Source organism: Streptomyces sp. NPDC020958, from assembly GCF_055562175.1.
Genome location: NZ_JBVHFU010000026.1, coordinates 1 through 57,671 on the forward strand (window position 1 = coordinate 1; position 57,671 = coordinate 57,671).

Annotated in this window: 43 protein-coding genes and 7 pseudogenes (1 of these 50 running past the window's edge); 25 read left to right on the forward strand and 25 right to left on the reverse strand. The window is 69.7% G+C overall.

From position 1 onward, the window contains the following. The 10 genes from ACZ3KP_RS39310 to ACZ3KP_RS39355 all read right to left on the reverse strand — a co-directional run. Positions 1 to 4,627: amino acid adenylation domain-containing protein (locus tag ACZ3KP_RS39310; RefSeq protein ID WP_467505764.1), on the reverse strand; the 4,627-nt coding region annotated here is incomplete at its 3' end. Positions 4,628 to 4,754: 127 nt separating this feature from the next. Further along, the gene (locus ACZ3KP_RS39315) at positions 4,755 to 5,804 is read right to left on the reverse strand and encodes a methyltransferase (protein ID WP_467505766.1); all 1,050 of its coding nucleotides are present in this window, start codon (positions 5,802 to 5,804) and stop codon (positions 4,755 to 4,757) included. 42 nt (positions 5,805 to 5,846) lie between these two features. Then, entirely contained in the window at positions 5,847 to 6,065 is a 219-nt protein-coding gene (locus tag ACZ3KP_RS39320; protein ID WP_361382796.1) for an MbtH family protein, read from the reverse strand. A gap of 64 nt (positions 6,066 to 6,129) precedes the next feature. Beyond that, entirely contained in the window at positions 6,130 to 7,260 is a 1,131-nt protein-coding gene (locus ACZ3KP_RS39325) for a beta-ketoacyl synthase N-terminal-like domain-containing protein (RefSeq protein WP_467505767.1), read from the reverse strand. Further along, the gene (locus ACZ3KP_RS39330) at positions 7,254 to 8,564 is read right to left on the reverse strand and encodes a beta-ketoacyl-[acyl-carrier-protein] synthase family protein (protein ID WP_467505769.1); all 1,311 of its coding nucleotides are present in this window, start codon (positions 8,562 to 8,564) and stop codon (positions 7,254 to 7,256) included. The genes ACZ3KP_RS39325 and ACZ3KP_RS39330 overlap by 7 nt, the downstream gene beginning before the upstream one ends. Beyond that, positions 8,565 to 8,810: an acyl carrier protein gene (locus ACZ3KP_RS39335; protein WP_467505770.1), complete on the reverse strand. Its 246-nt coding sequence runs from the start codon at positions 8,808 to 8,810 to the stop codon at positions 8,565 to 8,567. A 97-nt stretch (positions 8,811 to 8,907) separates the two neighbouring features. Then, positions 8,908 to 9,705, reverse strand: a complete 798-nt coding sequence (locus ACZ3KP_RS39340) for a phosphosulfolactate synthase (protein ID WP_467505772.1) — start codon at positions 9,703 to 9,705, stop codon at positions 8,908 to 8,910. Positions 9,706 to 9,733: 28 nt separating this feature from the next. Further along, positions 9,734 to 10,744, reverse strand: a complete 1,011-nt coding sequence (locus ACZ3KP_RS39345; protein WP_467505774.1) for a 2,3-diaminopropionate biosynthesis protein SbnB — start codon at positions 10,742 to 10,744, stop codon at positions 9,734 to 9,736. 47 nt (positions 10,745 to 10,791) lie between these two features. After that, positions 10,792 to 11,673 (reverse strand): thioesterase II family protein, encoded by an 882-nt coding sequence (locus ACZ3KP_RS39350; RefSeq protein WP_467505775.1) that lies wholly within the window; start codon positions 11,671 to 11,673, stop codon positions 10,792 to 10,794. Positions 11,674 to 11,908: 235 nt separating this feature from the next. Continuing rightward, positions 11,909 to 13,183 (reverse strand): glycosyltransferase, encoded by a 1,275-nt coding sequence (locus ACZ3KP_RS39355; RefSeq protein WP_467505776.1) that lies wholly within the window; start codon positions 13,181 to 13,183, stop codon positions 11,909 to 11,911. A 698-nt stretch (positions 13,184 to 13,881) separates the two neighbouring features. Here ACZ3KP_RS39355 and ACZ3KP_RS39360 point away from each other — a divergent pair. From ACZ3KP_RS39360 to ACZ3KP_RS39380, 5 genes are all read left to right on the forward strand, one after another. Continuing rightward, on the forward strand, positions 13,882 to 14,652 hold the full coding sequence (locus ACZ3KP_RS39360; protein ID WP_467505777.1) for a GHMP family kinase ATP-binding protein: 771 nt from the start codon (positions 13,882 to 13,884) through the stop codon (positions 14,650 to 14,652). Positions 14,653 to 14,660: 8 nt separating this feature from the next. Then, entirely contained in the window at positions 14,661 to 15,728 is a 1,068-nt protein-coding gene (locus ACZ3KP_RS39365; protein ID WP_467505779.1) for a PLP-dependent cysteine synthase family protein, read from the forward strand. Continuing rightward, complete coding sequence (locus ACZ3KP_RS39370; RefSeq protein ID WP_467505781.1) at positions 15,725 to 16,981, forward strand: ATP-grasp domain-containing protein; 1,257 nt, start codon at positions 15,725 to 15,727, stop codon at positions 16,979 to 16,981. The genes ACZ3KP_RS39365 and ACZ3KP_RS39370 overlap by 4 nt, the downstream gene beginning before the upstream one ends. A 47-nt stretch (positions 16,982 to 17,028) precedes the next feature. Further along, entirely contained in the window at positions 17,029 to 18,525 is a 1,497-nt protein-coding gene (gene argH / locus ACZ3KP_RS39375) for an argininosuccinate lyase (RefSeq protein WP_467505783.1), read from the forward strand. A gap of 777 nt (positions 18,526 to 19,302) precedes the next feature. Then, positions 19,303 to 19,509, forward strand: coding sequence for an FAD binding domain-containing protein (locus ACZ3KP_RS39380; RefSeq protein ID WP_467505784.1), 207 nt, complete (start codon positions 19,303 to 19,305; stop codon positions 19,507 to 19,509). A 35-nt stretch (positions 19,510 to 19,544) separates the two neighbouring features. On the opposite strand, the pseudogene ACZ3KP_RS39385 reads toward ACZ3KP_RS39380, so the two are convergent. After that, positions 19,545 to 20,436: pseudogene (locus ACZ3KP_RS39385) on the reverse strand (IS3 family transposase); the annotation flags it as partial. Between the two features lie 286 nt (positions 20,437 to 20,722). Here ACZ3KP_RS39385 and ACZ3KP_RS39390 point away from each other — a divergent pair. The 11 genes and pseudogenes from ACZ3KP_RS39390 to ACZ3KP_RS39440 all read left to right on the forward strand — a co-directional run bounded on the left by ACZ3KP_RS39390 (position 20,723) and on the right by ACZ3KP_RS39440 (position 33,023). Then, on the forward strand, positions 20,723 to 20,932 hold the full coding sequence (locus ACZ3KP_RS39390; RefSeq protein ID WP_467505785.1) for a hypothetical protein: 210 nt from the start codon (positions 20,723 to 20,725) through the stop codon (positions 20,930 to 20,932). 1,059 nt (positions 20,933 to 21,991) lie between these two features. Continuing rightward, complete coding sequence (locus ACZ3KP_RS39395) at positions 21,992 to 23,239, forward strand: MFS transporter (RefSeq protein ID WP_467505787.1); 1,248 nt, start codon at positions 21,992 to 21,994, stop codon at positions 23,237 to 23,239. Beyond that, positions 23,236 to 25,113, forward strand: a complete 1,878-nt coding sequence (locus ACZ3KP_RS39400) for an alpha/beta hydrolase family protein (RefSeq protein ID WP_467505789.1) — start codon at positions 23,236 to 23,238, stop codon at positions 25,111 to 25,113. Before ACZ3KP_RS39395 ends, ACZ3KP_RS39400 begins: the two co-directional genes overlap by 4 nt. A 67-nt stretch (positions 25,114 to 25,180) precedes the next feature. Then, complete coding sequence (locus ACZ3KP_RS39405) at positions 25,181 to 25,303, forward strand: hypothetical protein (RefSeq protein WP_358981307.1); 123 nt, start codon at positions 25,181 to 25,183, stop codon at positions 25,301 to 25,303. 82 nt (positions 25,304 to 25,385) lie between these two features. Beyond that, positions 25,386 to 27,350 (forward strand): RiPP maturation radical SAM C-methyltransferase, encoded by a 1,965-nt coding sequence (locus ACZ3KP_RS39410; protein WP_467505791.1) that lies wholly within the window; start codon positions 25,386 to 25,388, stop codon positions 27,348 to 27,350. A gap of 27 nt (positions 27,351 to 27,377) precedes the next feature. Next, a complete protein-coding gene (locus ACZ3KP_RS39415; protein WP_467505792.1) occupies positions 27,378 to 28,037 on the forward strand; it encodes a DUF5825 family protein in 660 nt (219 codons plus the stop codon). 643 nt (positions 28,038 to 28,680) lie between these two features. After that, the gene (locus ACZ3KP_RS39420; RefSeq protein ID WP_467505793.1) at positions 28,681 to 29,181 is read left to right on the forward strand and encodes a hypothetical protein; all 501 of its coding nucleotides are present in this window, start codon (positions 28,681 to 28,683) and stop codon (positions 29,179 to 29,181) included. Positions 29,182 to 29,404: 223 nt separating this feature from the next. Then, positions 29,405 to 30,178: a hypothetical protein gene (locus tag ACZ3KP_RS39425; RefSeq protein ID WP_467505795.1), complete on the forward strand. Its 774-nt coding sequence runs from the start codon at positions 29,405 to 29,407 to the stop codon at positions 30,176 to 30,178. A gap of 192 nt (positions 30,179 to 30,370) precedes the next feature. Then, a pseudogene (locus ACZ3KP_RS39430) lies at positions 30,371 to 30,607 on the forward strand (transposase); the annotation flags it as partial. Between the two features lie 712 nt (positions 30,608 to 31,319). After that, positions 31,320 to 31,889 (forward strand): DUF4232 domain-containing protein, encoded by a 570-nt coding sequence (locus ACZ3KP_RS39435; RefSeq protein ID WP_467505796.1) that lies wholly within the window; start codon positions 31,320 to 31,322, stop codon positions 31,887 to 31,889. Positions 31,890 to 32,260: 371 nt separating this feature from the next. Beyond that, a pseudogene (locus tag ACZ3KP_RS39440) lies at positions 32,261 to 33,023 on the forward strand (transposase). 38 nt (positions 33,024 to 33,061) lie between these two features. On the opposite strand, the gene ACZ3KP_RS39445 reads toward ACZ3KP_RS39440, so the two are convergent. The 5 genes and pseudogenes from ACZ3KP_RS39445 to ACZ3KP_RS39465 all read right to left on the reverse strand — a co-directional run bounded on the left by ACZ3KP_RS39445 (position 33,062) and on the right by ACZ3KP_RS39465 (position 39,926). Next, positions 33,062 to 33,985: an RNA polymerase sigma-70 factor gene (locus tag ACZ3KP_RS39445; protein ID WP_467505798.1), complete on the reverse strand. Its 924-nt coding sequence runs from the start codon at positions 33,983 to 33,985 to the stop codon at positions 33,062 to 33,064. A 146-nt stretch (positions 33,986 to 34,131) separates the two neighbouring features. Then, entirely contained in the window at positions 34,132 to 34,605 is a 474-nt protein-coding gene (locus ACZ3KP_RS39450) for a carboxymuconolactone decarboxylase family protein (RefSeq protein ID WP_467505799.1), read from the reverse strand. Positions 34,606 to 35,252: 647 nt separating this feature from the next. Continuing rightward, positions 35,253 to 37,226: a WD40 repeat domain-containing protein gene (locus tag ACZ3KP_RS39455; protein ID WP_467505800.1), complete on the reverse strand. Its 1,974-nt coding sequence runs from the start codon at positions 37,224 to 37,226 to the stop codon at positions 35,253 to 35,255. Between the two features lie 1,054 nt (positions 37,227 to 38,280). Continuing rightward, positions 38,281 to 38,679 (reverse strand): annotated as a pseudogene (locus ACZ3KP_RS39460) (Ku protein); the annotation flags it as partial. A gap of 359 nt (positions 38,680 to 39,038) precedes the next feature. Continuing rightward, on the reverse strand, positions 39,039 to 39,926 hold the full coding sequence (locus ACZ3KP_RS39465) for a hypothetical protein (RefSeq protein WP_467505802.1): 888 nt from the start codon (positions 39,924 to 39,926) through the stop codon (positions 39,039 to 39,041). Between the two features lie 650 nt (positions 39,927 to 40,576). On the opposite strand from ACZ3KP_RS39465, the gene ACZ3KP_RS39470 reads away from it, so the two are divergent. The 3 genes and pseudogenes from ACZ3KP_RS39470 to ACZ3KP_RS39480 all read left to right on the forward strand — a co-directional run. Then, the gene (locus tag ACZ3KP_RS39470; RefSeq protein ID WP_467505804.1) at positions 40,577 to 41,461 is read left to right on the forward strand and encodes a YceI family protein; all 885 of its coding nucleotides are present in this window, start codon (positions 40,577 to 40,579) and stop codon (positions 41,459 to 41,461) included. Between the two features lie 217 nt (positions 41,462 to 41,678). Then, a pseudogene (locus ACZ3KP_RS39475) lies at positions 41,679 to 41,795 on the forward strand (IS5/IS1182 family transposase); the annotation flags it as partial. Continuing rightward, a pseudogene (locus tag ACZ3KP_RS39480) lies at positions 41,795 to 42,020 on the forward strand (transposase); the annotation flags it as partial. The pseudogenes ACZ3KP_RS39475 and ACZ3KP_RS39480, both read left to right, overlap by 1 nt. 3 nt (positions 42,021 to 42,023) lie before the next feature. On the opposite strand, the pseudogene ACZ3KP_RS39485 reads toward ACZ3KP_RS39480, so the two are convergent. Further along, a pseudogene (locus ACZ3KP_RS39485) lies at positions 42,024 to 42,442 on the reverse strand (lamin tail domain-containing protein); the annotation flags it as partial. Between the two features lie 137 nt (positions 42,443 to 42,579). Between ACZ3KP_RS39485 and ACZ3KP_RS39490 the strand changes: the two are divergent. Together ACZ3KP_RS39490 and ACZ3KP_RS39495 are read left to right on the forward strand one after the other, a co-directional pair. Further along, positions 42,580 to 43,215, forward strand: a complete 636-nt coding sequence (locus ACZ3KP_RS39490) for a nucleotide-binding protein (protein WP_467505806.1) — start codon at positions 42,580 to 42,582, stop codon at positions 43,213 to 43,215. Then, entirely contained in the window at positions 43,212 to 43,445 is a 234-nt protein-coding gene (locus ACZ3KP_RS39495) for a hypothetical protein (protein WP_467505807.1), read from the forward strand. Before ACZ3KP_RS39490 ends, ACZ3KP_RS39495 begins: the two co-directional genes overlap by 4 nt. Before the next feature lie 42 nt (positions 43,446 to 43,487). Here ACZ3KP_RS39495 and ACZ3KP_RS39500 read toward each other — a convergent pair whose 3' ends face one another. The 4 genes from ACZ3KP_RS39500 to ACZ3KP_RS39515 form a co-directional block, all read right to left on the reverse strand. Next, positions 43,488 to 44,321 carry a PIG-L family deacetylase gene (locus tag ACZ3KP_RS39500; RefSeq protein WP_467505809.1) on the reverse strand — a complete coding sequence of 278 codons (834 nt, stop codon included), beginning with the start codon at positions 44,319 to 44,321 and terminating at the stop codon, positions 43,488 to 43,490. Between the two features lie 362 nt (positions 44,322 to 44,683). After that, positions 44,684 to 46,027: a S53 family peptidase gene (locus ACZ3KP_RS39505; RefSeq protein WP_467505810.1), complete on the reverse strand. Its 1,344-nt coding sequence runs from the start codon at positions 46,025 to 46,027 to the stop codon at positions 44,684 to 44,686. Further along, entirely contained in the window at positions 46,024 to 48,417 is a 2,394-nt protein-coding gene (locus tag ACZ3KP_RS39510) for a hypothetical protein (RefSeq protein ID WP_467505811.1), read from the reverse strand. Before ACZ3KP_RS39510 ends, ACZ3KP_RS39505 begins: the two co-directional genes overlap by 4 nt. Before the next feature lie 121 nt (positions 48,418 to 48,538). Further along, complete coding sequence (locus ACZ3KP_RS39515; RefSeq protein WP_467505812.1) at positions 48,539 to 49,360, reverse strand: DUF3152 domain-containing protein; 822 nt, start codon at positions 49,358 to 49,360, stop codon at positions 48,539 to 48,541. Positions 49,361 to 49,614: 254 nt separating this feature from the next. Here ACZ3KP_RS39515 and ACZ3KP_RS39520 point away from each other — a divergent pair, with 254 nt between their 5' ends. From ACZ3KP_RS39520 to ACZ3KP_RS39530, 3 genes are read left to right on the forward strand one after another with little or no spacing between them, the layout of a single operon-like run. Continuing rightward, positions 49,615 to 50,310: a response regulator gene (locus ACZ3KP_RS39520; protein WP_467505814.1), complete on the forward strand. Its 696-nt coding sequence runs from the start codon at positions 49,615 to 49,617 to the stop codon at positions 50,308 to 50,310. Between the two features lie 56 nt (positions 50,311 to 50,366). Next, positions 50,367 to 51,830 (forward strand): sensor histidine kinase, encoded by a 1,464-nt coding sequence (locus ACZ3KP_RS39525; RefSeq protein ID WP_467505816.1) that lies wholly within the window; start codon positions 50,367 to 50,369, stop codon positions 51,828 to 51,830. Then, a complete protein-coding gene (locus ACZ3KP_RS39530; protein ID WP_467505818.1) occupies positions 51,827 to 52,354 on the forward strand; it encodes a hypothetical protein in 528 nt (175 codons plus the stop codon). The genes ACZ3KP_RS39525 and ACZ3KP_RS39530 overlap by 4 nt, the downstream gene beginning before the upstream one ends. Positions 52,355 to 52,406: 52 nt before the next feature. Here ACZ3KP_RS39530 and ACZ3KP_RS39535 read toward each other — a convergent pair whose 3' ends face one another. Next, positions 52,407 to 52,883 (reverse strand): hypothetical protein, encoded by a 477-nt coding sequence (locus tag ACZ3KP_RS39535; RefSeq protein ID WP_467505820.1) that lies wholly within the window; start codon positions 52,881 to 52,883, stop codon positions 52,407 to 52,409. 151 nt (positions 52,884 to 53,034) lie between these two features. On the opposite strand from ACZ3KP_RS39535, the gene ACZ3KP_RS39540 reads away from it, so the two are divergent. Beyond that, on the forward strand, positions 53,035 to 53,514 hold the full coding sequence (locus ACZ3KP_RS39540; protein ID WP_467505822.1) for a hypothetical protein: 480 nt from the start codon (positions 53,035 to 53,037) through the stop codon (positions 53,512 to 53,514). A gap of 165 nt (positions 53,515 to 53,679) precedes the next feature. Here ACZ3KP_RS39540 and ACZ3KP_RS39545 read toward each other — a convergent pair whose 3' ends face one another. The 3 genes from ACZ3KP_RS39545 to ACZ3KP_RS39555 form a co-directional block, all read right to left on the reverse strand. After that, on the reverse strand, positions 53,680 to 54,909 hold the full coding sequence (locus tag ACZ3KP_RS39545; RefSeq protein WP_467505824.1) for a LuxR C-terminal-related transcriptional regulator: 1,230 nt from the start codon (positions 54,907 to 54,909) through the stop codon (positions 53,680 to 53,682). 366 nt (positions 54,910 to 55,275) lie between these two features. Beyond that, positions 55,276 to 56,958 (reverse strand): MDR family MFS transporter, encoded by a 1,683-nt coding sequence (locus tag ACZ3KP_RS39550; protein WP_467505826.1) that lies wholly within the window; start codon positions 56,956 to 56,958, stop codon positions 55,276 to 55,278. A 3-nt stretch (positions 56,959 to 56,961) separates the two neighbouring features. Beyond that, on the reverse strand, positions 56,962 to 57,671 hold the 3' portion of the coding sequence (locus ACZ3KP_RS39555; protein ID WP_382273564.1) for a cytochrome P450. The gene runs 604 nt beyond the window's last position; the window shows 710 of its 1,314 coding nt (coding positions 605-1,314); its start codon lies beyond the right edge, outside the window; it ends in the stop codon at positions 56,962 to 56,964.

The following is a 57,671-nucleotide window of genomic DNA, read 5'->3' on the forward strand; positions in this document are numbered from 1 at the left end:
CCTCGAACAACTCCGGCAACGTCACATCCGGAACCGCACGAACCGTGTCGTTCCACTCCACCAACACCCGCCGACGCTCCTCGACACCAAGGACATCGATCTCCCTGACCGACCGACCGGGGTCGGCGACGGCGGCGTTCAGCACGCGCAACAGGCGATCCGCGAGACTCCGGACGGTGGTCTCCGCGAACAGATCCGTCCGGTAGTCCAGCTGTCCCTCAAGGCCTGCCGGCTTGCCGTCGACGCCATGCGTCTCCGTCAGGCTGAACGACAGGTCGAACTTCGCCACCGCACCCTGGACGGGTTCTACGTCAGCCCGTACGCCCGGTAGGTCGAGCTCGGGTCGGACGTTGTTCTGGAAGGCGAGCATGACCTGGAAGAGCGGGTGGCGAGCCATCGAGCGTGCCGGGTTGAGGATCTCCACCAGCCGCTCGAACGGCACGTCCTCATGCGTGAACGCGGCCAGGTCCGCCTCCCGGACCCGTTCGACGACGTCCCGGAACGTCGGGTCGCCCGACAGATCGGTCCGCAGGACCAGCGTGTTCACGAAGAACCCGACCATGTCATCGAGGGCCTCGTCGGTACGCCCCGCGACCGCTGTCCCGATCGGGATGTCCTCCCCGGCGCCCATCTTCGACAACAGGACCGCCAGCGCCGCCTGCACGGTCATGAAGACACTCGCACCGCACGACCGGGCCAGCTCCACCAGAGCCGTATGCACCTCCGCCGGCACGCGGAATCCGACCGCGGCGCCCTCGTGCGAAGCGACAGCGGGCCGCGGGTAATCCACTGGCAGCTCAAGCTGCTCCGGCAGACCGGCCAGGGCCTGCTTCCAGTAGGCGACCTGGGCGGCGATGACACTGTCCGGATCACTTTCGTCGCCGAGAACCTCGCGCTGCCACAGCGTGTAGTCCACGTACTGCACATCAAGCGGCCGCCACTCCGGAGCACGCCCCTGGCAGCGGGCCGCGTACGCCTGCGAAAGATCCCTCGCCAACGGCGCCATCGACCAGCCGTCCGCCGCGATGTGGTGCACCACCATCACAAGCACCCACTCACCAGGGACGTCCGTCACCTCCAGCAGACGCACCCGCCACGGCAGATCCCGCTCCAGATCGAACCCGGCCGAAGCCACCTCCATCACCACGGCGGCGACACGATCGGTGACCACCGGCACCACACGCAATCCGGGTACGCCCGTGGCCGCGTTCAGGACGAGTTGGCTCGGCCGGCCGTCGGCGTCCTGCGGGAACACCGTGCGCAGGCTCTCGTGCCGGCCCGCGACATCCGCCAGCGCAGCGCGAAACGCCTCCACGTCCAGCTCACCCGTCAGCCGCAGCACCAGCGGAATGTTGTACGTCGCCGAGACACCCTCGAGCTGACCCAGGAACCACAGACGCCGCTGCGCGAACGACACCGGAACAACCTCCGGCCGCACCCGCCACCCCAACGGCTCCCGCACCCGGGCCCCTTCATCGAGCCCGTCCACCAACCCCGCCACCGTCGGAGCCTCGAACAACGACCGGATGCTCACCTCCACACCGAGGACCGTCCGGATCCGGCTCACGAGTCGGGTCGCCAGCAGCGAATGCCCGCCCAACTCGAAGAAACCGTCATCGATCGACACCGACTCCACGCCCAGGACCTCGGCGAACAGCCCGCACAGGACGGCTTCCTGCGGCGTCCGCGGCCCGCGGCCCGCACCCACCCCGGCGTACTCCGGGGCCGGCAGGGCGCGCCGGTCCAGCTTCCCGTTCAGCGTCAGGGGGAGAGCGTCCAGCGCCACGAACGCCGACGGCACCATGTAGTCCGGCAACCGCTCCGCGACGTACGCGCGCAGTGCCGCCGTGTTCACGTCGGCGGGTTCGGTGCCGGTGAGCGGCACCAGGTAGGCCGTGAGCCGCTTGTCGCCGGGAGTGTCCTCCCGAAGGATCACCGCGGCCTGGCCGATCTGGGCGTGCCCGGCCAGGACAGCTTCGATCTCGCCCGGCTCGATGCGGAAGCCGCGTACCTTTACCTGGTCGTCGACGCGGCCTATGAAGTCCATGGTGCCATCGGCGAGCCAGCGCACCACGTCTCCGGTGCGGTACATCCTGCCGCCAGGGACGCCGAAGGGGTTGGCGACGAAGCGGCTGGCGGTCAGTTCGGCGCGGTTGAGATAGCCACGGGCCAGGCCGTCGCCGGCGATGTAGAGCTCACCGCTGACCCCTGGGGCGACGGGGCGCAGTGCCTCGTCCAGGACGTACAGCTGGGTGTTCCAGAGCGGTCGGCCGATGGGGACGGAAGTGTCCGGTACCTGGCCGACTTCCAGCAGCGGGTTGACGGCGGAGAAGACGGTGGTTTCCGTGGGGCCGTACTCGTTGGCGACGACTGTGCCTGGGCAGGCTTCGAGGACGCGGCGGACGGCGGTGGGCGAGACGACGTCTCCACCTGCCCAGATCTCGCGGACGCCCTTGAAGCAGGCGGGGTGCTCCTCCGCCAGGACGCGGAACAGGCCGGCGCTGACGAACAGACCGGTCACGTGCTGCTCGGTGATCACCTTGGCGAGGTCCGCGGCGTCCATCAGACCTGCTGGGGCGACGACGACGGTGCCGCCGGTCAGCAGCGGTGTACAGATTTCGAAGGTGGACGCGTCGAAGGCGTACGGGGAGTGCATGAGCACGCGTTCGTGCCGACCGGATTTCCAGTAGGAGTCGGCCGCCAGGTGAACGACGTTGCGGTGCGTATTGGCCACGCCCTTGGGCTTGCCGGTGGAGCCGGAGGTGTACATGACGTACACGAGCTGCTCGGAATGGACCCTGGCCTGCGGTGCGGCCGGGTCCGCACCCGTCCACGTCGTCGTATCCGTCTCGTTCTCCGAGTCGGCCTCACCCCGGGACGTGACACGGATGACGGGGACGTCCGCGGCGAAACCGATGTCGTGCCGTGCCCGATCGGTCAGCAGGGCCATGGCAGCGGTGTCCTGGAGAATGAACTCGGACCGCCCGGCCGGCTGGTTCGGGTCGATGGGGACGTACGCGCCGCCGGCCTTGAGAATGGCGAGGGACGAGACGACGACGCCGATGGAGCGTTCCAGGAGGACGGCGACCCGGGACTCGGCGGTGACGCCGGCGCGTCGGAGCCTGCGGGCCAGCCGGTTGGCGCAGGCGTCCAGTTCCGCGTACGTCAAGGTGGTCGCGCCGTCGGTGACGGCGTGGGCGTCGGGGGTGCGTGCCGCCTGGGCTTCGAAGAGTTCGTGGACGGAGACGTCGTGCGGATAGTCGACGTCCGTGTCGTTCCAGGTGTGCAGGATCCGCTCGCGCTCGTCCGGTGCGACCATGTCGGCCTGGCGCAGGGGGGCGCCGGGATCCGCGACGAGCTGCTTCAGCAGGCTCAGGTACCGGGTCTGGTGGGAGGAGAGTTCCTGCCGTTCGTACAGGTCGGAGTTGCCGTCGAAGTCGATGACGGGGCCCCGGCCGTCATCGACGTCACGGACGACGATGGACAGGTCGGGTACGGGTCCGCTCGACAGGTTGTGCGGGGCGCCGTGGAGATCGCCCAGGGACATGCCGTCGTTGAACGAGATGATGTTGGCGACGACGTTCCAGATGCGCTGGGTGTGGTTCCCTCCGCGGATCTCCCGGATCAGGTCCTCCGAGCGGAAGCGCTGGTGGCGCAGTGCCTGGTTCACCTCGGTGGTGGCTCGGCCGAGGAGGTCGCTGAAGGATTCCTCGCCGGAGACCGTCAGGCGGAGCGGAAGGACGTCGGAGAGGGTGGTGACGGTGTGCCTGGCGTGCACCGACTTGCGGCCCGTGACGGGAAGGCCTACCAGGATGTCCTGTTCACCGGTCATACGACGGAGGTAGACGAAGACGGCCGCGATGAAGACGACCGCGCGTGTCGTCCTGTGCTCGTGGGCGAGGTCGCCGAGCGTGTCGCTGGCCGTCTTGTCCAGCTCCGTGGTCACCCGGGTGACGCGTCCGTTGACGCCGGGCTCGCGTGACGCGAGGGTCGTCGGGTGCGGGCGGTCGGCGAACTTTTCCAGCCAGTAGGCGCGGTCGGCGGTGTACTTGGGCGAGGCGAGGTACTTGCGGTCCTCCTCGCGGAGCGGATCGAGCCCACGCGGGACGGCTGCTTCGGGCGCGTGCGTGCCCGGCGACCGGAGCGACATGTAGATCTCTCCCAGGCGCTGCTGGAACAGGAAGCCGCCGTAGCCGTCCATGAGGAGGTGGTGAAACCTCGCGTACCAGAAGTAGCGCCTGTCGGAGATCCGGAAGAGGGCGAACGACCAGAGTCGATCGGTGAGGACGTCCACGCGCCGGCGGAGGTCGGCGTGCATCCATTCCCGCGCCGCTGTCTCCGGGTCGGGCCGGCCGGAGACGTCGATGTATCCGACGTCCGGGACGAGGGACGGGTCGAGCGTCTGCCGCACGCCTTCCGGTCCTTCGCTGAACCGCTGGTGCAACGCTTCGGACTCGCGGAACGCCTGCTGGCAGGCCTCCTGGAACAGGGCGACGTCGATGTCGCCACGGAAGTCCACGTACTCGGCGATGTTGTAGGCGTGGCCCGAAGGGTCCAGCTGGTGGCCGAACCAGATTCCCGTCTGAGCAGTGGACAGTTCCTTGTGCTCGCTCTGCTCCTCGGACATCCTCATCCCCTCACGCTTCAAGCCAACAACTGGAACAGGCAACACGGCGGCGTACCGGTGCACCGGTGTGCGGGTGTGCCGTGGCGGGCGCCGTCGGGCCCGTGTCTCGCTCGCGGCGGGCCGCCGGTCAGCAGGCGTCCCTTCTCGCTTCGAGCACGCTGAAGAACGAGTCCGTGAGCCGGGTGACGTCCGAAAGGTGCAGGCCTGCCTGCCCGAGCAGGGACCTGTACTGGTCCAGGGTGCGTTCGCGGCCACCGAGGACGACCATCATTCCCAGGTCGCTCCACCAGGCGGGGTGGGCTTCCCCCGGTTCGGGCAGCAGCATCTCGCAGATGAGCAGGCGGCCGTCCGCGGAAAGTGCCTCGCGGCTGCGTCGCAGGATGGTGACCGCGTCGTCATCGTCCCAGTCGTGGAGGATGCTGCACATCAGGTAGGCATCGGCGCCGGCGGGGATCTCCTGGAAGAAGTCGCCCGATTCGGTCCGGCAGCGGTCTCGCAGGGGGGCGAGTTCGCCGGAGACCTCGGCCCGTTCGACGACGCTGCGCCGGTCGAAGAGAACTCCGGTGACGTGCGGGTTGGCCGTCAGGATGGAGGCGAGTACGGCACCCTTGCCGCCGCCCACGTCAAGGAGGCAGCGGATGTCGTTCCACGCAGGGAGGGTGGCGAGGCCCGAATAGAGACGACCCGCCCGCTCCCGCATGCGTTCGTCGAAGGCGGCGCCGAGCCGGCCGTCGCTCTCCTTGTGGGTGAAGAAGCCGGCGCCGAACTGGCTGTCGAAGGCGGGCCGGCCGGTGGCGACAGTGTCGACAGCCCCGAGCCAGGCGCGGTAGGAGTCGACGTTGGTGAGGGTCGCCCGCATCGAGACGGACGAGTCGGTCTGGAGCAGTTGGCCCAGCCGGGTGAGGGAGAACAGGCCTTCACCGTGGTCAGTGAAGAACCCGCAGCTGGCAAGGGTCCGCAGGAGCCGTTCCAAGGCTCCCGGCGACAGGTCGAGCGCCCCGGCCAGCTCCGCCACCTTCCGTTCGCTGTCGCTGAATTCGTCCGCAATGCCCAAGTGGGCGGCGACGGACAGCGCGTACGGCAGTACGGCGACGATGCTGTCGTCTGCCATGCGCAGGAATTCGCGGACCACCGGGTCGGTCGCGGTCGCGATGACGTGCTCTCGGTCGGTACTCACCCGGTTGGGCCTTCCGTTCATGCCGTCAGTTTGCTGGCGTTTTCAGGAGTTGGTGTCGCCCATGGCGTCCACCAAGCTCTTGGGGCGCATGTCCACCCAGTTCTCGTTGATGTAGTCGAGGCAGGCCTGTCGGGTGTCCTTGTCGTGGACGACGGTCCACCCTGCGGGCACCACGGCGAACGCGGGCCAGAGGGAGTGCTGTCCTTCGTCGTTGACCAGAACGGTGTAGACGCCCTCGGGGTCCTCGAACGGATTGGCCATCGGGTCTTCCTTCCTTGCTGAGCGGATTCCACGGTGCCCGGTGCGGCTGAGTGCACCGGGTTGTTCAGCGGCCGGACGACGGCAGTCGCAGCAGCGCGCAGGCCACTGCTCCGTCGGGATCGCCGGCGCTGACCAGCGCCAGGCGGTCGCCGTCGTGGCCGCGGTCGGAGGCGGCGTGCTGTGCGGTGCTCAGCAGCGCCACGATCTGGAAGACGGAAGCGGCGGCGGAGGTGTCTCCGATCAGCGATCCGATCGCGGGCCGGGAGACGGCCTCCGTACCGAACATCTCCTCGAGCAGCTGGGTTTCCCCGGGCGTCGGCGTCCCGCCACAGCTGCTCGGCATGGCAGCCCAGACGTCCCCGGCAGCCACTGCGGCGGCGTCGAGTGCGGCGGACAGGCACGAGCGCAGGGCGGCGACGGGATCACCCTCCACGTCGATGCACGAGGTGACCGCCAGGACCTCGGCCAGGACGGTGCGCTCGGCGCCGATGGCTTCGGGCCGCTCCAGCAGGAGGACGGCGCATCCCTCGCCTAGTGCCGCGTCCGCGTCACCGGGGTGCCGCCGGTGGTGCTCCAGCCAGGAGCGGGCCTGCGAGTACTCCTCGGTGGCGCCGACGACAACACGGTCGGCGCGGTACTGCGCGAGCAGCCGACGGCCGTGTTCGAGGGCCATGAGGCCCGATACCCGGCCGGCGGCGAGGGTGCTGTTGGGGCCGCGGAGGCCGTGGAAAATGGCGCTTGCCGAAGTGGCCCTGTTCATGGCCATGTTCGGGATGGCCACGGGTGGTACGTCCTGGGGGTGTCGTCCTTCGAAGGAGGCGCGGGTCAGGTCTGCGTATCCCTGTGCGCTGCCGGCGGTGGTACCGAGCACGATCGCGGTGGTGAGACCGCTGTCGTCGACGATGTCGGGCGTGTGGCGCACCAATTCGCGCACCGCCGTGATCGCCAGGCCGGTGGCCCGGTCGAGCCCTCTGGTGCCGGCCTTGCCCAGGACCTCCCGGACCTCGAAGTCCGGTACCAGATGGGCCAGCGGCTCGGCGACCACCCCCCAGACGTCGGTGTCGGGGCGCCGGGCGGTCGTGCGGCCGGCCGACAGTCCCTGTTCGAAGGACTCGTGTCCCACCCCGAACGCCGACACGGCCGACCAGGCGGTGATGACGGGGCGCTGCGGCCGGCCCGCCTCGGTGCTCAGCACGGCTGCTCCTCTTGTGCGATCTGCTCGCGGTCCGGGTTCCGTGCGCCCGGTGGGGTCCGTTCGCCGTCGGGGCTGCCGAGGACGAGGACAGCGTTGTTGCCGCCGAAGGCCAGCGCGCTGTTCTGTACGATCCGCACGTCTGCTTCGACGGATCGGTTGGGTGTGCAGTCGACGGCGCATTCCGGGTCGGTGTGCCGGTGGTTGGCCGTGGGGGGCACGAAGCCGTGGTGGATGGCGAGGGCACCCGCCACCGCGCCGAGGGCGCTGGCCGCGCCCATGGTGTGTCCGATCATCGACTTGACGGCGGTGGCGCGGGGCAGCTGTGCGCCGAAGACGTCGTGCATGGCCTGCACTTCGGTGATGTCGTTGGTCTCGGTGCCGGTGCCGTGCGCGCAGACGAGGTCGACGTCTGCGGGGCTGATTCCGGCGTCGTCCAGGGCCAGGAGCATGCAGCGGGCCACGCTTTCCCGTTCGGGAGCGACGGGGTGGTGGGCGTCGCAGTTCAGTCCGTAGCCCATGACTTCCGCGTACACGCGGGCGCCGCGGGCGCGCGCGGAGTCTGCGTCCTCCAGCAGGAGCATGCCGGCTCCCTCACCGAGCAGAAGGCCGTCGCGCCCTGCGTCGAAGGGGCGGCACTCCTCCTCGGCGACGAGACCGAGCCGGGTGAACCCGGCGAGCGTCTTGCGGCACAGCACGTCCGCTCCGCCCACGAGGGCGTAGTCGGCCTCGCCGGACCGTACCGCGTCGAGTCCGGCGCCGATGGCGTAGTTGCCCGCGGCGCAGGCAGTGGCGATCGTGATGGCTTCCACGTCGCGGAGGCCGAGCTCGCGCGCGAGGTGTACCGAGAGCTGCGATGCGGGTACGCGGCGGGCCAGGGTGGCCGGCATGTCTTCGAGGCCTCCGGGGAGGACGGTCTCGACTATGCCGTCCAGGTCCGGTACGCCGCCGTCCGTGGTGCCGACGGCGATGAACCCGCGCCGTCGCATGTGCAACTCCGACGCGGTCGTTCCGGCGTCGGACAGGGCCATACGGGTTGCCGCGATGGCGAATCCTGCGGCCGGTCCCACCTCTTCCAGAGGAAGGTTGTGGATCCAGTCCCCCGGTTCGTAGTCCGTCACCTGATGTCCGCGCCGCTGCGGGAAGGCCCGTGTGTCGAAGCGCGTGATGTCGGTGGTGCCCGCGCGTCCGGCCCGCAGCGCGTCGGTGAACGGCCCGACACCGTTGCCGATGCTCGAAAGAACGCCCATGCCGGTGATGACCACTCGTCGGCGCCGGTCGTTCGTTCCGCCCCCCGTGTTCTTCATCTACCTTGCCCTGGCCGTTTCGAGGATCTCCAGCACCGTTTTCAGGTCGACGATGCGTTTGAGGTCTTCCCGCGCGATCTCGATGTCAAGCGCCATCTCGATTTTGCTCTGGATTTCCACGGCGTTCATGGAGTCGGCACCGTAGTCCTCACGGAACCGTCCGGTGGGGGTCAGCTCCTCCTCCTCAAGTTCCAGCACATCGCAGATTATTTGGCGGACTTTCGCCTCGCGCTCGGCAGGAAGCACCGCTGCTCCTTTTCGCTCGGGCCGTGACGGCACAGGGAATTCATTCTTGTTCGGGCAGGGTCTGTCGGTCCAGCGATGATGTCGAATGTCACTCAAGTCACTTGGCGAGTGACGAGCGTTCGTACGCGTCGCTGTGCAGGCCGTGCCGATAGGTTTCCACTCTGAGCAGCTCTTCCAGCCGCACATTACCCAGAGCAACGTCGGCACCGAAATGGTCGAGCAGTGCGAATTGGCTCGGCTTGGTGGGCGCCTCGAATATGAGGCGATCCAGTCCGAATTCATCCGCAAGAGTGTCGGCGAGTCCGCGGCTCAGCTGGCCGCGGGAATCGAAGAGCCCCACGTCGGCAGCGTTTTCGCGGCCTTCGACTACAAGGTGGGTGGCGCCTTCGTTGAGCCATTGGCCGCCCTGTGCGATGAGCCGCTTCGTCGTCGCCTCGTCGAATGCCCCGTCGTGCTTCCCCCCTATCTCGTAGGTGACCGTGAGGCCTCGGGCCGTCGCGGCCTCCAGCACGCGTCCGGGGTGGGGGTCGGAGCGGGTGAAGCCCTGTCCCGCCTCGATGCCCGTGACGTTCAGCCGCTGACACAGGTCGAGGTACTCGTCCAGCCGGCCGAGGTCGGCGGCTATCTCGAACATGCCGCCGCCGACCGTCACCGGAAGGCCGTGGTCCCGGGCGGCCCGGATCTTCTGCTGGAGACTGCTGTCCTCGATGAGCAGCCACGTCGCCATGGAGAGCTTGAGCCCCGCCATCAGGGAGTGACTCTGGCCGATGTGGGAGACCACCGTCGCGACGTCGTAGCCGGGGTCGAAGGGGTAGGTCCGGGGCGCCCGGCGGACGACGCCCAGTGATGCGAGGAAAGCCCGTTGCGGGGACTGAGCGCCGTTCGCTCCGGACACGCTTGCTCTTTCGTTCACTGAAAGGGGGTTACCTTTCCAGTCGAGTACCCACGCCGTTGTCGACGGCTCGTCCGTAGACGGCGGCCGAGCAGGCGATGTCTCCGACGGCCTGTCCGATGGGGTTGAAGAAGATGGTCTCCTCGGGCTTCTCGCGGCCCGGACGTGCGCCGGTGACGAGCTGCGAGAGTTCCGCATGACAGCGGTCGGGACCGAAGGTGCCCTGCTGCGCCATGGTGTGGAGAAGCTTCCCGGGGCGCATGACCTGCTCGTAGCAGTCGACGACAACCTTGTCGCTGGCGAGGACGACGTCCGGCATGGGGTCGGCGAGCGAAACGTTCAGGAACAGGGAGCCACGCGGCACCCATTCGGCGGGGATCCACGGCTCGGGGGCGGTGGTGACCACGAGGATGACGTCGGAGTTACGCAGGCATCCGGCGGCTTCGTCGTGGACGGTGACGGTCAGCCCGTGCTCCTCGTGGGCCCAGCGCGCGAAGGACTCGGCCTGCTGGGGGGAGACGTCGTGGACCTCCACCGCCTCGGGCCTGTCCCACGTTTCACACAGGAGCGACAGATGCGTCCTGGCGAGGAGACCGGCTCCCAGCACCGCGAGGCGCCTGCCCTCGGGCGCCAGGTACCGGCAGGCGAGGGCGGAGACCGCGGCGGTCCGCCATGCGCTCACGAAGGAGCCGTCCATGATGGCGACGGGGTAGGCGCTGTCCGCGTCATTGAGAACGATCACCGCGGAGGCCCGCGGTATGCCCCGGACTTCCTGGTTGTCGTGGGTGCTGCCGATCCACTTGATGCCGGAAAGGTGGATCTCGCCGCCCACGTAGGCGGGCATGGCGATGATGCGGTCAGTCGGGTGCGGGCGATCGGGCCGGCGCAGATACGGCTTGAGCGGTTGCACCACGTCGCCGGCGGCCTGGGCGCGAAGCGCGGCCTCCACGGCTTCCACGAAGAGAGTGCGTTCGGGGCCGACGGCACGTTCGACGTCGGCCGCCGACAGGTAGAGCAGCCCATCGTGTGCGATGGAGTCCAACGCGTTCAAGATTCCCCCTGTGTCCCGTTCACTGCCGATCCGTGTGCTCAGCTGTCGGCAGGCTGACCGGTGTGTGAATACGTCGCGCTGCTGCCTGTCATCCGATGGATGGCGCGGTTCACCTGGTGGGCGAATTCCTGCTCTTGCTCCAGCAGGTAGAAGTGGCCGCCCGGAAAGGTGTGGCTGTTGAAGGTCCCCGTTGTGGCGTCCTGCCACTTGGCCACCCTATTCCAGGGAACGCCCTCGTCGTCAACACCGGCAAATGCGGTTATAGGTACGGAGATCCTGCGAAGCGGTTGCGGCGAGTATTCCCGCACGAGACGGAAATCCGCACGGACCGCGGGCAGTACCAGCTCGCGCAGTCCGGGCTCGAGCATCGGATCGGTGTACGTACCTCCGGTCCTGCGCAGTTCGGCGATCAGCTCTTCATCGCTCTCTCCGGGCCATTCGCGTTCCGGAGGCAGGTGGGGCGGAATCTGGGCGGACACGATGAGTCCGGCCGGTCGTCGGGCAAATGACATCTCAAGGAGTCGTGCCACTTCGAACGCGACCCACGCGCCCATACTGTGCCCGAAGAGGACAAGGGCGGAATCGTCGTCGAGGTGCGGCTGCAGGGCCTGGACCACTTGGGGTGCCAGGTCTTCCATCCTGGAAGCGCACGGCTCGGATATGCGGTCCTGTCGGCCCGGGTACTGGACGGAGAGCAGATCGGTTCCGTCAGGAAGCCACGAGGCCCAGGAATTGTGGAAGGAGGCGGTGCCGCCGGCGTGTGGCAGGCAGAGGAGGCGTATGCGTGCGTCACGACATCCCCGGGTGCGCCGGATCCACGACGCTCCGACGGCGGGACGGTCAGATGGCATACCCGCCTCCGCGCCCGCCGAGCGGGCACCCCTGCCCGTCGATAGCGCCTGCCGTGCCCTCGGAAGCATCTGCGCCTAACGCCGCTAAACGCGACACGCCGACACCCACACAGCGCCGTACCATGCCATTCACCCCCGTGTGATTCAGCACATGTGATGTTGCAGCTGTGAACAGGTCGAGATCATAGGTGAGTTGGAGACCGAAGGCAACGAAGATCAACCCGTGAACACCCGGTCACACCCCGTAGTCACCGCATGGCGCCGACGCCGGTCCGCCGGCGGCCAGCGGGTGTTCCGGGGCTCGTCAAGCCCTCCTCTCCGACCCCGTCCGCCCCACGCGCTCAAGAACGCGCACGGCGTCTTCGAGAGGGCGTTCCGGAGCCAGCTTCTCGGCGAGCCGCCTGGCGTTCCGCGCGATGGTGGGGTCGGTCGTCGCCGTGACGATGCCGGAGCGGAGCGTTTCGGCCGTCAGATCCCGGAACTTCACGGGCGCCGCCGACACGCCGAGACCGTGGACGTGGTCCGCCCACATCTGCTGTTCGTTGTGGAACGGACAGGCCATCTGCGGGACGCCCGCCACCAGGGCGGCGTTGCAGGTCCCGGTGCCCCCGGCGTGCACGGCTGCACGAACCCGGGGGAAGAGCCAGTCGTAAGGGACATCCCTCACCACCATGACGTTCTCGGGCGGGTCCACCACCCGTATTCCGCCCCAGCCCTCCACGATGACCGCCCGCTCGCCGGCGGCGGTCACCGCCTTGACGACGAGTTCGCCGGTCGCCTCGGGATCTCCACCGAACATGCTGCCGAAGCCCACCGAGATGGGTGTCCGGCCCTGCTCCAGGAAGCGCACCAGCTCGGCGGGCGGCTGCCAGTCCGCGCGGTGGGGCAGCGTCCAGAACCCGGTGGTGTGCACCCACTCGGGCCAGTCGGCGGCAGGCTTCAGGACGTGCGGGCTGAAACCGTGGAGCACCGGTGTCGGGTTGCCGTGGACATCGGTGCGGAAGTCCGTGTAACCGTCCCGGGGCGCCAGCCCGAGGACGTCCGAGCGCCACTGCCCCACCCAGTCCGACAGCGGTGGCTCGAGGGGCCTGTTGACGCGGGCGTGGTCCTCCATGTTCGTAGCCGTCGGCCGCAGGCCCGGGCCCGGCGAGTACTCCCGGGAGACGACGTGGTGCGGGTAGAGGGAGGCGAGGACGTGCGGGACCCCGAGCCGCTCGGCGATCTGGTGCGTCACCTGCCGAGAGGAGGGCGAATAGACGATCAGGTCGGCCCCAGCCGAAGCCGCGTCCCACATCTCCCGCATCATCAGCGGGAACACCCGCGGGAAGAGCGCCGTCATGGACTCCCGCAGTCGGCGCTGCACCTCTGGGTCGTCGTTGTTCAGGTACAGCCCGCGGACCTCGGGACTCGACTGGAGCCGGACCAGTTCGTCATTGAGCGGAGCGAACGGAACGTCGAATTCCGCGGCGAAGTCTCCGTAGAGACGTGGGGCGACGAGCGTGGCGGCGTGTCCTGCCCGGTTGAGCGCGTACGCCAGGGCCAGATACGGCTGCACGTCGCCACGGCTTCCGTCCGTCACATAGACCAGAACCTTCAATTCCGTTCCTTCCTCGAGACCAGACCGGGAGACATCTCGACACGGAGCGCTGCCGGGGGATCGATGCGGCTCGCAACAGGCGAACGTACGTGATGGGGGGAGCGGCGGGGGCGCCGCGCATCCGTGTGCCGCGGCAGTGCCCCACTCGGGGACCGTCCCGGCCGTGCCACGGGCGGGACCGCGTCGATCATACAGGCAGCACCTCGCCGGACCGCGGCCCCACACCCCAACTCTGGCTGCTTCAAGGCCATTTGTCGCGTCCAGGACGAGTCCCGCCCCTGCCGGGCCACGGAGGCACAAGCGAGCGGTTCCCACTCCGGTTGTGTCCTTGATCACTTGCAAAATACCCCGGCCGCAGGTCAAATCAAGGGGTTACGGTGCGATCGGCCACGGGGGCATCCCAGGGTGCGGGCCATTGCCGCCGCAGGCATCGCCGTGTTCCGGCACTCGTTTCCCCTGCTGCTCCGCCTGCTGAACGCCCCCATCCGGAGCGGCTCCGAGCATGGTTGTCACAGCCCACCGAGGTAGCAGAGGAAGCCAGGGAACAGGTGGACCAGAGCAGAAGGCGGATGGGCGAGGCGTCGGCCCCGACACACCACGGCGAGGTGCTTCAGGGGATGTTCCGCGACCGGGGCACGGCGCGGCGCGGCCTCGTCACCCTCCCCTGCCCCCTGTACCGTGTGCGTGCACGCTTCGCGTCGGACGGCCGGGTCGACGTCACCGTCTCCCCCGGCTGGCGCACCAAGGCCCGCACGGCCGCGCGCCTGGCTCTGTCCGCCCACGGCCTGCCCCCGGGCGGACATCTGGAAATATCCAGCGACGTGCCGCTCGGGCGCGGGTTCGGGTCTTCGACGAGTGACGTCCTCGCGGCGATCGGGGCCGTCCAGGACAGGTACGCGCTGCGCCTGACTCCGGCGGACAAGGCCCGGCTCGCGGTACGCGCCGAGACAGCCTCCGACTCGTTGATGTTCGACTCGACGGCCGTACTCTTCGCCCAGCGGGAGGGCGAGGTCATCGAAGACTTCGGGAACCCCCTTCCCGCGGTGTTCGTCCTCGGCTTCGGATCCAGGCCGGCACTGGGAGGCCGCGGGGTCGAGACCCTCTCCCTGCCGCCCGCCCGCTACACCGCTGACGACGTCCTGCGGTTCGGGGAGCTGCGCGCCATGCTCCGCGAGGCCGTACTCGCCAAGGACGTGGCGCTGCTCGGCCACGTGGCCACTGCCAGCGCCCGGCTCAACCAGCGCCACCTTCCGGTCCCGCAGCTGGACCGCATCCTCAACATCGCTGAGGAAGCCGGGGCGTTGGGCCTTCAGATCTCGCACAGCGGGGATGTCGCCGGGCTGCTCTTCGACCGCGACGATCCCGCGCTCACCGTCCGCTCCACACACGCCGAGGGGTTACTGCGCGACATCGGCATCGTCGAGTCATGGAAGTTCGCGACGAACGGATGAATGAGTTCATGACTATCCAGCAATCAGCCGTCTACCCCTCGGTGATCGAGGCGGTCGAACTACCAAAGATCATACATATTGGCGGCAACCTCTACGCCGCCGCGTTCACCCTGATGAAGCTCCTGCCGGCCCGCCACATCATCGATAGGGCCATCGCTGCCGGAGACCTCACACCGGGCACGCCGGTCATCGAAACGTCCTCCGGCACCTTCGCCCTCGGACTCGCCCTCGTCTGCCGGCAGCGGGGCCTCCCGCTCACCATCGTCGGCGACCACTCCATCGACGACGGCCTCCGCAACCGCCTGGAAATGCTCGGAGCCGAGGTGGAACTCGTCGAGGACCACGGGCGGCCCGGCGGTATCCAGGCGGCCCGGCTGGCCCGGGTGGAGGAGCTGCGCCGGGCCAGGCCGGAAAGCTTCGTGCCGCAGCAGTACACCAACCCCGAGAACCCGGCCGCCTACGCCTCCGTGGGCCGGCTCGTGTCCCGCACTCTGGGACCCGTCGACTCCCTCGTCGGGCCCGTCGGCTCGGGAGGGTCCACGTACGGCATCGCCTCGACCCTGCGCGCGGACACGCCGGCGCTGCGCCTGATCGGCGTTGACACGCACGGCTCCGTCATCTTCAAAGCACCGGAGGGCCCTCGGCTGCTGCGAGGTCTGGGCAGCAGCATCGTTCCGGGGAACGTCGTGCACACCGCGTACGACGAGGTCCACTGGGTGGGGCCGGGCGAGGTCTTCCACGCCACCCACGAGCTCTACCGCCGCCACGGCCTGTTCATGGGTCCGACCAGCGGTGCCGCGTTCCTCGTGGCCTCGTGGTGGGCGCAGCGCAATCGCGACTCCACAGTACTGGCGATACTCCCGGACGAGGGGTACCGCTACCAGTCCACCGTCTACAACGACGCCTGGCTGCGCGGCCAGAAGGTCCTGCCCGCGCTGCCCGCCGACGGCCCCCGCCTCGTGGAGAGGCCGGGAGAGGGCGACGGGAGCTGGTCCAGACTCCTGTGGAACCGCCGCACGTACGACGACGTCGCGGGCGCCTCCAACGACCTCCAGACACAAGGGAGCCCCACGTGACACAGCCCGTGCTGCTACTCGTGGAAAGCAACACGACCGGAACCGGACGGCAGTTCGTCCAGCAGGCGAGGACACTGGGCATCCAGCCCGTCCTGCTCTGCACGGACCCCGGACGCTACCCGTACGTGGCCGAAGACGACGTGCGTGCCCTCGTCGTCGACACGGCGGACGAGGCCGCCGTCCTCGTCGCCGCCCAGCGCCTGCAGGAGCAGGCTCCGATAGCCGGGGTCACCTCCAGCTCCGAGTACTATGTGGCTACCGCCGCCGCCACCGCACACGCCCTCGGTCTGCCCAGCCCGGACGCCGACGCCGTACGGGAATGCCGCGACAAGGCACGGCAGCGACAGCGGCTGCACGAGGCGGGCGTGGGCGTTCCGCGCCACGAGCGGGTGCACCGCGTCGACGAGGCACGGGCGGCCGCGTCTCGCATCGGGTACCCCGTCGTGCTGAAGCCCGTCCAGGGTTCCGGCAGCCTGGGCGTGCGGCTGTGCGCGGACGCCGAAGAGGTGTCGGCCCACGCCACGGCCCTGACGTCCGCCGCCGTGAACGAGCGCGGCGTGGCCGTACCCCGGGACATCCTCGTCGAGGAGTACCTCCTCGGCGCCGAGTACTCCGTGGAAGTGTTCGGTCACACGGCCGTCGTCGTCGTCGCGAAGCACCTGGGCCCGCTGCCGGACTTCGTCGAGCTGGGCCACGACGTTCCGGCCCCGATACCGGCAGACGCCACGGCACTGCTTCGGGACCAGGCCGTCCGCGCGGTGAAGGCACTCGGACTCGGCTGGGGAGCCGCACACGTCGAGCTGCGCATGGACGGCGACGACGTCCGCGTCGTCGAGGTCAACCCGCGGCTGGCCGGCGGCATGATCCCGGAGCTGGTCCGCCGCGCCCTCGGCGTCGATCTGGTGGCCTGTCAGGTCAGGACCGCCGTCGGTGCTTCCTCGATCGACATCCCGTCGGCGGCGGGCAGGGCGGCCGCGATCCGGTTCCTCATCTCCGACCTTCCGGGCTTCATCGCCGACCGCACCAGGACCGGGCGGGCCCTGGAGACGGCCCGTTCGGCACCCCACACCGAGACCGCCGTGCTGTACCGCGCTCCCGGCGATCCGGTCGAGCCCGCCCACGACTTCCGGGGCCGGCTCGGACACGTCATCGCATCTGCCGCCGACGCGGCCCTGGCCGGTGCATCCGCCGACGAAGCACTGCGCGAACTGGCCGGCGCGCTCCACCCGGTTTCCCGGGGGGCAGAGGTATGAGCTCCGAACACAGTCCGGATGCGGCACCCGCGACGGCGCGACCCGGTGTGGACACCGGAAGGCTGAGCACTGGACTGAACGACGAGGCCCACGCGATCGTCTACGACCATTACCTCTCCCCCGTCGACGTGGCCGACGGACTTGGCGAGGAGCTCCGTCTCATCAGTGAGGTCGACCGCGCCCACCTGGTGATGCTCACCGAGCGCGGGATCGTCCAGCCGGCCCATGCGTCCGCCCTCCTGCAGGCCATCGACGACCTGCGCCGCTCCGACTTCGCCGCAGTACGGGCCAGGCCCATGCCCCGGGGCGTCTACCTCGCGTACGAGGGCCTGCTGACCGAGCGGCTCGGTGAGGGGATCGGCGGTGTGATGCATACCGGCCGCTCCCGGAACGACCTCAACGCGACCACGGCCCGGCTGCGCGGCCGTCGGCACTTCCTGCGCCTGGTGGACGCAACCGAGGCGTTCGCGAGGACCCTCCTGGACAAGGCTGAGGAGCACAGGGCCGTCGTCATGCCCGCGTACACCCACGGGCAGCCCGCGGTCCCCATCACCTACGGGCACTACCTGGCCGGCGTGGGCTGTTCCGTGCTCCGCGCACTCGAGGACCTGCTCCATGCCGGGCGGGAGCTCGACGTCAACCCACTCGGCGCCGGAGCGGTGGGCGGCACGTCCGTGCCCGTCGACCCGGAGCGCACGAGCGTCCTGCTCGGGTTCGCGGGCCCGGCCCGCAACTCGGTGGATGCCGTAGCCTCCCGGGACTTCGCGCTCAGGCTGCTGGCCGCGGCCTCGGGGCTGGGCGTCACCGTCGCCCGTGTCGCCCGGGACCTCTCGGTCTGGACCTCCGAAGAGGCCGGCCTCGTCCGCCTCGCGGACGACCTGGTGGGCTCCAGCTCGATGATGCCGCAGAAACGGAACCCGTTCCTCCTGGAGCACGTCCAGGGCCGGGCGACCGCGAGCCTGGGCGCGTTCACGGCGGCCGCCTCCTCGATGGCCACCGCCTCGTACACCAACGCCATTGCCGTGGGCACGGAGGCACTGCGGCACACATGGCCCGGGCTGGGGAACGCGACGGACGCCGTGACCCTGCTGCGGCTCGTCGTGCACGGCGCCGAACCGGATGCGGAGCGCATGCTGCGGCGCGCCGTCGAAGGCTTCACTCCCGCCACCTACCTGGCCGAGCGACTGGTCGCCGCGGGGATGCCGTTCCGCAGTGCGCACCACCTGGTGGGCAGGACAGTGGTGCACGCCCTGGACACGTCCCGGTCCTTCGCCGAGGCCGCCCGTGACGTTCCGGAGATCACCCGGCTGGCGGCCCACCACGGCGCGCCGGAATCCACCAGCGGGGTGGACGACTGGCTGCGACCGGCGGCTGTCGCGCGGGCCTGCGCGTACGGCGGAGGACCCGGCGGTGACTCGACGGCCCGCGCCGTGGCCGCAGTCCGCGCCGATCTGGAGAAGGCGCGGGCCGGGTTCGACGAGTGCCGGACACGGTGGGCCGTCGGCGCGGCCGCGCTCGACGAGGCAGTGGAGAGACTCGTGTGACCTTTTTTTGGGGGACGGCCCCGTCCGTAAGCGTCGAGAAGCGCGCACGAGGGTGCGGCGGTACCAGACTTTGCGTGTTGGACCGCGCCACGAGAGCAAGTCGCGCAGGAGCCGGCCCGCCGTCAGGCCCCGGCAGGCGCTGATGGACCGGCGCGTTCAGTTACTCACCCGTGCCCCGGGCCGGGCGTGTGCCAGAACCTGCTGTCCGCTGACTCCGCCCTGTGGCTGATGCGGCGGCGGTGGTCGGCCGGTTTGCGACCGGTGCGCGCCACAGCACTGTGACCCACGCTTTCTGTCGACGGTCGGCGATGTAGTCGGCGTCGCAGGGCAGGGTGACGTGGTCCACCACCCCGTCCAGATCCCGCCCCACCAACAGCCCCTATCGTCACCCCCGTTTCCAGCGTTCGGGCTGGACGGTATGGGCGCCGGTGTACAGCGGGGACGGATATCGGCGAAGGCCCCCCTACGGATGGCCGACCTGGGCGATGGGCCGCCGCCGGGAAACTGTCAAGGCGTCAGCTGCGGCCGAAGGCCGTCGCGGTGGCCACGCGCGAGAGCGATGTGCTCGACGAGTCCACCGAACGCAGGCTGCTGACCAAGAACCTGCGGCCCCTCAAAGCCCTGACGGACCCGACGGTCCTCGAGCCGGTGATCGCCGGTGTGACCGCGGGTTCAAAGGGGTGGGCACAGTGTCGCCGGTCGGGCGCCTGTCCGTGGGTGAGTGGGGCTGCCGCATGGACAGGCGTGACCGTGGGCCTCAAGCCAGGAGGTCGCGAAGTGAAGTCGTTCTCCAACGTCAGCGCACCGGACCGGGGTACGGCGCTACGCACGATCGCGGACGGCGAAGTCGTGAAGTTCCTCGCGGGCGGGACGAACCTCGTCGGCCTCATGCGGGAGGGCAACGAACAGCCGTCGACGGTCGTGGACATCACCCGCCTGCCGCTGACCGGGATCGAGGAACGGGTCTGCTGCAGGTTCGGGTGACAGGTTCGGTCACGCGGCCTGGACGGCGGGCGTGGTCATGACGGTCTCGATTCGACGGGGGTCAGCCGGCTGAGTGAGGCTTGTCTGCGGCGGCGGTGATAGGTCCGCTCGATCCAGGTAACGATCGCCATCCGCAGTTCCTCGCGGGTGGTCCAGCTCCGGCGGTCGAGGACGTTCTTCTGCAGCAGGAGCAGGCTGAAGAAGCACTCCATGGCCGCGTCGTGACGGGCTGCCCCGACTCTCCCTATCGATCCGGCCATCCGGCGGCGATCAAGCGCGCACAAATTTTGCATCCGTCGACGTGTTCGCGCCGGGCCACGGCGTTGTGCAGGGCGGTCACGGCCAGGCGGGACTTCATCCGCGCGTCGATGGAATAGCCCACGATTCTGTTGCTCAAGGGTCCTTGATCGCGCAGAGATACAACTTCCCTTCAATGGTGCCATGTTCGGTGATGTCGGCGAGCCACAGCCGGTTCGGCCCATCAGCGGTGAAGTCACGGCGGACCAGGTCGTCGTGGACCGACGGCCCGGGCTTCTTGACCCGGCCGCGCTTCTTGCCGAACACGCTCCACCAGTGGTTGTCCCGGCAGATGCGCCACGCGGTCCGGTCCGCCATGCCGGATCCCGTGCTGCGGGCTTCGTCGGCCAGGAAGCGGTAGCCGAACTCCGGGTCGTCGCGATGCGCGTCGAACAGCGCGTTCGCGCGATGCGCCTGCTACAGCACGGCATCGGCCACCGGCTTGTCGAGCCAGCGATAGTGGGGCTGTCTGGCGAGCTTCAGCACCCGGCACGTGACCGCGACGGGCATCCCGTCCGCGGCCAGCTCTTTCACGAGCGGGTAGATCCTTTTTCCGGGCAGATGCGCCTGTGACAGATAGGCCGCGGCCCGGCGCAGGACCTCGTTCCCCTGCTCCAGCAGCTTGATCCGCGGCATAGTGACATCCTTCCCACCCGCCCCACAGGGCAGACCAGTTCAGATGTCACCCGATCGTGCAGGAGACCCGCCGCTGGAGGACCCAAGTGCACCCCCGGCGCGGCTTTCCCGGCTGTCACGCAGGCGAACCTGAAGTCGACGATCTGCCGCAAAGGCGGCCATACCAAGGGCGTCCGGCCGCCCGTCTCGGCCACCAGCCAGGAGAAGCGGCTGAATACGGCCTTCTACGGCTGCACCGGCCGTCTGGGCGATGCTGTTTGATCACCTTCTGAGCATTGAATTGGACGGCGATCCCAACGACGAGCGGAACCTCTGGGGAGAACCGGCCGACCCGGGCCACAAGACGGGCGGCGGGGTGAACAACAAGAAGGATCCCGTCGAGAGCCAGCGGCGTACCGCGGTCTGCGACGGCAAGGTCACCCTCGCCGCGGCACAGCGCGCGAGCGTCACCGACCGGACCACCGCTCTCAGCCGTCTCGGCATCAGCTGACCCGTCCTCGTCCACGGCACACTGCCCGATGCCGGGCTGGGCGAGCCGGGCCGGGCCGGCGCCTCGTAAGGGCAGGTGCGACGGCATCCGCAGCCTTCAGCGGACATCGGTTGTTTGCTTGCTCTTTGCCGGTGGATGGGGTGAGTTGTCGGCCAATGCGTGCAGCCGCCTCCGGCGCATCGGGAAGGCGGAGTGCGGCGCGTTTCGCGTGATGGCGACCTTCGCAGCGCATCCGTCACCGCGGTTGCCGTCACCTGCGTTCGGTTGCGCAACGACTGCCCCGGCCGAGGGTCGTGTCCCTCGTGGTGGTGTAGCCGATCACGGTCTGGCGGCTCCGCTTCGGAGCCGTCCGGTATCTGCCACTGCGGACTTCCTGGCGATCGCCGCTGGTAACGGCTCGGTGAGCCCCAACAGCGCCTCCGGGGAGGGAAATCGAGCCGTGACCTGGCGATTCCGCCACCTTGATCGGCTACACCACGAGAAGGGACACGACCCGGCCGAGGTCCGCACCCGTGATCACGGCACGGGAAACGGTACATAAGGCGTGGTCCTGTGTCGTGGACACCCTTTGTCGGTCGTTATGGAACATCTGGTGCACCGCGCCGTTGGTGTGCGGGCGTGAAGCAGATCGTTTCCTGCCGGCGCGCTGCCTCGCTCGCCGAGGTGCCTGACGCGTATGCACGGTTCCGCCCCTTGTGAACAGTCGGCCGTCGGCCATATGCCCGGGGTATGGGCCAGTGACTGCGCGGTGTCCGGCTCTTGTCGCAGGTGTTCCGCAGTGGCTAGGCTCCCGCTCACTTTCACGCTTCACGCACATATTCGACACAAAGGGCGGCCGAGCGCCGCTGTCCGGGCGTACGGGGGGTGGGGAACGTCGACGTGTCTCCGATTCGGCAACCCCCCGACGGACCCGTCCCGCCCAAGGACAAGTCCGGCCCCGCCATCCGGCGGTCACGCGGGGAATACACGGACCACCCCTCGGCCGGACCACCGGCAACCGCGGCGAACGGCGCGCCCTTTGAGCCGCCTTCCCCTCGCCCCGCCCCGAGGCGCGGTGACTTGAGGATCCTGTGGTGGGTCAACGCGGTCGACGGACTCGGCAGCCAGGCGTCCGGGCTGGTTTTTCCGCTGTTGCTCCTGGATCTGGGCCACTCCCCGGGCACCGCGGGCGCGTTCGCCAGCGCTGCCGCGCTCGCCGGGGTGGTTCTCGGACCGCTCGTCGCCGTGCCGGCCGACCAGGGACAACGGCGCCGCATCATGACAGGTTCGGCTGGATTCGCGGCCCTGGGCACGGGGGTGCTGGCGCTGACCTGTCTGGGCCGCCCCGCGTTATGGCTGGTGATCGCGCTTGCTCTGCTGGAGCGGCTGTGCTCCATAGTCTACGAGGCCGCGTCGCGCGGGGCCCTGGTCCACCTGGCCACCGTTGACGAACTGCCCCGCGCGGCCGCCGGATTGCAGGTGGGCGATCAAGTCTCGCTCATCCTCGGTCCCGCGCTGGGCGGGGCCCTGTTCCAACTCGCCCGTCCGTTGCCCTTCTTGGCCGACGCCCTCTCCTACGCGGCAGCAACCCTGGGCATACGGGCCGTTCGTACCCCCCTCGACCTGCCCGTCCCCGCCCCGGGCGCACCGGAAGCCGGCCCTCGTCCACCGTGGCGCGGGGTGTGGCGTGCATGGCCCGGCGCCGCGAAAGCCGGGCTGGCCACGGTTGCCGGCTCCCCCGTGCTGCGCCTGGCCGTGGTGTGGACGTCGACGGCCAGTTGCACGCTGACACTGCTGTTCTACACCGCGCTGTTCCAGTTGGGTGGAGGTGCGCACAGCGCCAAGACCGGTCTGGTCCTCACGGCATCCGGGGCGGCCGGGTTGCTGGGTTCCCTGATGGCGGCCCCGGTGGTGCGGCGGCTCGGTCCGGCACGCGTGCTGACGTCGGTCGCCTGGCTGCTGCCCGTGCCGTGCGGCTCCCTGCTGTGGGCCGACAGCGTGTGGAGCTGGGGGGTGGCGTTCGCCGGGCTGTCCCTGCTGGTGCCGCTGATCACTGTCGTACTGTCCAGTGCCGCCGTGGCCTGCACACCGCCGGACGTGCAGTCGCGGGCTGCGAGCGTGTTCGACTCGGCGTCCGCGCTGGCCGCCGCCGGTGCCCCGGCCGCGGCAGCGGTCCTGGTCACTGCCTGGAACACCCGGACGCCCGCGATGCTGTGCACCGTGCTCTTCGTCGCCCTGGCGGTGTACACCCAGGCAAGAGCACACGGGGTGCTCCGCGCGGGTGCGGCGGCGGGCCATGGCGGCGCCCTGGACGGGAGGCAGCAGTGAGTGACTCCTTCAAGGTCTTCCTCAGCGCCCTCCCGGAGGTGTGCGCGCGCGACCCGCGTCGCATGGTGCTCACGGCGGACGCCGGCGGCCGCTGCGAGGTGTTCACCTGGGATGCGGGCGCCCGCAGGACCCGGCAGGTCACCGACCGGCCCGGGGGCACGATGCACTGCGCCATCGACGCCGACGCATACGTGTGGTGGTTCGAGGAGGACACGGACGGGCGAGGGCACTGGTGGTACCAGCCGTTCGAGGGAGGCTGCCGACTGCCCGGCCTGCCGGGGGCACCGGCCGGACTGCCGCGCGGTCTGGCGGTGACGGCCGACGGTACGGTCGCCGCGGCGGTCGCGACCCGGCACGGGACGACGAGCGTGCTGGTGGGGCGGCGCGGGCGGGATCCGCGCGAGGTCCTCACCACACCCGGGCCGTGCCGCCTGGGCGGCATCACCCCCGAAGGCGACCTGCTGGCCCTGGTGGGAGTCTCCGACGGTGACGCGGCCATCACCGTCATGACCGCCACGGGACGGGTCATCTGCACCCTCCCTCGGCCCGGCGGCCCCCGGGGCAGGTTCTGGTGCCGCGGCTTCTCACCGAGGCCCGGGCGGCCCGAACTGCTGCTGGTCCACGAAAGCGAGGACCGCTACCAGCTGGCGACCTGGAGCCCGCGCACCGGCCTGATCACGCACGACTGGTGCGGCTTCGACACCGAGATCAGCGCACGCTGGTACCCCGACACCTGTGAGGTCCTGGTACGCCAGGACCGCCACGGCCGCTCGCTGCTGCACCGGGTGTCCCTGCGTACCCGGACGCGCCACATCGTCCCCACGCCCGCCGGCAGCCTGCTCGATGCCGCGCCACGGCCCGGCGGAGGGGTGCATTACCTGTGGACCGACACAGCCCACCCGCCCGTCCTCCACGCGACCGACGGTATCCCCCTGCCGCAGCCCGGCTCCCTGCCGCACGTACCCGGCCGGCACACCGACCTGTGGACCCCGACACCCGACGGCCCCGTCCACACGCTGCTCAGTCTGCCGCACTCCGCTTGCGGCACCGACTCCGCTTCGGCTCCCGCCTCTTCCTCCGGCGAGAGCCTGCCCGGCCGTCCGGACACCGGTTCCGCGGCTCTGCCGCCGGCCGTGTTCCTGGTCCACGGCGGGCCCGCCGACCACGACAGGGACGCCTACGACGGCGTGGTTCACTCGCTGGTGGCCTCCGGCTACGCCGTCGCACGGGTCAACTACCGCGGCTCCACCGGCTACGGCCCCCGCTGGCGGCGCGCCTTCGGGGCCGGTGCGGGGAGTGTCGGCCACACCCAGGTGGCGGACCTGGCCGCCGTACGAGCCGATCTCGTCCGTCGGGGACTCGTCGACGACAGGGCGATCGCCCTGTGGGGGGTGTCCTGGGGCGCGTACCTGGTTCTGCTCGCCCTCGGTTCCCGCCCGGAGCTGTGGCAGGCAGGCATCGCGGTCAAACCCGTCGCCGACTGGGTCACCGCCCACCGGATGACCACGCCCACGCTGCGCGCCCTGGACGTCCGATGGTTCGGCGGAACCCCCGAAGAGGTGCCGGAACGTTACGCCTTCAGCTCGCCCTTGAGCTATGCGGCAGACGTGGCAGCACCACTGCTCGTCGTCGGCGCGCACAAGGACGTCAAGTGCCCGCCCGAGCAGATCCGCAGCTACCTCACCGCCCTGACCGCCGCGGGCGTCGAACACGAGCAGCTGTGGCTCGACACCGGACACGACGGTTACGACGGCGCGACACACGTCGCCGTCCTGCGCCGCGCCCTGACCTTCCTGCGCACCCACCTGCGCGCCCCGGCACCCGCCGGCCCCTCACGTCCCCCGGCTCGTCCGGGAGGACCCCGGTCCCGCTGACGCACACAGCGGGACCGGGTCGTGCACGGCACCACCCACTCGAGAGAACCCGAGAAGGAGGACAACCATGCAGAAGGACATCATCCACAACGACCCGCTCGAAGACGACGAGGAGAACCGCAAGCCCAAGGTCGGCATCACCATCACCATCCCGATCCGCAACGCCGACGGCGGCAGCGACGAGGAGTAATCCATGGCCCGGCCGGTCCCCCCGGGGGCCGGCCGGGCTCCCTCCCCGATACCCGCCGCCCGCTCGTGCGCAAGGAGCCACCGTGCGCGTTCTTCTCGTCAACATGCCCTGGTCACCTATCGATCTGCCCTCACTGGCCCTCGGCATCCTCAAACGAAGCGTCGACGAACACGTCCCGGATGCGACGTGTGAGGTTCTGCACGCCAACCTGGAGTTCACCGATTGGATCACCAGCCGCACGGAGTTCACCGCCGAGGACTACGACTACTACGCGCTGTCCTCCTACTTCCTCGGCTGCGGTGACTGGGTTTTCTCCTCCGCCCTCTACGACGACCCGGAATGGAAGGACTCGGAGTTCGTCGCCGTGATGACGGACAAGCTGCGCCGGTCACGGATGCGCATGACCCGGGAACTGCACCGCGTCGTCCCCGAGTTCGTCGCGGATGTGGCCCGTCGGGTCGTGGAGCTCCGGCCCGACGTCGTCGGCTTCACGTCCACCTTCCAGCAGAACGCCGCGGCACTGGCCGCCGCACGGCAGATCAAACGCCTCGCCCCGCACGTCGTGACCGTCATGGGCGGCGCCAACTGCGATGGCGAACAGGGGGCCGCCGTCCACCGCAACTTCCCCTTCGTCGACTACGTGGTCCGCGGCGAGGGCGAAGCCGCCTTCCCCCGGCTGCTGACCGCGCTGCAGGGCGACGACCGGGCCGCTGCGGCATCGATCCCCGGGCTGTGCCACCGCACGCCGGACACCGCGCACATAGCCAACCCGATGCCGACCGGGCCGTTGCCGCCCGCCGCCATCCTGCCCCCCGACTACAGCGGCTACTTCGAGCGTCTCGCCGCCTGTGTCGCACACAAATGGGTGGAGCCGAAACTGGTCGTCGAAGGCGCGCGCGGCTGCTGGTGGGGGGAGAAGCACCACTGCACCTTTTGCGGTCTGAACGGTTCGTTCATGGAGTTCCGCAGCAAGAGCCCCGACACCTTCTACCAGGAAATAATGGACCTGGCGGAGCGCCATCGGGTGCTGGACATGTACGTGGTGGACAACATCCTGGACATGCGCTATCTCTCCACGGTCCTGCCCCGCATCATCGACAGCGGATACGACCTGCGCATGCACATCGAGATCAAGGCCAACATGCGGCGCCCGCAACTACAGGTCCTGGCGGACGCGGGGCTCATCTACGTCCAGCCCGGCATCGAAAGCCTCAACAGCCAGGTCCTCGACCTCATGGACAAAGGAGTCAGCGGCTGCCAGAACGTGCGCATGCTCCGCGACGCGGCGGAGACCGGGCTCGCGGTGTCATGGAACTACCTGCATGGCTTCCCCGGTGAGACGGCGGACGACTACGACCCCGTCATCCGCCAACTCCCCGCGCTGGAACACCTCGACCCGCCGGTCGACCTGTCCGCCCGGATCGCCATCGAACGCTTCAGCCCGTACTTCAATCGGCCCGAACTGGGCTTCACCGGGCTGCGGCCCGAGCAGCACTACCTGTTCACGTACGACCTGCCCGAGGCGGAACTGCACGACCTGGCCTACGTCTTCCAGGCCCCGCAACGCGGTATCACGGAGCCGACGGTGGGCCGCCTCAACGACGGCCTCGCCGCCTGGCAGAAGCACCATGCCGACGCCCGCCTCACCCACACCGACCTCGGTGACCGCATCGTGCTGGTCAGCAGGCGGCACTCGTTCGACTGGCGGACCATGGAGCTCACCGATCCGTTCGAGACCGCGGTGTTCCGGCTCCTGGACCAACCGCACACCGCTGCCGCGCTGCACCGCAAGACGGCTGCGGCCTCCGCTTCCGCAGGGGGCCCGGAGCGGACACCGCAGGACCTCGAGGCTCTTCTGGAGAGGTGGGTCACCCTCGGCGTGGTGTTCACCGACGCGGGCCAGTACGTCCACATCGCCCCCGCCGCCGTGAACCAGGACCTGCTACGCCTGGATTACATGCGCCACGTCCACGCGCGCCCCGAGGCCGGTCTGCCTGCCGCCTCCCCAGCCGGCGCTCCGGCCGAGCCGACGCCGGCCCTGTCCTGATTTCCTGGCCGTGACGAAGGACCACAGATGACAGCCACCGCATCGGACCTGACGATACGTGCCTGGCGCGACCACGACCCGCAAGCCCGCCGGCTGCCGGGCATGTTCCTGGGACCCGTCCCGGTGACTCCGGACGCCGAGAACGTCAACCGCCTCTTTGCCGGGGGCGTCCGCCACGCCGAGCTGGACACAACCGTCGACCTCTCCACCTCCGATCCCACGGCCCACCGCCCGGCGATCGACCGGCTGCGCCTGGTCCGCGACCTGACCGCACACGCCGTCTCCGTCGACTGGGACCTTTGCCTGTCACCGGAGCATTCCGCACGCCAGTGGAAGTTACTGTCCCATCTGCACCCGCCACGCACGATCACCGGTCTCGCGGACGCCCAGGAGGCCCTGCACGCCTGGCGAACCCGCCACTACCTGTGCAAGCTCGTCTGGCGCCGAGGTCCGGGCTTCGTCCAGATCCGCGACCGTCGCTGGGGAGACCTGCGCCGCTTCACCGCCGACGAACCCCGCTACCAGGACGCCATCAGCCTTCTCGACCCCGGAGTTCACCACACCGACGTACCCGCCGACGTACTGGAGGAGTTCACGGCCGAACACCTCGTCCTGCGAGTCGGTGATCTGGCCTGGTGGCTGCCCTACCGGGTCTCCCGCTGGCTCCAGGAAGGCATGGCCGTGTGAACATCGGCTCCCGCGGCCGACAAGGCTGCCGGGAGCCGGGGCGTCGGTGTCCACGGGGCGACCCGGCCGTCCGATGGCTGGGCAAGGAAGCGCGGACGAAGACCTGGCAGGTGCCGCGGGAGTCACCTGACGACAGCGCCGCCGTGGGCACCGGCCCGGGTGAAATCGCCCTGAACCAGCACCACTTGGCGGCGTCGCGGCACTGGAGTCCGTCTTCAAAGATCATCTCGTGGTGGATCACGGTGGGCGTGATACGCCGCCATGAACTTTGCGCCTGCCGAGAATGTCATCCATGCAGCTCAGGGGCTTGCTCGGTGCTGACGCAGGATGAGCGCTCGTGTTGCTTCGTCTCGCCTACCTGACCATCACCAACGCGTTCGCCGCGCTGCGGCTGCTACCGATGACCGACCGCGACAAGGACGCGAGCTTCTCGCCCTGCGCCACCGGATCACGGTCCTCGAACGGCAACTCGGGGAGAGGGGGCGAAGTCTGCCTCGGAAGACTGAGGGTTCCCCGCCGCTCTGCTGGTGCCGCTGCGGCGTCAGGTTCTGCGTCGGCTGCGGTTGCCCGCCCACCGTTCGCTCGATCCGCATCCTGATCCTGCGCCTGGTCCGGGAGAACCCGTCGTGGGGTTACCAACGGGGTGCATGGCGAACTCGCCACCCTCGGCATCAGCATCGCAGCCTCCACCATCTGGGAGATCCTCAAGACCGAGGGCATCGACCTCGCACCCGACCGGGCCGCCACCACCTGGGCCGACTTCCTGCACTCTCAGGCCGGCGCCCTCCTGGCCTGCGACTTCATCGAGACCGTCACCCCGCCCGGCCAGCGCCAGTACATCCTCGCGGTCATCGAGCACGCCACCCGCCGCATCCGGATCCTCGGCACCACGGCACACCCCACCGCGCAATGGATAAGCCAGGCCGCACGAAACCTGGTGATGGACCTGGAGGACCCCCGGATCACCGTCAAGTATCTGATCCGGGACCGGGACGCGAAGTTCCCGACACTCTTCGACCAGATCCTGGGCGAGGCCGACATCCAGACCGTGCAAGGCGACGACGCCTGCCGACGGCACCTTCACGACCTCGTTCGACGCCGACGGTGCGGTACAGACTGTCGGCGAATACGCGCCCGGCCGTGAGGACAGCTGGACCCACACCCATGCGTATGCGTACCTCTCCCAACCCGACCTTCCAGCGTCCGAACCCACCCGGATCCGGTTCACCTCGCCACCGGACGTCAACGTACCGGCCGGCGGCACGACCACCGTGACCGGCGTCGTGGAGCGCAAGGTCGGCGACGCCTGACTCCCCCTTCCCCACACCACTGTCGACCTGTCAGGACCTCAGACCGGTTCCGCGTGGTTGCCCGGCCTCAGCGACGACCGGGGAGCATTCGCCATCGCGATCTCCCAGGCCGGTGCCTACCAGGTCCGTGTCGAGGCGACGGACTACCTGCAGCAGAGCCCCGTCGAAAGCGTCCGCGTCCGCGTCCGCGTCCACATTCCCCAGCCCGGAGCCCGGTTCACCGGCCTCAGCATCTCCCAGGACGCCACGGGCCAGGGCCGCATCGCCGGCCGTCTCACCCTGGGACAGGCCGACTCCCCGCCCCCCGGCACCACGGTCCAGGTGCAGTACTCCGCCGACGGCAGGAGCTGGCACAACGCGGCTACCACCACGGTCGGACGCCAGGGCCTCGGCAAGGACGAATTCCTGTGCGGCGTCCGCCAAGGCAGCAATGCCAACGGCTACTGGCGCGTCTCCTTCCTCGGCAACAACGACTGGCTGCCCGTCAACGGCAACGCAGTGCACCTGTGGCGCACCCCTACCCGGATCACCGGCGGCAGACCGAGCACCACGCACGCGCGCCACAACCAGAAGCTGTCCTTCTCCGGGAGCCTCCAGCAGTCCCCCGCGGGAGCATGGCATGCCTACGGCCACGCCACCGTGCGACTGTGGTTCCAACCGTCCGGCGGCACGACCTGGCACCTCATGTCCACGGCCACCACCGACGCCCACGGCCAGTACAGCCTCAGCGCCAAGGACACCACCACCGGCACGTGGTACGTCGCCCACCAGTCCCCCGACACCCACCACCTCGACTCGACGAGCATGCACACCTGGGTCGGCGTCAAGTAGTCCGCTCGCGCACTGCGTCCGGCGCTGCCGGCCCGGGTGCACCCGGCCGCGCGCTTGCCCTCAGGGCGGGCCCGCGGCCAGGTCAGCGATGATCTGCTTCGCCAACCGCACCCTGCACCAGGACGTCGTCTGGATCAGCTGACCCCTCCGCGAACAGGCAGGGTTGTTCCGCCGGCATGCCAGTCGCCGAAGATGCGACAGGAGGCCCGAAGCCATTGGGAGCGGACGCGGCGGCTCTGGGACACCAGTGGGCTCCCGGCCCGGCGCTTCGAACGTCGCGGCCGGGCCCCGGACTTCGGCCGGCCGCCCGAGCACGATCTGCGCGACATCATGGACGCGATCTTGTAGGTGGAGCGCACCGGGGTCCAGTGGCGCTACCTCCCGCACGACTTTCCGCACTGGAACACGGTCTACGGCTACTTCGCGAAGTTGCAGAAGGCTCGCCACGGCACCGGAGCGGCCGTTGTGCCGCTCGCCGCATCAACTCGCGGCGACGGCAGCCGGGGTGCCCCCACCCCTCAGCCGCCGACCGGAAGGCCGTCGGGCAGGAGCAGGCCGAGATCAAGGACTTCGTCAAGGGTCTGAGCGCGGACGACATCAAGTCGGGCAACTGGTTCACCAAGCTCGCCGCCCATGCCATGAACTCGTACACCCAAAAGGTCGACTGGCAGTACTTCCAGGACCGGTACGCGGGTGTGCCCACGGACGCCATCGTGGATCAGCGGATCAAAATGGGACCAGCCGCAGGGAGCTCCGCGACCGCACCTTGATCTGGAACCGGAGCCACCTGCTCCACGCAGTTCGAGGGCCAATGCAACCAGCACCGGCCGCACCGGACGCTCAAGCAAGCCGCTCCGCCCGCTACCCGAACCGATCAGCATGCCAGAGACGAGCAGGCACCTGGAGGTGCGCCGACGGGACCGGCTGGGTGGAACCCTACATAAGTACGAACATGTGACTTGACCAGGCCGGTGGTTAATCGGCACCCGCACTGCCGTCACCGCTCTGTCACAAGTAGTCGCCGCCCGGAACCCTGGCGCTCTCCCGCCCTGTCTGCACTCACGTACCACGACCACGCGTACCGCGGGGCAACAACCGACGACCGAAACCCGCGGACGAGACGACTCAGGGGGACAACGGCATGCGAAACAACAACGGCATCCGCAGGGCGGCTCTGGCGACGACGGCAGTCACGGCCGTCACGGCGGCGGTGACCGGCATCCTGCCCGGCACCGCCATGGCGGCGAGCACCACCACCTCCACCCCGCCGCCCGCCTGCCCGGCCTCCGCCCTCCAGGTCAGCGCCTGGCAGGCCGTCCACCGGCCTGTCGGGACCGGGACCGGGGCGGCGGTCGTGCAGTTCACCAACGTCTCCCGGAGGACGTGCGTCCTGAAGGGCCATCCGACGGTCGCGGGCGCCGGCAACGGCTCCCCCGCCCACAACACCCCGCTCAAGGTCACCCGCACCGGCAGGGCGGCCGCCGTGACGGTCCGGCCGCACGGCAAGGCGTGGGTGAAGCTGACCTTCGTCCAGGTCCAGGGGGAGGCCGACGGCTACTGCCTGTCGGGCAAGGACCCGGTGACGTATCCGACGATGGTCATCGGGCTGCCGCACTCCGGGAAGCACCAGGTCGCCCTGAACGACGGGGTGTGGGCCGAGTGCGACAACAAGGTGACCGTCACCCCGGTCTCGGCGGTCAAGCCTTCCTGACCCCCCGTCCCCACAATCGAGCAGCCTGCATGACGATCGCAAGGCTCTGACCTGCACGTTTGCGAGGATCTGCGCATAAGTGCAGGTCAGCGACTCAGCGCACCTTCGGTGCGCTGAGTCGCTGACCTGCGATGATCAAACTCCGATGACACAAACTCACGTCCGTCAAAGCCCGATGGCAAAGGGTCAAGATCCGGTGGCACGGGACATCAGCGTAGGTGGCCATACGCATCGATAGGTGGCCACAGGGCAGGAACCGACCGGACGCAAGCCCGCGTGATATCGCGGGCAAGCCCGAACCAGCACGGGGTCTGGTGCACGATCGGGTGGCATCTTGACCTGCCCCACCTCTCACACGATCTTGATGTGGGATGGTCTTGGCCGCGGCTGGTGTGATCACGGCGTCGGAGCTGACTCAGCTGCGCCACGAGGGCGCCGACGCGCCAGGCTGGGGCCGCCCCTGGAAGCTCCCGCTTCAGGACCGGGTGCTGCTGGTGGCCGCTTGTTGGCGGACCAATCTGACGCTGAGGCAACTCGCGCCGTTGTTCGGGGTGTCGAAGTCGACGGCGGACCGGGTCATCGACCACCTCGGACCGAAGCTCGCCCTCACGCAGCGGCGCCGCTTTCACAAAGACGCCGTGCTGATCGCGGGTCGGCACCCTGGTGCCGACCCGCGATCACTCCATGGCCGAGCAGTCCAAGAACTATCGGTACTCGACGAACCATCAGGTGGTCGTCGACGCCGACACCCGGCGGGTGGTCGTGGTCGGGCGGCCCCTTCCGGGCAACCGCAACGACTGCCGAGCCCGGGCCGAGTCCGGTGCGAAGGGCGCTGTCGGGAAAACCGTCACGATCACCGACGGCGGCTACCGCGGAACGGGACTCGTCATCCCTCACCGGCGTCGCAGCGCGGACGAGGAACTCTCCGACTGGAAGCAGGCGCACAACAAGAGCCACAAACAGGTCCGGGCCCGCGTCGAGCACGTCTTTGCCCGCATGAAGGCCTGGAAGATCTTGCGTGACTGCCGCCTCCGCGGTGACGGCGTGCACCACGCGATGCGTGGCATCGCCCGCCTGCACAACCTCAACGTCGTCGGACAGGCGAACTGGCCACCCTGCCTGCCGCTGACGTGAGCTGCTGGTAAACAACCCAGTCTTCACCACGGTCGAGGTCAGTTCATCTGCCGACGGGCCTGTTTCACCTCGTGGTCGATGGCCCAGGCATCGGCGACCGGGCCCAGGTGGCCCAGCTTGTCGGGGTTGACGACCGAGCGGATGGTCTGGACATGCCCGTCGAGCACGTCGAGGGCCAGGATGTGGAGGACCTTGCCGTCCCGGTCGCGGAAGACCGCGCCCGGCTGGCCGTTGACTTCGTGCGGCTCGAACGTCACGTCGATCCGGGCCATCAGCGGGTAGACGGCGGCAAGCAGTCGGGCCACGTTCTCGGCACCCACGACGGTCCTGGCCAGCTGCGGGGCCTTGCCACCGCCGTCCCCGACCAGCTGCACGTCGGCGGCCAGCAGATTCTGCAGCCCGCCCACGTCGCCGCCCTTCAACGCGTCGAAGAACCGCGTCGCGAGCTCCTGACGCTCCTGACGGTCCGCCTCAAACCGTGGCCGCCCGGCCCGCATGTGCTGCCGCGCCCGAACCAACAGCTGCCGGCACGCCGCCTCCGACCGCCCCACCGCCGCGGCGATCTCGTCGAAGCCGAAGGCGAACACCTCCCGCAGCACGAACACCGACCGCTCCAGCGGGCTGAGCCGCTCCAACAGCAATAGCGCCGCCATCGAGACCGAGTCGGCCAGCTCCGCCGAGCGTTCCGGGTCCTGGTACGGATCGCTGAGCAGCGGCTCGGGGAGCCACGGTCCGACGTACTGCTCCCGCCGCACCCGTGCGGAGCGCAGCACGTCGATCGAAATCCGCGTCACCGTGGCCGACAGAAACGCCTTGGGCGACGCGACCCGGGTCGTCGAGGCATCGAAGCGGAGCCACGTCTCCTGCACCGCGTCCTCGGCCTCGCCCACGCTGCCCACAATCCGGTAGGCGATCGAGAACAGCAGCGGCCGCAGCTCCTCGAACTCCTCGACCTTGCTCACGCCCACTCCTCTTTGAGGTCCTCTTCGCCCCGGCCGTACTGGCCGACGCGGGCATCTTCAGATGATCATTCGGTCAAGCGGCGGACCGGGGCAACGTCCCGTTTCCGGGTCTGGGGCCCGTCCCGGGCCCCGGAACGTACCGCCGCTCAGTGGAACTGCCCGACCACGTAGTCGCCGGCCGGCTGCTGGGTGACGATATTGAGCCGGTTCACCGTGTTCATGAAAGACACCAGCATCACCAGGGCGGTGAGCTGCTCCTCGTCGTAGTGCTTGGCGGCCCGGGCCCACACCTCGTCGCTGACCCCGCCGGCCGCGTCCGCGACCCGGGTCCCCTGCTCCGCCAGCTCCAGCGCAGCACGCTCGGCCTCGGTGAACACCGTGGCCTCCCGCCACGCCGCGACCAGGTGCAGCCGCACCGAGGTCTCGCCAGCAGCGGCGGCCTCCTTGGTGTGCATGTCGATGCAGACGGCGCAGCCGTTGATCTGGCTCACGCGCAGCGCCACCAGCTCCTGCGTCACGGCCGGCAGCGGCGAGTCCTTGAGCGCCTTGCCCGCCGACATGAAGTACTTCAGGGCCTTGCCGGCGGTCGGGCCGGCGAAGTAGTTCAGTCGCGCGTCCATGGTGTGCTCCTCTGCGGTCGTCAGTGAATACACCCCCTGAGACGAGGTAGCCCGACACTCTGTGACATGGACGAATGTGACCCGCGTCACCCCGCCGTCGGCGCGCGTCAAATGGCGAAGGACTCGCCTTCCACGGAGCTTCCAGAGCCGACCACGGCCCACGCGCCGACACGCGAACGGCGCAGACGAGCCCTTGGGTAGCGCCTGGGGTGAGCACATAGAGATTACTTACGGGACATCGCTCACGAGTTCGTGCACGACAAGCGGTGAGGCGTCGAGGAACTCGGTGGGGCTCGCCGTTCACGTCTGCGGTGTCGGGCTCAGGTCTGCGGTCCGCTGATGGGAGAGCAGGCCGGCGACGGCTTGGACGATGTCGCTCATGTGCTCGCGGCGGCCGAGGTGGCGGGCCGGCGCCCTCAGCATCTCCCGTACCGGGGTGACAACAGAAGGATCGGCCCGTTGGCAGCGTGGTGGGGAGGCCGCGGAGTGGGAGGAGTTCCTTGGCCACTTCGAGCGGAGGAAAGTAGCTCTGGGTGACTGCGGTCCCGCCTACGGCACCAGTTGTCAGCATGAACACAGCCGCGTTCGCTGCCCAGTCCCGTTGCTCCGCGCGATGGGGGACGGGTTGCGGCCGAACCCGCTCACTGTCATGTGAGCGGGAGGCTGAGGACTCCGCAGTCGTGTCCGACGATCAGCTCCGAGCCCGCTGTGGCCAGACAGGTGAGCGCCACGTCCAGGGCGATGTGCTGCATCGCGCCGGTCTCCGGTTCCCACCTACGCAGTCGGTGACCGTGACGGGTGCCGGTGACCAGGACCGTGCGGTCACCCTGCAGGGTGGCGGTGATGACCGGCAGGCCGGCGGTGCCTGTGGAGACGGGCAGCCCGTCGCCGATCGGGGCACCGGTGGCCGGGTCCCACAGCATGACCACGCCGCGGTCGTCTCCCGTGGCCAGCACCGTTCGGTCGGGTGTGGGCACCGCCACCACAGCCGCCACACGGTGGTCGGCATCGGCGAGGGCACCTGCGCTCAGTTGCACGGCCGCGCCCTTTTCCCAGGGGTCGTCGACGGCTGGATCCCACACGTGAAGGCGGCCGGCGGTGTCCGAGGCCGCGATCAGCGTGTGGCCGGCGGCGATCGGGACGGCGGCGATCGACTGGATCGGACTGCCATAGGGGTTGAGGCGGCCGACGCACTCACCGGTATCCGGATCCCACAGCCGGACCGCGCCTCGGGGGGTGGCGGTGACGAGCAGGGTGCGGCCGTCGGAGACGGTCGCGGCACACATTCCGGTCACCCCGCCGGGCCAGTTTCCGGCCGGTTCACGAACCGGCTGCCCGGTGGCAGGGTCCCACAGGCCGATCGTCCCGGTGTCGCCTCCGCTCGCCAGAAGGACGCGGCCGTCGGTCAGGGGCAGGGCCGTCATCGAGCGGATATGGTCAGGATGTCCTGGCAGCGGGTCATGGACGAGCCGGCCGTCGGCCACGTCCCACAGGCGCACCACGCCCGCCTCCCCGGCGCCAGCCACGAGCGTCGGCCGACCGGGGCGGGACAACACCGCCAGTGAGCTGACACCCCCGAACGGACCGGGCCCGGAATCGGAGAACACCGATATACGGCCCCAGGGTGTGCCGTCGGCCGCGAGCACCACGTTCCCGCCCTGCCGGAACCGAGTCGCTGCTTCACCCGTTCTTCGGGCCGCCGCCGACTCCACTGTCGCAGCCGCCCCGTCGGAGTCGGTCCACGCCTCCGTCGAACGGTGCTGGGGGCGCGCACCGTCCGGGTGGTCCGCCAGGCCGTCAGCGATAGTCCATGTCTGCTCGCAGTCCCAACAGCGGAAGTATCCGGTGAGCGACATCAGTTGGCGGGCCAGTTCCCTTGCGGCCCGTTGTGGGGTGCCCCTGACCGCAACCATACCGGCGACCAGGCACAGGACGGCCTGCCCCGGCGTTTGGGGAGGTACCCCTGCCACCGCGACTTCGCGGGCCACCCGCACGAAGGGCTCCCACACCTTCCCCAGCGCTTCCTCCCGCAATGCCGCGGCGACCTCCTCCCAGGGATGTCCTCCCTGTCGGGCAGGTGCGGGATCAGGCAACCCCGGAACCTCGGAAGGCGGACGCGCCGGGTTCACGAAGAACTCGGCGATCTCGGTGTCGCTCCCGCACCCGGGACACACCAGCAGGAGGCCACTTTCCCGAGGATCGAGGAGCCGCCCCAGCGCTTCGCCCATGTGGTGGCCGGCGGAGGCCACGCAGGAGAGCACGAGGTGGGCGCAGACCAGCGCGGGAGTATCGGCGACGAGGAGACTTCGGGTGGCCCCCCGCTCGGCCAGACGCAGCGCGGCGCTGAACCCCGCCTCCAAATCGGCCGGGACGGGGGGCCTGTGATCGGCAGTCATGATGAATCCCAGGTCCACCCAGAAGTCCACGGTCTGTCCGGGGGGCAGGGCCGCTGCCGCCTCCACGAGATGCGGCAGGGCCGCATAGGCCCCGTCTGCGACGACTCCGTCATCGATCAGGCCACCGGCCAGGTATGTCCAGGTCTGCTGCCACGCGTCGCCGCTCCCGGTGGCAGCCGCAGAGGCCAACTGCTCCAGGAGTGCTTCCACCTCCTCGACCTTCACACCGTCAAGATCACGCCAACGAGCGCTGTGCAAGGGCAGCTTCGGAATCACGGAACGAGTCTCGCAGGAGGCACTGACAATCAGGAAGCGGCTTGGTGTCGGCAGCCTTTCGACCAGCTCGTCATCCGATCGACGGCCCCTTGGCCTGAACCAAGGCTTCCCGTCCCGGCGGCGGAGGTCCCCTGGCGGCTGACCAGCTTGAACTGGCCGGCTTCCCTGACGGGGGCGTGTTCAGGATGCTGCACACGACGGCACGTGCACGGGCACAGCCTCGCGGTGCCCCAGACGGTGGCGATCGAGCACCTCGCGCACCGCCACTTCGAGGCCCAGCAGCTGACAGGGCGTTCATCGGAAGACGCTGCCGGCCGCTGGCGTGAGGCTCTCCACGCGTTCTTCACGATCCTGCCGACGCCCGAAGGCGCCGAGGAGGAGGCCTTGGACCGAGTGGCCGAACGCCGTCTCCCCGCCCGAACCGCATCAGTCGACGGAGACGTCGGCAAGGCCGAAGCCCACAGCATCCGGGACACCGTGGTCTGGCTGACCCTGCTCGCCGCTTTCGAGGACCGGAACCAGATGCTCTGGTCTCTCTCTGGTAACCAGGACTTCGCCGCGCGCTCCGCGTTTCACCCCGATCTGCGTGCAGAAGCAGAACAGCGTCTGGGCACGGACAGATCACTTTTCCTGGGTCTGATCAAGGACGGCATTCCCGCGCTGTTGAAGCGATGGGGTACCAAAGTGACGGTAAGCGCCCAGGACCTGGACCTTCTGGTGCGCTCGGAGTCGGTTGTGCAGCAGGTGCGGGCCGTGATCACAGGGCCTGCGCGGCCTTTCGCCCCGGACTTCCCGGTGCCCGGCACGGGCCTCCTGGCCTTTGACGGCCGGCTCGGCAGACCTCTGGCTCATCAGGTCGACGACAGGCTGTGGGTGCCCAGCAGAATCCGCTGGAGGGCCCACGGGGAGGAACACACGTGTTCCGGCTCCCTTCCCATGCGCGACAGGATGCCCCTCCGGCCCACTGTTGCGGTACCGACCGGCCGTCACGCCGATTCCGGTACCGCTCCAGCGCCTGTCGCAGCAGCTCGTACGGCTTCGCCGCCACGGGCCCGTCCGGCTGCAGGTGGTAGCCCTCCCCGATACGCAGGACGTCGACGGACTCCCACGGCACGAACCCGTGGATCTCCAGCGCCTTCGCCGTCGGCAGCGGCAGGTTGCGCAGCTCCTCGTCGGCGATCGGGATGACCTGCGTCTTCGTCAGCTCGTAGCCCTTGCCGATCTCGTCCGGACGGGCCTCTCGGTCCTCGGCCTCGCAGAACTTGCGCACCCGGACCCGAGCCATGTCCTCCACGTGGTACTGGTGGAAGCACACCGCGTGGTCCTCGGTCGCGCTGACCACGTGAACCGGCACCGTGACCAGGCCGAAGCTGATCGCGCCGGACCAGATACTGCAGGGCATCGCGAACCTCCGTGCCAGGCCCCGAGCCCTCTCGGCCTACGGTCCTACCCACTGCCGGGCACGGCCACCGCAAAATGTCCAGGCACCAGGTCCGACGCTCGCACGCGCTGCCTTGACCTGCTGGTGGGTGAGTCCCCCAAGTCCATCGACGGTCTGCGGCGAGGTCGGTGTCGAACGGGCCGGTTCCCTCATCCCCATGCTGGCTCCTGATGCGGCTGTCCCGGACGAGGCGCGATGGCTCGGGCCTTACTGCTTCATTCGGAGGCGAATGGCTCGGAAGGCCTTGGTGGTGGCCGCGATGGTCGCAGCTGCGGCAATGCCGCCGAGGAAGTCGCCCAGCGCGGCATACAGGACCTCGCTCATCGGGCCGCTGCCGCAGTCGCGCGAGCCGTGTGCAGAGCGCCGATCCGCTTGAGCTTGCGGCGTACCCGCTCGCCGAGGGCCCATGGATCCTCGGCCTCCCAGTCCTCGGCCTCCCAGTCCTCGGCTTCCAAGTCCTGGATGACCTGTTTCGCGGCCTGTTTCCAGGAAGAGACCTGCGGCTGGGCCCAGGCGAGCGCGACTGCACGTTCAAGAGGGAGCAGGGCGCGCAGCACGTTGGCCAGCCGGCTGTCGTCGGGTTCCCAGTCGTTCTGCGGGTTCGCGAGATGAGCGGTCGAGGCCACCAGGTCGTACAGGGTCATACCGTCAGAGCTGAGCGGTGTGTCAAGCAGTACGACCGGCATGCCGAACGCCTGGCGCTCCCACAACGGTCGCAGTTGGCGGTGGATCAGCCGGGCCTCAGTCTTGAGCAGGGACAAGGCATCGGCGTCGAGCACGCCCTCCGTCCGCAGGTTGCGGGTCCAGTCGCCGAGCAGCGCGGTCGCCACGGCTTCCTGCCACTGCGGCCCTCGCCGCAGGCCCAGTACGTCGTGTGTGAATGCGGCGACGCGGTGCTCCTGGCCCTTCAGGGCTGCCTGGCGGGCACCGAGAGCGCGCACGGTGTCGGGCACGCGGATGGCTCCCGCGGGATCGAGCTCGCACACGGTCCTGGTCAGCTGCGTTGGGATAGGACGGGGGAGGGAGGCGAACGGCCCCTCGCTGTTGAGGAATTCGGAGAGCGACCCGTCGCGGACCGGGCCGATGCCGACGCCGTCCGCGGACACTCTGTACAGGCCGTCGGTGTCCCTGGCCACCCCCGTGATTGCCAGGACGTGCCCATACGGGTTGCTCACATCCATGCCCTGCGCGGTGCCCCGGAGGAACAACGGCCAGTCCTCACAGTGCGGGTAACTCCACATCGCAGTCCCCATCCTTTGCAGCCGTCGGTTGAAGCTTCCCTTCTCAGGGACGGCAGGGCCCCAGACCGGCAAAGAATCTTGAAATCCTCGATGTGGCCTGAATCACATCGAATTGGAGGGGGTGTCCGCGCCGGTCCACTACGACGCTCAGACTGACCAACTGTGACGCCCAGTCGCAGCTCGGGGCTCACGCCCGCCCCTGCTCCGTCGACCGAACGGGGCCCTCCTGCGCGACGGACGGTGCCACGAACCCACACCTCCACCGCCACTTGTGGCTTGACAGACAGCATCAGGAAACAGCGGCCACGCTGAAAGAGCTCAGTGAACATCGCCCGGAGATTGTGTGAGCAAAGGCGCGCCGACGAGACCGCGCGTTCCCGTGCAGCCGGGCGTCGGCCCTGGTCGCAGGGGGCGGGCAGCCCCGACCCCGCTGAAGCACCGGGTGGGGACTCGATTGCCTGTGCGAAGTTACTTGCTCATACCGGTCTATGCTGGCGCCGGGCTGCGCAGGGTGTCGGCCGATTGCCTTTCCCTCCAGCAGCCTTGACAGGAGCGGGGCGCGCCACCGCTCGTAGAAACGTTCGTACAGGGACACGCGAAAATTGATCAGGCACTTGTTGGGCAGACGAAAAGTCGCGAGCCAGAAGGGCGCGCTCGCCGGCCTCTCGGTGCCGCAGAGTGCGGGCCTCCTCAGCTTCCGCGTCATCGACCCGGTCGGTGAGCCCCTGGTGCAGGCGCAGTACACGCTGAACGACAGCCAGGGACGCAAGGTCGTCGCAGGGGAGACGGACCCGTACGGCTGGGGCGTCGTCGTGGTCCCCGTCGGCGAGTACCGCATGTCGGTCTCGGCGGACGGCTTCACCGCGTACCTGGGACACGCGTCCGTGCGAGAGGGGGGTGCGCCCGTTGCGCTCGGTGACCTCACCCTGCATGCCGCGCCCACGCTGCCCCTGCCCGAACCGGGCGAGTGGGAGATCGAGGCCGCGCACACCCGAATAGGCTTCACCGCCCGCCACATCGGTCTCGGCCGCGTTTACGGCGGCTTCGGCAACTTTGCCGGGGCCATCAGGGTCGGCAGCAGCATGGAGCACACCGCGATGCACGTCGTCATCGACGCGGCATCGATCGACACCAACGTCAAGATGCGTGACAACCACCTGCGGTCCGGGGACTTCCTCGATGTGGAGAACTTCCCGACCCTGGAGTTCTACAGCGACCGCTTCGTGCACCGCGGCGGCCAGAACTGGGCGATCACAGGCGGTCTCACCCTCCACGGGGTGACCCGCACGGTGACCCTCGCCGCGCAGTACAACGGCGTGCGGGTGGGCATGGAGGGCGAGACCCGCGCCGCCATCCACGCCACGACCGAACTGCACCGCGAGGACTACGACATCAACTGGCAGACCATGCTGGCGCGCAACATCGCCGTGGTCGGCTCGAACATCAAGGTTGACCTGGACATCCAGGTCGTCCCCAAGGGCACCGAGCTGGAATTCAAGTAACTCAGAGGCGAACTCCGCAGAGCCGTGTACGGACCCGACCGGTCCCGTACGCGGCTCTCCTGCGTTCCGGGCCGGGCGCCGACAACAGGTGCGAACACAATGAGCTCTTTCAGAGTGGCCATCGATCGGGTGACGGATGGGTGGGCCGCAACGCACAGGGCTCCCGTGCTGTTGAAGGAGGCGTTCGAAGTCCCAACTCATCCGTACAGGGGTCCTGTTGGTTCCCCATCCTGCCGTACTCGACCTCCCGCACTCGCTGGTCGAGTGGCTGACCATGCTCATCGCCACCCGCGAGGGTGACCGTCGCCGCAAGCTTCCGCCGCACCGGCCTGCACCGCTCTGCGCAACGGGCACCGGGACAAGACACTGACCACGCAGGCCGGCGACCTGGACCTGGGCATGCACAAGCTGCGCTCGGGCAGCTTCTTCCCCAGCCTGCTGGAGCGCCCGCCGCCGCATTGACCAGGCCCTGTTCGCCGTCGTCATGGAGGTCAAGGCCCTTGGCGCGGACAGCGGGATCTCCAAGAGCGAGGTCTGGCGGATCTGCGCCGACCTGGAAGCGCCGCATGTCGCCGCCGCTGCGGTGCTCTCCGCGGTGGTGCCCCCAGGTGACCTCGTCGACCAGGCGGCCACGGTCATTGCGCAGGGTGGCAGTGTCGGCGTCGTCGTTCCACACGTAGGCGCGGCGGTCCTGGTAGACGTCGGTGGCGCTGTCGCGGCCGATGCCGGTGTGTGGACACAGACCGTGGAACGGCCCTCCAGGTGGACGTGGCGGAAGGCGTAGGTGGGGCCGGCCTCGTCGGACAGCGTCCAGTCGCCCAGGTTCACCGCCCGGCGGGAGGTGTTGGTGACGTCCACCCCTTCCTTGTTCAGGGAGCGGTTGGAGCGGTCGGCACGCCTCTCGGACACAACCGCCGACGACACGGTGACGAGGGCCTCGACCTGACGGTCGGGGTCCTCGCTGCGTCGGCTTTCCTCCATGCCGCTGCACCGCCGCGCGTACGCAGGCGGGCAGCACAGGACCATACGAATGATTCACCGGTTCCACAGGGTGAACGACGGCACTGTGCGCCCCGGGTCGGGGGTCGACAGCCGCTCGCGACCTTACGTTGACCCGTGTGACGCTGAGTTACGCCTTTGTGAACCTGAAGCCCGGGGTGGGAAAGACGACCAGCGCGGTCTGGCTGGCCCACGCACTTCACGCGTCGGGCATCCCACCGTTGCTGGTCGACAGCGACCCCGCTTCCTCCGCGCTGCGCTGGAGCGAATTGGCAGGTGGCTTCCCGTTTCCAGTGGTCGCTCTGCCGGTGGGCGACGTGCACCGGCGCGTGAACGACTTCCTGGGCGACCGGCAGGCCGTCGTGTTCGACGCTCCGCAGATGGAGGACCACGCACACATCACCCGCAGCATCATGAGATACGCAAGCGAATGGATCGTGCCGGTGACTCCGGCTCCCATCGAGCTGGATCGCATGGCGCCCATCGGTGGCGAGATGGGCGACGTACAGTCCTTGCGCGTCCGGCCGGCCCGCGCCGCCGTCCTGCTGAACCGAACGAACCGGGCCGACGCCACGCGGACCGGTCCCGACGCCGACGCCCGCGAAGCTCTCACCGAGCGGGGCTTCGACGTGCTGTCCACCCACATTCCGCGGCTCGACCTGTACGCCCAGTCATTCGGAAGTCCGGTGGTGGCCAAGAGGTCGGCGTACATGGACCTCGCAGATGAAGTCATCAAGCGACAGGACAAGACATGAATCAGCGCAAGGACACCTACCGGGCCGCATTGCAGCGCGGACCGGACGCCGGTCTGCCGCGTCCCGTCAAAGTCACTCGGCTGCACTCCCGATACGTGCGGGTGACCATCGAGTTCGACACCGGCCTGCCGCGTGACCTCGTGCAATGGGCAGAGGCACCGGTCTCCGCGATGATGCGGGCCGGCGCCGCCGCCCTGCGACCCCTGAGAAGTGCCTCGGGAGCCGGGTGACGCAGTCGTACAAGCCTTCTCGGGCTCCCGGTGGGCGGACGATCAGCGCAGGCCGGCGAAGAGGTCGTTCTCGGGCGTGGCCGCGCCGGTGGTGTCCTGGACACGTACGAAGGTCTCGACGCCCATCAGCTCGGTGAACCTCTCCCGGCCCATCTTGAGGAAGAAGATGTTCTCGCCCTGGCTGGCGTGCGCGGCCAGCGCATCGAACTTCTGGCCGCCGAACGCGGTGGTGTCCACCCAGGCGGTGATTTCCTCGTCGGGGAGTCCGATCTCCGCGATGGCGGCGGCCTCAGCGGGGTCCGGCTCCGGTACGTCCGCACCGAACTCGCGCATGGTCTCCCCGAACCGTCGCATCATCGAGCGTGGTGCCGTCGTCCAGTACACCTTCGGTGTCGGCGCGGTCATCTTCAGTGCCGCCATCGTGATGCGGTTGGCCTGGATGTGGTCGGGGTGGCCGTAGAAGCCGTTTTCGTCGTAGGTGATGACCACATCGGGTCGATAGCGCCGCAGGAGTTCCGCGAGTCGGGCAGCGCCCTCCTCCACGGGTGTCTGCCAGAAGGAGCCGGGGGCGTCGTTGGTCGGCCAGCCCATCATTCCGGAGTCGGCGTAGTCCAGCGTCTCCACATGACTGATCTTCAGGATGTCGCAGCTCGCCTCGAGTTCTTGACGCCGCATCAAGGCGACGGCGGCCGGATCGTGCCCCGGATCGCCCGGCTTGACGCCCCCGGGCCCGTCACCGCAACCGCCGTCGGTACACGTCACGAGGACCGTGCGAATGCCCTCCGCGGCGTACCGCGCGAGGACGCCTCCCGTTCCGGTGGCCTCGTCGTCCGGGTGGGCGTGTACCGCCATGAGCGTCAAGGGCCGGTCGTTCATGAATCAGTCCTCCTGCGTGATAAGGCCTCGGTCCGAGTCCGCGGCCGGTACATGAGCGGGCGCCCCTTGACAGCAGATCATCGGGGGCACCGCGTCCCGCCCGCGCGACGCCGGTCCCTCGGCCGGTGCAACAGAGCCGGCCGCACCTGCTGTTCCCGCCGCACACGGGAACACCGGCACTATTGCTCGGTGAGCCGCCGGCTGCTCGCGCTGGTGCCCGCAGCGACGATCCCTTGTACCGACGCGGTGCCGGCTCAGGACGACACCGCGGAGGCGCGCTACGCCGCGCGCCCCTCACCAACGAAAGTGCTGGTCGGGAGCGATCCCGGCCAGCACTTTCTGCATTCGGTGATCTGCGGCTCTCACCGTTGGAACGCCGACAGTCCGTTCGGGGTGCCGTTGCCAGTGGGGGCGTCGTAGCCCGGAACCGCTGTGCAGAGGTAGTCGCCGTCGCAGGTGCCGTTGGAGCCGGCCGCCACGTCGTTGAGGCTCGCCGCACCGGCTGAGTACAGGCGCGAGGCGTCGGGGAAGGCGGCGGGGTCACCGGCGAGTGCGATGACACCGGCCAAGAACGGCGCCGAGGCACTGGTGCCCCCCACGACCGTCCACCCACCGCTGCCCCAGGGCACGGAGGTGACGTAGACGGCGAGGCCGGTGTCGGGGTCGGCGACGGCGGACACGTCCGCGATCGTGCGACCGGGGCAGTCGGTGTCCTGCTGCCAGGACGGCTTGTCGACCCAGGCCGAGCAGCCGCTGCCCGACCCTGCCCAGGCGGACTCCTGCCAGCCGCGGTCGTTGTCGGCACGGGTGAGCGAGGTGCCGCCCACCGCGGTGACGCTGGAGTATGCGGCCGGGAAGGTCGGGAAGGTGTAGCCGGAGTCACCGGAAGAGGCGACCACCGCCACGCCGGGGTGGCTGTAGTCCTTGGCGAAAGCGGTCGTGCCGTGCGCTTCGGCACCGCCGTAGCTGTTGGACACCTCGGTGGCGCCCAGGGCCACGGAGGTGTCCACCGCGGCGGCCAGATCCGCCATCAGGGGTTCGTCGGCCTCGACCAGCAGGATGTGGCACTGGGGGCAGGCGGCGGAGGCCATCTCCAGGTCGAGCGCCGTTTCGGTGGCCCAGCCGCTGGCGGCGCCGGACTGCGGCAGGGGGGCGGCGGCGCCGCGCTGGTTGACCTTGCGGAAGCAGCCGTTGTCCGTGGTGCACGGGGGCAGTCCGTAGGTCGTGCGGTAGACCGCGAGGTCGGCCTCGGCGGTCGGATCGTCGTACGCGTCGACCAGGGCGATGGTCTGGCCCTCGCCGCCGGTCGACGGCAGGCGGTAGGCCGAGCGCAGGTCCGCCGGGCCGTAGCCCTCCGGGAGGTCCGTCGCAGCGGTGCTCACACCGGCGCGGACCTTGGCGGACCCGGCCGGTCCGCGAACTCCCAGGCCGCCGTGGACGTCGGTGCGTACGAGGGCGAAGCACCGGGCCTGCCCGGCGGGGGCGGTGCCGCAGGCGCGTTCGACATGCGGCTGCGCCGTGGTGCCGCCGGCCGCCTGGGCGGTGCCGACGGCGGGCAACGCGAGGGCCACGAGCAGGGCGGTCACGGCGGCCCGGGTGGTCCGCATCAGGCGGGTGGTCCGCATCAGGCGGGTGGTGCGTATCGGGCGGGTGGTCATCCGGGGATCGTTCTCCTGGTTCTCCTGATCGGGGGCGGGTGCGATCATGACGTGGTGGCGGCGACGGTGTAGGCGTGCGTGACGGTCTCGGTGAGTGCGTTGCCGTCCGCGTCGGCGGCGGTGACTCGGATCGCCGGACTGGTGCCGCGTGCGGAGTCCGGGTTGGTCCAGCGGGCCCGGTAGTGGCCCTTGGAACCGTGCAGGACGGTGTTCTGCCAGGTCTGGCCGCCGTCGAAGGAGACCTGCACCGCGGCGGAGGTGATCGCCGACCGTGAACCGGCCCCGCCGACGGTCACGTGACCGATGTTCAGACCCATGCTCTGGGCGGTCCGGTGACTGGTGTTCTCGTCGTCCGCGGCCAGGTGGAAGCGCGCGGAGAGCAGCGGCAGGACCTGGCAGGGCGTGGTCGGCGACTGCCCTTCGCAGGTGAACGGGGTCGGCAGGAGGGAGTCGGTGTCACCGGGCGAAGGCAGGCCGAAGGTCAGCTCGGTGTGGGCGGTGGTGGACTGGCTGAGGGTGGTGTCGCCGGTGAAGTCCTGGTCGGCGACCATCCGGTAGCGGGCGTCGGACGCCGTCTGGCCGTCGACGTAGACGGCCGTGTTGCCGGGTCTGTCGTCCAGGAGTGTGCCGTCGCGGTACAGCTGGGCGTGGAAGGCGTGCGGCCGCTCGTCGTAGACGCTGATGTCACCGTTGTGGTCCGGCTCGCTGTCGGTCGCGCTGAGGAAGACCAGCAGGTTGCCGTCCGCGAGGCAGGCGGCGCAGTCCGAGCCGCCGAACGGGCCGCTCGTGTACTGGCCAAGGCCCAGGCCGATCGGACCGCGGGCCCAGTCCTGGGTGTAGGTGCGGCCCGGAGTGAAGGTGCGGTTGCCCGAGTTGAAGGCGAGGCTCGTGCCGGGGAAGGACTGCTGGATCCAGACGCCACCGTTGTTGCTGCTCAGGTAGTCGGTGACGCGGGCGGGCATGGTCTGTGCCACGGCCGCGGAGAAGGCGGCCGGGAGTCCGGGGCCGAGTTCGCCGCTGGTGATGATGCCGTCCGGGGAGGCCGCCGGGTCGCGGACGTAGCGTTCCCGGACGGTGGCGAGCTGCTTCCCGGTGACCGTGATCCGCTGGTCGGCCGCCACCCGGTCGGAGAGGTGCCCGGTGAGGTCGTAGCGGTAGGGGTCGGCGGTGTCCGTGCCGTGGCCCGACCACTGGGCGAAGTAGGCGACCTTGCCGGTCGTGGCGGCCGGCTGGGGATTGACGTAGACGGGGGTGGCGTCGGTGGAGACCGCCGAGGCGGTGGGGGCCGCGTCGACCGAGCCGTCGGCGGCGTCGGTACGGCCCCAGGTGGCGGCGACGTAGTCGGCGGTGGCCGGGCGTGGCGTGGCGGCGGCGACCTGCGCGGTGGCCGTGCGGGCGTCCAGGTCCGCGGTGGTCGCGCCGGTCACGTCGAGGTCGGTCAGGGTGACCAGGGACTGCGCGGTGACATTGCCCGAGGTGTCGAAGTCCACCACCGGGGCGGCCAGGCTGTAGTGACCGGTCGGCACGGCCACCTTCTCGATGCCGTCGTCCACCGGAAGGACCGCGGTCATCATGGCGGCGTTGTCGGTGTCCGTCACCAGGACCTGACCGTTGACTCCGGCGCCGGACCGGTCCCCCGCCGTGATCTGGAGGATGTTGAGCTTGTACTTGGCCGCTGCGCCGCTCTCGGCGGGCGTACCCGTGGTGGTTGTGTTGGTGGTGGTCGCGCCGCTCCGGCCGACGGAGGTCACTTCCGCGAACAGCGGGGTGCTGCCCGGCTTGTGGCCGGCGCGGACGTCGGCGGCGATCCGCCGCTTCAGCAGCCGCGCCAGCTTCCTGCCGGACGCGGCCGTGGTGTACCCGCGGGCGGAGGCGCCGTGTGCGGTCGAGCCGCTGGTGGACGTCAGGGTCAGCCCGGCGGGGGTGCTCGGCTTCGCGCCCTTGGCGAAGGACACGGTCACCGGGACGCGGTCGGTCGTCGACGCGGCCCTGGCCAGTGCGGTCACGTCGAACAGGGAGAGGTCCAGCTGCCTGCCGACGTACGGCTGGGCCACAGCCGGGATCACATAGCGGTCACCCGAAGCGTCCTGGAACGACAGGAACGCACCGCTGCCGGCGGCGTGCGAGGCCGGGCGTACGGCGAGGACGCGCGACTGCCCGGCCGCGGTCGTGGTGACCATGACCTGATCACCCGTCACCAGCGTGACGTTCCGGGTGACGGATGCTGTTGCGGCTGCCGTGCCCGGCAGGGCAAGGGCTTCCTGGGCGGCGAGCGCCGGAGCGCCCAGCGTGGCCGTCGCGGTCACCACGACCCCCAGGGCCAGGGCCCCGGTGACGAGGGGGCCGCGGGACCGGCGGGCAGCGGCTTCCCGGGAGGTGGCGGACATCCTTCGGGACAACTTGCGGGACAGCCTGCGGGACAACAGGGTCGATCTCACTCATGGCTCCTTGGGTGGGTGACGTCCGGCGTGGGACGGTGCGAGCACGGCCGTGCCGGGCAGCCGGCGGCCGGGACGGCCGGTGCGGGAACCACTCGGGCGCCGGGCCCCGAGCAGTGGGTCAGGAGGCGGCCGGCCCGGTGATGAGCTGACCGTGGGCGTCGTAGGGCCAGCCGTTGATCACACAGCCGTGCAGGCCCTTGATCTGCTGCATCATCACCGGCGCGGGCTTGCCGGGGCCGGGGCAGCCGACGTGGTTGTGGCCCAGCCGGTGGCCGACTTCATGGTTGACGGCCAGCGCGTGGTACAGGTCGGGTTCGTCTCTGTAGTACTGGGTGAGCAGCAGCCAGCGTTTGACGTTGATGACCACGTCGTCACCGCCGCTGCAGTTGACCCAACCCCCGGTGTCCAGGCCGTACTTGGCGCACAGGGTGTCCGTGGTGCCGGGTGAGGCGAGATGGACGGTGAAGTCCACCGGGCCACTGGCGACGCGCTGGAAGGACCACGCACCGCCCGCCGCCCAACCGCGAGTGGTGTCGTCGAGCACGGTGTCGACCTGTCGGGCGAACTTCCCGGGGTCCTGGCGCAGCCCGCCCTCGACGTCGACCGCGTAACGCAGCAGCTTGCCGTTGCCGAAGACCTTGGTGCCGCCGGCGGCCCGGGTGAAGTCACCGTTGCCGCGCTCGGGGAACCACGTCGACGACGATGTGGACGTCGACGAGGAGGACGACGCGGAGGGCGGGACGGAGGACGATACGGCGGGCGACGGCGGGTGCGTCGATGGGGAGGGCGCCGCGGGGTGTGAGGCGGCGTGCGCCGGTGTGACGGCAGGCGTCGGCCTGGTGGCGGCCGTGTACGGGGCGCCGGCACCGGAGGAGGCGCTGGTGTGCATCGCGATGCCGGTGCACACCAGGAACGCGGCAACGGCGCTCAGCCCCAGCACGCCGTTGCGGTGGGTATGTCGCCGGCGCCGCCGGGCATGGGACCGGGACCGGCGTCGGGACGCGGCGTGGGCTGCCGGACGCAGGGCTGGGCTGTTTTCGGACGTGGGCGGCTGTGTGGTCACGGCCGTTCAGACTGGCCCGGCTATGTGATCGAACGCGGCCCGGAATATGACCGAACCGCAACAGCCTCGGCTATGTGATCATCGTGTAACAGTGGCGCGGGTGACCGGTGACCGCCACCGATACTGAGCGCATGGCTCGTGTCCTCCTCGTCGAAGACGACCCCGCTGTCCGCGAAGGCGCCCGGCTGGCCCTGCGCCGTCAGGGGCAGGACGTCGCTGCGGCGGCGACCGGGGAGGAGGGGCTGGACCGGCTTCGGTCGTTCCGGCCGGATGTCGTGGTACTGGATCTGATGCTGCCCGGGATGAGCGGGCTGGAGGTGTGCCGCCGGATCCGCGCGGACAGCCAGGTGCCGATCATCATCGTGACCGCCAGGGGCGACGACGTGGACATCGTGGTCGGACTCGAGACCGGAGCGGACGACTATGTGGTCAAACCCGTTCAGGCCCGGGTCCTGGAGGCGAGGATCCGGGCCGTGCTGCGCCGCGTCGAGCAAGCGCCGTCCCCCGACGGCGCCGTCCCGGTGGTCGAGACGTACGGCGAGCTCCGCATCGACCGCGCGGGGCTCACCGTCACCTGCCGAGGCACCGCGGTCCCGCTGGCCCCGTCCGAACTACGGCTGCTGCTGACCCTGTCCGCCTCCCCCGGCCGGGTGTTCAGCCGCCAGCAGCTCCTGGAGGCCGTCTGGGAGCACAGCTACCACGGCGACGCCCGGTTGGTGGACGCCTGCGTCAAACGGCTGCGGACCAAGATGGGCGAGCCGCCGCGGCACCCGCGCTACATCGAGACCGTCCGGGGCTTCGGCTACCGGTTCCACGACCCCCGGTGACGGCGCCGTCGTCCCCTCGCACGCCGCTGCCCCGCCGGCGACAGCGCCTTCCGCTGGTGGGCGGCCTGCGCGTCAGACTGGTGGTGGCCTTCGGGCTGGTGGCCGTCGTCGCCGCCCTGTCCACGGGGGCCCTGACGTTCCGGCAGGCCCGCACCGGCATCCTCCAGCAGAGCCAGGACACCGTCATCCGCCTGCTGCGCGACCGGGTCGACGCCCTCGCGCCCGGCCTGGTCCTCCCGCCCGGCCGACAGGACCTGGAGTCGTTCGCGACCCAGGTCGCCCAGGGCGACCCTTCAGGGAAGTGGCGGGTGCTGGTCACCTATCGAGGCATGAGTGCCACATCGGTGCCCGAGGACCCGTTCGACGAGCTGACGCCCGCCCTGCGTACGGCGGCGACCGCCCATACGCCGACCGTCTTCCAGCGGGTGACGACCGGCGGCCGCGCCGCCCTGGTCGTCGGCATGCCGGTCATGTTCGCCTCGGCGCACGACGACCGCAGGGCGTCCAGGTTCACGGTCTTTCTGACGGTACCTCAGACAGGGGAAACCTCCGCCGTCCAGGCCCTGGTCACTTCCATGGGGCGGGCCACCGTACCCGCGGTGGCGCTGGCCGTGCTGCTCGCCCTGCTCGCTGCCCGAGGGGTGCTGAGGCCCGTACGGGAGCTGCGCCGCGCCACCCGGCACATCGCCGAGGGCCGGCTCGACACCCGCCTGGCCGTCCACGGCTCGGACGAACTGGCCGACCTCTCCCACACCTTCAACGAGACCGCCGCCGCCCTGGAGGAATCCATCGCCGAACTGCGCCGCATGGAGGCGAAGGCCCGTCGCTTCGCCGCGGACGTCTCCCACGAACTGCGCACTCCGCTCGCGGCCATGTCGGTCGTCACCGACATCCTCGACGAGGACGCCGCCGGGCTCGACCCGGACACCGCCTCCGCCGTCCGGCTGATCAGCGAGGAAACCGCCCATCTGGCACGGCTGGTGGAGGACCTCATGGAGATCTCCCGCTTCGACGCCGGCGCCGCCGCCCTGCACCTGGACGAGATCGACCTCGCGGAGTCGCTCCAGCGCACCCTCTCGTCCAGGGCCTGGCAGGATTCCGTCGCCACGCTGCTGCCGCCGCCCGGGGCGCTGCGGGGCCGGGTCGACCCCCGTCGCCTCGATGTGATCGTCGCCAACCTGATCGGGAACGCCCTGCGCCACGGGGCGCCTCCGGTACAGCTCTCCCTGTCCGGACACCAGCGGCCCGCACCGGGCGGTGCGCAGCAGTGGGCGGTGATCGAGGTGCTGGACAGCGGGCCCGGTGTCCCCGAGAGCGTCCTGCCGCATATCTTCGACCGCTTCTACAAGTCCGACACCGCCCGCACCCGAACGGAGGGCAGCGGCCTGGGCCTCGCGATCACCGCGGAGAACGTGCACCTCCACGGTGGCACCGTCCGCGCGGCCAACCACCCCGGTGGCGGAGCCCTCCTCACCGTCGAACTCCCGCTGCCGGAGCCCGCAGAGGAGGGCCGGTCATGAGACGGTTGATGCTGCTCGCCGCTGCCGTGCTGTTGTCCGGCTGCGGAATCCCCGCCACCGGCGTGATCGAGTCCGGCGACCCGGCCACCGGTGTACGGTCCACGGCGCTGCTCTACTTCATCACCGACGACCGCCTGGTCCCCGTGGGCCGTGAGGCCACCGACCCGGCCGACGTACGCGCGGCCGTGGAAACCCTGCTCACCGGCCCGGACATGCAGGACCGGCTGCGCGGCCTGACGACAGCGCTCAGCCGGGTCCCCGCTCCGGCGATCAGCACGAACGGCGCCGAGGTGTCGGTCCAGCTGTCCGCGGGCACGGAGTCGCTGCCGCCGATCGCCGTCCGGCAACTGATCTGTACGGCCGCCGCGGCACGCATGACCGACGACCCGGACGCGGTGGCGACAGGGGTGACCGTGGTGGTGACAGGACCGGGCGGCCGGCGCATGCAAGGCACCAGCCGCGGCTGCCCCACGCTCGCAGCCGACCGGCCCGTCGCCTCGCCCACCGGGACCCCGGGGCAGTAGCCCACCCGGGCTCCAGTACGCCAGCCGACCGGGTGCACGGCCGCCCGGTACGTCACGATCTCGGTGCCGTTGCCTTCGTCGCCGGCGCCCGGGGCGGCCCACATCGTGATCGTGCCGCCGTCGGCGGCCGGCTCGAGGGGCTTCGCGTGACCACGTGGCCGACGGTCGACCACTGCTGGAAGGGCACCTCGCGCAGGACCTGATGGCTGCGCAGGTCGATCAGGGCCATGCCCCCGGGTTGGTCGTCGTCGCCACTCCTGCGGCGGCGAGGCACGCGGACAGCGCAGTCGCTTCGGCGAGCAGTCGTCAACACGGGGCCGGCCGAGACCGCTCCCGGCCGGCACTGCATGCGCAGCCTCCACCAGGTCACGGGAAGCTCGCTGACGCCACCGGTGAGGGTGGTGCGCACCTTGAGTTCGTCGACGTCCTTGGCGAGTCGCAGACCGGGCAGACGGCCGGCCAGGGTGGCGAACATGATGCGCAGTTCCGTGCGGGCCAGGCTGGCTCCGATGCAGAAGTGCGCGCGCACTGGGCGGACGGGTGCGATGCGAGACGTGCGGGCACAAGGTACAACCCGCGACGATCCGCAACACCGTCTACTACCGCTGCGAGTTCAAGGAACAGGAACAGTCCTTCCATCCCGGCATGGATCACCCCGGCCCGTCTACCTCCGGGAGGACGTGGTCTGCCGGGCTCTGGACCGGTGGATCGCGAAGGCCTTCGCCCCCGACCGGCTCACCGCCACCCTCACCGCCCTCGCCCAAGCCGGCGCGGCAGCGAACGTGGCCGAGACGCTCACGCCGCAGCAGGCTCAGGGCCGCACAACGGTCAAGAAGTGCGAGCGGCGTCGCGCCCGCTGCAAGGCCGCCCTCGAAGCCGGCGCCGCCCCCGCCGTCGTCACTCAATGGATCAACGCAGCACAGACGGACAAGGAGGCAGCACGCATCGCACAACGCGTGCAGGCCGTCGACACAGAGAAGAAGAGCCCGCTCTACGAAGCACTCGGGATCACAATCAGTTACGAACACACAGGTAGGGCCGCGACCGTCAGGTCGAGGCCCTCATCCGCGTATCGCCATAGCGAGTGTCCGAGGAGCGAGTCGACCGCTGACGATACGGTCGTGGTCGCGCAGGGGCGGCTCCGACTTGTGACGCAGTGAGGCCGCTGCTCAGAGACGTCTGTCGAATTCTTGGCTTCGGTGAGAATGCGACCTCAATCCGTTGCTTGCTGCCTACACGCAGCAGACATGCGTCTCGTCGTCCTTCAGCGTGGAACTCTGCAGGTTCATGGAAGGCGCGGTCCGGGGCGGCCCGCGCGCCACCGCTCAGCCGACGTCCTGCTGATCCACCGTCAGGTCGCTCCACGAGCCGGCCAGCTCCACACGGGACGACATCTCCAGCTTGCGGAAGATCTTCTTGAGGTGGAACGCCACGGTGTGCCCGGAGATATAGAGCCTCTGGCCCACCTGGTCGTTCGTCAGTCCCTGGCTGACCAGGTTGGCGACGGAGAACTCAGTGTCCGTCAGGGAACCGACCCGGTGGCCGTTGCGCCGCATCGGCCGCATCGCGCGTCCGGAGCGCACCCCGAGATCCCTCAGCCTGCTGGTGACCCGCGCGAGGTCGCGCACCGCTCCGGTCTCACCGTAGAGAATGGCCGCCTGCCGCAGTTGCGCGACCGCCGTGTCGCGACCCGCGCGCTGCTCGGACAAGACCTCCGCCTGATCCTCGCTGGCCGATGCGGACGCCCAGCGGTCGAGGTGCAGGGCGGCGGCGGCGCGCAACTTGTCGGGGTTCCTCTCGAGCAGTCCTCCGGCGTGCAAGGCGGCCGCGTGCACGGCGCGGAATCCCCAGGACGACCGCGCGATCAGGTCCGCCCGTTCCGCGCAGCGCAACGCCAGCTTCTCCTCCCCGACGGCGCGGGCGACCCGGACGAGCCAGGCCGCCGCCGCGGGCTGGGCGACCAGCAGCTCCCGGTTGAGCCGGTCGTCGACGATCAGGCGCTCCACGAGATGGGCGACGCTCGCCGGGCCGGTGGCCGCCTCGAAGACCTGAGCGGCGGCCCAGGCGCTCTGCCCGGGGGCGTAGGCCGTGCGCCTGACCAGGGCGTCGTCACCCAACAGACGCGCATATCCCAGCGCCGTACCCAGGTCGGACTGCCGGACGGCGCCGAGGGCCAGCACAGCGTGCAGATTGGGTAAGAACGCATGGACGCCGGCGCGCTCGGCCAGCCGGACGCCGACGGTCGCCTGGGCGACCGCCTCCCCGGTGTCGCCCGACCCGAGCGCGAGCTCGGCCCGGCAGACCAAGCGGGCGGCGGTCAGCTCGTCGTCGGCACCCGGGTGTCCCTGGGCGTCGGCCAGGACGCGGGCTCCCCCGCGCAGATCACGCACCCGGACGAGCAGCAGCGCGTGCCATAAAGCGGCGAGCGGCGAGCAGTGCCCGTGGCACACGTCCTGCGCCGCATCCGCGGCCAGGTCGATCCCCTGCCGCACCTCGCCGGCGAGCCAGGCGGACACCGAGAGCGCGAGCCCGCAATCGCGAATGTCGCCGGCCACAATCAATTGCGTGAATTCGTCGGAGGGAGTGCCCAGAAGCTGCGTCTGCACCCGGCACTGACTTGCCATCATATGCTCGATCGACCCTTCGCTGTCTGTCTGGACAAAGGCACGCGTCTACCAATGCGGCCATTCACCCGGGCCCCCGAACCAGGTACATCTCAATGCTTCGCGCAGCGGGATCGATCGGCATGAGTAACTTGACTCCATCTCCTTCAGTCATGTGATCTTCACAAACGGGTCGGCTGACAGACTGTCGGTAATCCGCCGTCCGGCACTTCCGCGAAACGGATGGGTTACATGCGGGTAAATCATCGTCCGTTCTTTACCGACGCTCGGAAGAACCGCTTGGGAAGTATCGGGCTGCTATTCCGGCGGGCTCGTCCCGGCGCTCCGCCGTGCCGTTTCCTGCAGCCCGGACTCATGGCGCAGCGGGACCGCCGGCCAGCTGAGGAGCAGCAGCAGCCCGACGAGGGCCACCCCCGCGGCGGCCAGGAAGACCACGCCCATCGCATCGGCGAACGCCTGCTCGAACGGGCGGGCCACGACCGTCGGCAACGCCGAGAGCACCTCGCTGTCGTGTACCACGACGTGCGTCGCCGCAGCGGTGTCCCCCGCCCTGAGGGCGGTCGTGACGGCGCGTACGTCCGGATCGGACGTCGTGGCGGCCTGGACCACCGCGGCCCGGAACGCCGGGTCGCCGGTGGCCACGTCCACTCGCTGCTCGATGGCCGCCGGCGTGCAGGCGAAGAACAGCGTGAGGAAGAACGCCAGCCCGAGGGTGCCGCCGAGCTGCCGGAAGAACGTCACCGCCCCGGTCGAGACGCCCATGTCCCGGGCCGGAAGGACGTTCTGCAGCGCCAGGGTGAGCGGCTGGTTGAACATGCCCACCCCGAAGCCCAGCAGCAGCGCCACGACCTCGAACGGCCAGCGCTCCGCAGCGCCGGTGAGAAAGTACAGACCCGCCAGACTCGCCGACGTGAGCACCCCGCCGACGACGGCCTGAGCGCGATAGCGGCCGGTCCGCACGATGAGCCGGGCCGAGCACAGGGCGCCCGCGATCGCCCCCAGCATCGTCGGCAGCAACCGCAGCCCGGCCTCCGTCGGGCCCATGCCCGCCGAGACCTGGAAGAACTGGGGAATGATGCTGATGACGCCGACCATGACCGTGCCGACGACGAACGCGACGAGCGTGCCCTTGACGAACGATCGGTTCGCGAAGATGCGCAGCGGCATGAACGCCTTCTCGCCGGCCAGCTTCCCGGACCACACATAGGCCAGGGTGCTGACCGCGCAGGCGGCGAAGCAGACGATCGAGGCGGTCGAGCCCCAGCCCCAGGCGCGGCCAAGCTCCGCGACGATCAGCAGCGGCGTGATGCCCGCGACGAGCAGCAGCCCGCCGAGCCAGTCGACCCGTACGCCGGCCGGGCGGGACCTGTCGAAGGTGAGGACCCGGACGACGACGGCCAGGGTCGCCACACTCAGCGGCACGTTCATCAGGAAGACCCAGCGCCAGCCGGAGATGCCCAGGATGCTCGGCGTGCCGGCCAGCAGTCCTCCGACCAGCGGGCCGAGCAGGTTCGCGCCGGTGAAGACGGCCAGGAAGTAACCCTGGTAGCGGGCGCGCCGCCGGGGCGCCACGATGTCGCCGAGGATCGTGAAGGCCAGCGAGACCAGGCCGCCGGCGCCGATGCCCTGGACGCCCCGGAAGACGGCCAGCTGCTCCAGCGACGTCGCGAAGGTGCAGGCGAGCGAGCCGGCCGCGAACACGGTGACGGCGGCTATGTAGCAGGGCCGGCGGCCGTACAGGTCGGACAGCTTGCCGAACAGCGGGGTGACGATCGTCGAGGTCGCCAGGTAGGCGGTGGTTACCCAGGCCAGCTGCGAGAAGTTGTGGAAGTGGTCGGCGATGGTTCGGATGGAGGTGGCGACGACCGTCTGGTCCAGGGCGCTCAGCGCGACGCCCATCAGCAGGCCGCAGAGCACGGCGAGGATCTGCCGGTGGGTGAGGTCGGCGTCGCCCGCGGGTCGCCGGGGGCCGGGCGCCACGCCTCAGCGCACCGGCGTGGGGGCCAGCGTGGCCATCAACCGGTTGAAGCCGCGCAGGTTGCGCGTCGGCTTCCGCTCCCCCTCGTCGATCAGGGTGAGGTCCGGGAAGCGGTCGTACAGCGCGCGGAAGCCGACCTCGCCCTCCATCTTGGCCAGCGCGGCGCCGAGGCAGTAGTGGATGCCAGTCGAGAACGCCAGGTGCTTGCCGGCGTTGGCCCGGGTGACGTCGAAGGCGGCCGGATCGGTGAACACTTCGGGGTCGCGGTTCGCGGCGCCCAGCATGACCACGACGATCTCGCCCTCGACCAGCCGGACCCCTGCGATCTCGGTGTCACGCAGCGCCCGGCGGGAGATGCGCTGCACCGGGGACTCGACGCGCAGCATCTCGTCGACGGCGTTCGGCCACAGCTCGGGCCGCTCCGCCAGCAGCGCCCGCTGGCCGGGATGTTGCTCGAGCAGCGCGATGCCGTTGGCCATCAGGTTCACCGTGGTCTCAAGGCCGGCGGCGAGCACGAGCATGGTGGTGGCCAGCAACTCGGCCTCGGTCAGCCGGCGTCCCTCGGCGTCCGTCGAGTTGACCAGGTCGGACATGATGTCCTGGCCGGGATGGTGGCGCAGGTGGTCGAAGTGGCCACGCAGCCAGTCCAGCAACGCGTCGATCCGGCGCTGGTCGGCCAGGAAGCGGCGGCGCGACATGCCCGGGTCGAGCGGGC

Bases quoted from the DNA above. Each gene is read 5' to 3' on its own strand.
- ACZ3KP_RS39320 (WP_361382796.1), bottom strand. From the start codon at position 6,065: ATGGCCAATCCGTTCGAGGACCCCGAGGGCGTCTACACCGTTCTGGTC.
- ACZ3KP_RS39330 (WP_467505769.1), bottom strand. From the start codon at position 8,564: ATGAAGAACACGGGGGGCGGAACGAACGACCGGCGCCGACGAGTGGTC.
- ACZ3KP_RS39350 (WP_467505775.1), bottom strand. From the start codon at position 11,673: ATGCTTCCGAGGGCACGGCAGGCGCTATCGACGGGCAGGGGTGCCCGC.
- ACZ3KP_RS39365 (WP_467505779.1), top strand. From the start codon at position 14,661: ATGACTATCCAGCAATCAGCCGTCTACCCCTCGGTGATCGAGGCGGTC.
- ACZ3KP_RS39405 (WP_358981307.1), top strand. From the start codon at position 25,181: ATGCAGAAGGACATCATCCACAACGACCCGCTCGAAGACGACGAGGAG.
- ACZ3KP_RS39415 (WP_467505792.1), top strand. From the start codon at position 27,378: ATGACAGCCACCGCATCGGACCTGACGATACGTGCCTGGCGCGACCAC.
- ACZ3KP_RS39435 (WP_467505796.1), top strand. From the start codon at position 31,320: ATGCGAAACAACAACGGCATCCGCAGGGCGGCTCTGGCGACGACGGCA.
- ACZ3KP_RS39450 (WP_467505799.1), bottom strand. From the start codon at position 34,605: ATGGACGCGCGACTGAACTACTTCGCCGGCCCGACCGCCGGCAAGGCC.
- ACZ3KP_RS39495 (WP_467505807.1), top strand. From the start codon at position 43,212: ATGAATCAGCGCAAGGACACCTACCGGGCCGCATTGCAGCGCGGACCG.
- ACZ3KP_RS39500 (WP_467505809.1), bottom strand. From the start codon at position 44,321: ATGAACGACCGGCCCTTGACGCTCATGGCGGTACACGCCCACCCGGAC.
- ACZ3KP_RS39505 (WP_467505810.1), bottom strand. From the start codon at position 46,027: ATGATCGCACCCGCCCCCGATCAGGAGAACCAGGAGAACGATCCCCGG.
- ACZ3KP_RS39520 (WP_467505814.1), top strand. From the start codon at position 49,615: ATGGCTCGTGTCCTCCTCGTCGAAGACGACCCCGCTGTCCGCGAAGGC.
- ACZ3KP_RS39530 (WP_467505818.1), top strand. From the start codon at position 51,827: ATGAGACGGTTGATGCTGCTCGCCGCTGCCGTGCTGTTGTCCGGCTGC.